We start from the raw sequence: 55,558 nt of genomic DNA, 5'->3' as shown, positions 1-55,558 counted from the left end.
TTCATCTAATTCTTTAACTGTCTCAAATTTCATGTAGCCTCCTGATTTTGAGGCTCTAATATACACTCAAAAGTTTAATTTCGAAAGATGTCTAATAGCATAGTTCCCATTTTCGGATGTTGGGATCTTCCTGTAATCCATGACAAACCGGCACGATGTAAGAGTCTGTACAAACTGCCGTTAGATAAACTTATTCCATAATTTTTATTCACTATCTCCCATATATCACGACCTCTAACCCGGCCTCCAGGGCGATTCTTTTGCATTTCATCTATAGTTTTGCATATCATTTTTTCTGCTTCTTCACAAATAAGACGCTTAGCTCCAGCGCCTCTTTGCTGCCGCAATCCTTCTAGTCCCCGTTTACGAAAATTTTTAACCCACACAATTACAGTGCGGGGCTGTACTCTAACCATACGGGCAGCTTCGGAAAAACTCCTTCCATCTTTTATGTGAGCAAAAGCTAAAAATCGCTTTCTTTCACTTGCAGAACCTTCTGAACGTGCCAATTTGTCAAAATCATGTTTATCAATTCCTTCTATAGGCTTTGCTTTCCGACCTCTCATATCATCCTTCTCAAAAGTGGAGAATCATATCACAAGTCTCATTTTTTTCAATTTATGATTTTAATTTTGAAAAATGGTATTATGTCTGGTTTATCCGTCTTTGGTTTAAAATTCCCATCACTACTGCAATATGATCAACAACGAAAAATCCTTGATGACAACCTCAAAGCTCTCTACCATGTAAAGCATTTCCCATCCGATACCTGTTTGAGAGAGCGTTTAGATGAGCTCGAGCCAAAACATATACGACCAATATTCAAGAAAATTTTCACTGAAGTTCAACGAGGGAAATGTCTAGAAGAGTTTGAATTTTTAGATGGTTATTATCTTTTAGCTCTGGATGCCACAGGAGAATTTTCTTCAAACGCTATTTGCTGTGCTCAATGCTGTAAAAAAGAACATCAAAATGGCCCTGTGACATATTACCATCAAATGTTGGGTGCTTGCATCGTTCATCCAGACAAGTCGATTGTTATCCCTTTATGCCCAGAAGTCATTCAGAATGAAGATGGATCAATTAAAAACGACTGTGAACGCAATGCTACTAAAAGATTTATAGAGAACTTTAGAAGAGAACAATATATGCAAATAGACCCTAAGGGTAAAGAGCTTAGATTTTCGTGGGTGACAAACATTTGTATTACCTCAGAAAACGTTTTTGTACTAATGAGAGGAGGACGCGCTAGATGGAAAATTGAAAATGAAACCTTCAACACGCTAAAAAACTTAGAATACAATTTTGAACACAATTACGGCCACGGCAAGAAGTATCTATCGACCAATTTATGCCTGCTGATGATGATAGCATTTCTTATAGATCAAGTTCAGGCAATAGCTTGCAGATTATTTCAGACAATCCGCAAAAGATTAGGTGATTTTCGAGTGTTATGTGAAACGATCAGGGTACTGATTCAGTACATGACATTTGAATCATGGGAAGATCTTTATCGGCGTATAGCTGTCAGATACCAGTTGAATATCTCATAATTGCAAGTCGTGTTCCCGTAGGTTTGATTGTATTTTGTGTTCTTTAGCAAATTCCTCGATCTTCAAAAACAGGCTTCAAAAGAGCTTATGGGTTTACCTTGTAAAAAAATTAATTCTTCTAAAATTGACATGTTATTTTGTTTCTGGCGGGAATTACTGTTAAAAATAGCGGGCTAATGGTCCGTTTTTATAGGGGCAATTCCACACCTGGACAAATGCTTAATCGTATTGCGGATTTGCTTATCGAGCACTTTTCTATCGGTAATAACGATAACACTATCAAAGAGATGGACGTTCTTCAATTGTTAGAAATGCCCTATTTAATTGCGAAACATGCTACAAATACTCCTTGTTCCTTATTTCAGACTAATATATCGTTAAAATTTTAAAAAAAATAAAGATGCAAATGAATTTTTTTCTTATATATGCAATGAAACTAGCCGGCATTATCGCTGAGTCAATTGTATTCTCATACGCCCTATCTTTTCCTATTTATGATTTTTTAAATAAAATGAAATCCACCGAAGAAAACCAAAAACGAAAGGCTGTACAATGGTTGATTTTTTCCGTTCTCTTTCTGTTAACAGGGTATGTTTATTCTGTACAGCTGTTTCTTTTTCGCTAAGTACACTACCGATCCAAGCAGCTCCTCGATAACAATTGGCGATATTGTCTACGCGGTAAAATTGCAAAATCTTGCTGAAAAGATGAAGAAATATGCTAATCGTTCAGACAACTCCAAACTCATTAAAACTATGTTTGAGTTTAAGCAAGAAGCTGAGGCGTGTCTTAACGCAAAAATTAACATGGATGAGATGTTAAATATTGTTGAGCAGAAAATTAAGAAGAGTGGTATTAAAATCCAAAAAGATGATTTCAAAAAATTTAAAAAACTTATCAAACTTAAGGAAAAGCGAATTAATCACAAACATGCATACATGGCAGACTGTCTTGCCTATGATATCGAATACAATGCGGAGCTTGAATATTTAGACTTTCTTCAAAAGTCTAAAAATGATTTAAAAAATCCAGAAGAGGAAATTCTCATATCTGCGCGTCTTGAAGTTGGCTGGTCATTGATTCTAGCTGGAGTACTTGCTGAAGTTGTAGGTACTCAGTTGGGTGTGCCTATTATTAAACAAATGGGTGATTTTTGTATTGGTTCTGGTATAGGTTATCTTATGGACGAACATTTGGTTAATGGAGCAGGAGAGAAAAAATAATGGGGTCCCTTCTTGTTTTTTTAAATATCTTGCTTCTTTTTAAAAAATCATTCCGTGTAACGTCTTAGAACCCATTTAAAATCTTTTTAAAGGAAGAACTACAAAGGCCAGATTTAAGCTGGTATTAAGCTTTCTCTCGCAGTTTTTCCATAACCTTCTGCATTTTTCCAGCCAGCTGTGGTTATATGAATTACATGAGGTAATCCTTGAGTGTCTACGGGGCTATGTACGTTTTATGCCTATGATCTTTTTTCCGACATCATATCCTCTATTTTCAGCTATATCCGTATACTTAATGTTTTGTGCATCAATTATTATAAAACTGGTTTTCTCTTTCCGACCACTGTTTTGACGACCTCTCCAACCATTTTTTTTAAAACTTACTCGAGGATATTTTCAGAGTTATGATAATCTTTTTGATTCCATGGACTAAAATAATAATAGCAAAGTTCCCATTTAGACGACTCTTTGGGTAACATACACCACTGACAACCACTTTTCAAAAAATAACCTTCTTAAAATGATGGAATTTATTTACTCACCTTACGCATTAAAGATTGAAAAGAGTGTTTTGAAAGTATAAATTTCTTTCTGAAAAATGGAAGAAAAATGCCTCAAGACATTCTAGATATCTATACTGACTATCTGATTTGTCAAAACCAACATGCAACAGCTATTGGACTTTCAAACCTTTTGGAAGGAGAGATTAGTCATGACCAGATTACAAGATTTTTAAATCGCAATGACTACGGGTCAAAAGATTTATGGCAATATGTCAAAGCAGATGTGCGTAGGCATGAGCAAACAAAAGGAGGAGTATTGATCATCGATGATGCAATTGAGGAGAAGCCTTATACAGATGAGAACGAAATCGTCAGCTGGCACTTTTCTCATGCAAAAGGACGCTGCGTTAAAGGGATAAACATTTTATCATGCCTGGTTGGTTATGTTGAAATAGCTCTTCCAATAGGCTATGAAGTTATTAGCAAAGACTTGCATTTTTGCGATGTAAAAACAAGAAAAGAAAAAAGACATTGTTACAAACGATTTAGACAGCGATGCTGACCGAATTTATGAAGTCTACCAAAAAAGGAGGCGAATAGAGGAGTATCATAAATCGATAAAGCAAAACGCAAGCCTTGAGAAGTCACCAATAAAGGTGGTTCGCGCTCAAAAGAATCACATTTTTGCATCAATTGTGTCTTTTTGCAAGCTTGAATTTTTGAAAATTAGGACCTCATTGAATCACTTTGCTTTGAAATACAAGCTTATTTTGATAGCAAATCAAATGGCTTTTCGAGAACTAAAAATTTTACGTGAGAAAGCTATGAGTGGTCGCGGTAGGAATATCCCCCGCACAGATCCGTACGTGCAGAATTACCGCATACGGCTCTTCCCTCAGATAGTGACACCAAATCGTTCGCTCGGATATTTATGACAGATTCGCGGTAAATGTATCCATCGGTCCATCAGCTTAGTCATTTTCTCCCATGTAATAGCAGCTTTCTGGCTTCTTCTTTTAAGAGATTGTTTCCATTTCTGCGCTATTAAATGTCCAAAATCGTTCATAGCCTCATAGCTTCCAGGTACTCCATAGTATCTAAAGTGTCCTGTTGCTACAGCCTTTAGCCATTTACCGGTGCATTGGATAGGTTCATGCATACGTTTCTTGAGTTCATCTTTGACTTCCTCCAGTTTCTTATGCATTTTCTTCTTAATCGTTTGCCTCCAGATTGTAAACTTTCCATTCTTTCTTGTCTTTCCACATATATGTGTGAAGCCTAGGAAATTGAACGTCTCTGGTTTTCCTTCATTTCGTTTCTTCTTGTTTTCTGACGCAAAGCGCCCGAATTCAATTAGTCATTTATGAGAGCAAGACAAGTGCTTTTAATGGAAATTTAGAAATGCTTTTTGAATTTTTAACCATATCACAAAACCTTTTCATAAGTGACATGCTTGCTTACGGTCTTGATCGGGCAAATGAAATCTTAAAACACAATAAGAACCTGAATAAAATAATGATTATTCAGCTTATTCATTAGGCAATCGTTACAAAATAGAAGATTTTTTTATACCTTGCTTATTTGCCGCAGAAAGATTAGAAACCATATCCGAGCAACAACAACCTTCACAAGTCGAAATGACTGTTGATTGGAATGAAATTCCTAAAGAAAATTATCCAAAATTCCTCTCACTGGCAGTCAATCATCGTTTAGATAAAATTACACAAAAGCTTTGCCTAGCTATTAATCACCATTTTTTTCCAAAGACCTCAGAAAAGGGCAAGGAAAAGGTTGGTTTACCAGGAAAAATAACGCCCTAAGTTTTGATAGCAGTATCCAGCCCTAAGGATGTAAATTTAAAGGCTGTTCCATCAAACAGCCCCTTGTCACTCAATTTTAAAGAGGGAATGACCAAAAGGGCCATAAAGGAGAGTGTCATAAAAGGTGCATGCAAGGGACTTCCAAGTTGTTTCACTTTTTCATCTAATTGTGCATAACTTTTAGCTACCTGATAGCCATCTTGATGACTCATAATTCCGGCAATAGGGAGCGGTAAAACATCGACCGAATCCTGATTTACCACTGAAATTCCACCTCGATTCTCAATCACCGCATTCACAGCGTGGCAAAGTTCTCGATCTGATACCCCAACTGCAATAATATTGTGAGAATCATGCGCAATACAAGAAGCTAAGGCCCCCTCTTTTAATCCAAAACCATGAATAAACGCGCCTGCAATAGGAGCCTCTTTATATCGGTTAACCACAACTAATTTTAAAACATCTTGCTGAGGATCCGAAACAAAATGATTTCCGACAACTTTTGCCTTAGCTTGTAGTTTTTTTGTAATTAACTCTCCATCGAGGGCCCCAATCACCTGAATGATGTCAGCTGTGGCCTGGATAGTAAAATCCTCCTCTTTTTTCATGGAAACATTAAAGTGGTTTACAACATCACTTTCAATCGAATGGATCAAAGATTCCCCTCTTTGAGAGACCAACAGTCCTTTGATATAGGTGCGTAAAACCGTCAAGTCGCGTAAATTATCCACCACAATAAAATCAGCAGAATCTCCCACGCGCAAGAGTCCCACATCCAACTTATAATGCTCAACTGGATGATATGACGCACACCGTAAAACATCCATCACCTCATAGCCGTACTCGACAATGGATCGTTTAACTAATTGATTAATATGCCCTTTAACTAGTTCATGTGGATGCTTATCATCACTGCAAAACATGACTTGCTGTGGATGAGACTCAATGAGAGGATGCAGGGCTGCATAATTTTTGGCAGCAGAACCCTCACGAATGAGAATCTTCATCCCATATTTTATCTTATCCAGGGCCTCTTCAAGAGTGTAGCATTCATGATCTGTCGAAATCCCTGCAGAAATATATCTCTCCGCTTCAGTTCCTTTTAATCCTGGCGCATGCCCATCAATAGGGAGACCGAGCTCTTGGGCGATCTGAATTTTATCCATTACAACTGAATCTCGTGCCAATACTCCCGGATAATTCATCATCTCACTTAAATATTTCAATTTGTCCTGCTCAAATAATGCACGCAATTCCTTAGCGGAAATCGTCGCTCCAGATGTTTCAAAGGATGTCGCAGGCACACAAGATGGGGCTCCAAAATAAAAATGAAAAGGGACTTGATTTCCATTCTGAATCATGTAACGCACGCCCTCAATTCCCAACACATTGCCTATTTCATGGGGATCGGAAACGGTCGCAACTGTACCGTGTGGTACGGCTAGGCGTGCAAATTCTGAAGGCACAAGCATCGAACTTTCCACATGCACATGCGCATCAATAAATCCTGGTAAAATGAATTGTTGAGAAGTGATTTTATCTTGCGATTTCACAGCTACGATTTTTCCATCGCGCACGGTGACACTACCGGGAAAAATTTTTTTAGACAGAATATCTACAATATTTCCTGTCAAAGTAAACTCTTTCATCATTATCCTTCCTTTGTCTATTGTTACCAATTTTAACAAATTTCATTTGATAAAAGATCTCTATTTGACTATCATGTTCTCTATGAAAACAGATATTTTAAATTTTTACTACTAATTCTTAGATAAGCATTTTTGCCCATTATGAACAATCAAGCAGATCCTTTGCTCATTACGAGCTTGCAAAATCCCAAAATCAAACAAGCCGTTAAGCTCAGAGAAAGACATGCTCGGAAACAAACCGATCTTTTTCTCATTGAAGGTTATCGAGAACTTCTACGCGCAGTGGATGCGGGTCGAAAAATGGAGACGCTTTTCTTTTGTCCTGAACTTTATTTGGGCACTAATGAAGCAAGCTTGATACAAAAAATCGCCAAAACAGGTGCCTCTCTCTACCAATGCACAGAATCTGTTTTTAAGAAACTTTCCTACAGAGACCGACCAGATGGCTTGATTGCCATCGCACCTCAATTCCATCTATCTCTAGAAGATTTAGGTAAACAACTTAAAAACCAAAACAATCCTTTTCTCATTGTCGCGGAAGCCATCGAAAAACCTGGCAATCTGGGCACCATTTTACGCTGCTCCGACGCAGTAGGCCTAGATGCATTGATTGTATGCGATGCCTGCACCGATATTCATAATCCAAATGTGGTTCGCGCAAGTGTGGGAACTTTGTTCACAGTTCCTGTTATTGAATCGCAAGGTGCAGAAACGTTGCAATGGCTTAAGCAAAAAGGAATTTCTATCTTGGCAGCAACGCCCCACGCTAAACAAGAATTAGCCGATATCGATTTAACAGGACCTCTGGCAATCGCAGTTGGCACAGAGCAACTCGGCCTTTCTCCTCAATGGATGGAACAAGCAGACATCCAAGTGCGCATTCCAATGTACGGAATTGCCGACTCTCTCAATGTTGCAATGGCCACAACGATTCTGCTTTATGAAGCTCTGAGACAGCGAAAGGGAAAGAAGTGAGCGATATCGATATTTTGTATGCCGACAACCATCTCCTCGTTGTCAATAAACCTGCTGGTCTACTCACGCAGCCAACAGATCTCAATCCTGAAAGCTTAGAAGCCTTATGCAAACAATGGGTTAAACAGGATAAAAATAAAGAAGGCAATATTTTTTTACATGCAGTTCACCGTTTAGACAAACCCGCAAGTGGTATATTGTTATTTGCGCGCACAAGCAAAGCTTTATCCAGACTTTCTAAACAAATGCGCGAAAAACACTGTAAAAAGACCTACCTTGCCTGTATTGATCGCCCAATTTCTCAATCTGAAGGCATTTTAGAGCATTACTTGACCCATGATCATCATCATGCCAAAGTTTATAATCATCCTGTTGATGATGCTAAACGATCTCGATTAGACTACCAAATCATCCACCAGCAAGGTCCTCTTTCGCTTTTAAAGATTGACTTGATCACAGGACGTTATCACCAAATTCGTGCACAGCTTAGCCACATTGGATGTCCGATCATCGGTGATTTAAGGTATGGGAATACTAAAAATTTAGAAGTTGGTCTTATCGCTCTGCATCACCACCAGCTTGTCATTGCACACCCAACCCTCAATACATCTTTGACGTTTAAGGCACCTTTGCCAAACTATTGGCCGTTGCCGCTTTCTGATGATAAGCTACTTTGAGTAAAGTCTGAAATAGGTGGCATTGTCTTTAAAACAACTTCTAGCGTATTGAATTCATCAATAATCCGATCCAAGGCTTGTACTAGCATAGGCTTATCTTGATGATTTGCAATTTTCTCATTTTTCTCAAAAAGCTCTTTAAGATCTTTAAAAGGCTGCACAAGCAGTTTTAAGTTGATAGATTTGTTTTGCCTAAATGTTTCTTTGGCAATTTTCTCAAGATTATTAATAATCGCTAAAAAAGGTTCTTGCAATTCTTGATAAGACAGATCGACCTGACTGACAATCGCCTTCGTTACTTCCACCAAAATCAATGTTGCTTTCGTGCCCACTTCAGATAGCTCTGCAGCTTGAGATTTTAAGGCAAATTTCCCGATATAATGGACAGGATAACTGACAACGGACAGATCATATTTGGCAGCATCCAGTGTCAATTTTCCTAAGGCAGATATTACCTGCTCTGAAGTCATTTCTAACTTTGACTGCACAGCTTTTTCATGAATCAATTCTAATCTTTGAAAAAAATAAAATAGGGTATATCCCACTTTATCTTTTACACCCATGGCAAGTGATTGAGAGTCCTGCTCATGATGACTAATGCTTTTGGAAGATTCTAAAAAGAAACGCATGGTTTTTTGCATTTCATTAATTGACTCATGGCAAACAGACGTACTAAGTCTTTCGAGTGCTTTAAATGCGACTTCAGAAAGGGCCTCAATCCAATGGCAAAGATCAAGTTCTTTTTCATCTTGAACGCTTTTTTTAGCTTGATTGGCAAACATCTGAATGACGCCAAAAGGGGTCAAATACGCATAAACTTTTTTGACTTTATAAAAACAAGCATCAATTGTGATCCCAAATAAAAGTACCCAGAGGGGAATCATATATTCAGAAGGAATTTGGTGGGCCCAAATTAAATCTAATACACACGCAATAGAGGCTATCAGAAAAAAAACAACCCAGACAGTTGCCAGAAAATTGTTTGTATCTTTTTGATAAAGTTCCAAAATACGCCAAGTAAAATTTTCCTCCGCTTTTCCCAAGGGAGTCCACGCCATCGTCATTAATAGAAAAAGAACTAGAAGAAAAATAATGGCCACAAATCCAACAATACTCGCAAATAGCCATTCAGATTCCCGCCCCTCTATGTGAAGAGGACGTATTACAAGAAATAAACTCAGCAAAGCAGAAAAAATCGTACCCATTGCAAAAACCTTTATGCTCATTTTTATGCATCCTAACAAATTTCTTAAATAACAGAAAGAAATCTATCTCAGCAGAGCAATTCCATATAGGAAATTAATTAAAATTGATTTTAAACAAATAACTATGATGTAATTTTTTTATGTATAATTACATACTATCCGATTACAATCTTTCTAAATTAGATGCATTACAAACTATATTTGTATCTAAGTATGGATTAAGGCATCTAAAAGAAGCCAAGAAACATCCTTCCCAAAAATGGGGACATCGAATCATTGCCGCTATTGAATTGACCCCTTTCGTAGGACTCATTGCCACCATTATTGAAGGGAGTCTCGCTAAATATAAACGAGCTTCATCTCCTTCTACTCCTCAAAATCCTTGGATCTTTAAGGGAAGCCAATATGGCTGTTCTGGCAAAGTGGCCACTCAAAAAGCAGTGAAAGTTTTCCATCAACTTAAACAAGAGCGGGCATCCGGAATTGACTTTAATGAAAATTATATTCCATCCCAAATTGAAGGGGGTACATGTTCTGCAATGTCTCTGGCATTCGCCGAAGAATATTTTAAAGTGCGAAAGAAAACCCAGGGGCTTCCAAATCACCAAGTCTTAACGCATATGAAAAAAATCGGCAAAAAATTCGCAAAAAGCAACACGGAAATGCGCATTCGGCAAGCTGCTTTCAATACGATTCAAGTCACACGACCCACTTATTCTATTGACTATTCAAAAAATAAAATCCAGTCCTTAGCTAACTTGCACCACTTCATGATCAATTATGCCTCGGAAGCATTTACAATGCATAGCGCGCGTAAGACACAAGAAATTGAAAATGAAGTGGCTAAATTACCTGAAGGTACTTACTTCATTCGAATGATTAAACCGTGCGACAATGAAAAGCTTGAACATTGCGGACATTCCATGGTCTACATTAAAGAAAATGGATTGGAATTATTTTACGATCCCAATGCAGGCTTGCTGAATTTATCCGGTGTTCACCGTGCACACGCTTTCTCTGCTGCATTTAAAATATACCAGACTCATTCCCAACTGTCTGATACCCGTTTTTATCGACTGCAAGCATCTGCGAGTCTTTTGTAAAATCCGCATGTCCTGAACCTGAATAAGATGATTTCTTCTAAACACCTTCCTTGCGAAAAATCTCTGATTTTTATTAAGTTCATGGTTTAATCTAAAATAGATTCTTCCCATTGACATGAGGTTTATGAATGACGCAAATAAACATTACCAAAGGCCTTGATATTCCTATTAAAGGCAAACCTTCTGGAGAAATTAAACCTCTTATCGCTTCTGGAGAAGCCGGTGTAGCGCATCAACCCGTTTTGATTTCGCTTAATTTAAAGCCTTTCGAAGAGACCAAATTTAGGCTGCTCGCTAAAGTGGATGAAAAAGTTAAAATTGGACAGCCTCTTGCTGAAGATAAAGAAGCAACAGGCCGTATGTTTGTCTCTCCAGCTGCAGGTGTAATTAAAGAAATTCGCAGAGGACTTAAGAGACGCCTTCTCGATATTGTGATTGAAGTCGCAAAAGAGGAAGAATACCAAACCTATTCTCCTTTAGATTTAGATAAAGCGTCCAAAGAAGACATTATTGAACGTTTAAAAGTAGGCGGATTATTCGCTTATATTCGCTCAAGACCGTTTAACACTCTGGCAAATCCCGAAAAAGTCCCTAGGGCTATTTTTGTAAAAGCAGTCGAATCTGCACCTTTTGTGCCTCCCGCAGAACTTCAAATCCAGGGTCATGAAAAAGATTTTCAAACAGGTCTCAATGCTTTAGCTAAGTTAACATCAGGAAAAGTCCATCTCGTTTACAAAGAAGACACCCCATCTCAAACATTTTTACAAGCACAACATGTTGAAAAACACACAGTAAAGGGGCCACATCCCATTGGGAATGTGTCTTTGCATATCCAACACATCGATCCGATCCGCTCGCCAGAAGATATTTTATGGACTCTTACTGCAGCCGATGTCGCTGCCATTGGCTATTTCCTAACAAATGGAAAAATCTTGACGGAACGTGTGATTAGCATCGCCGGCCCCGGTGTTATTGATAACCAAATTGGGTATTATAAGGTTCGCTCAGGCTATCCTATTAACCGCTTAGTCGCTGGCAAAATCCGCAAAGGCTTTAACCGCTTTATTTCTGGTGATCCTCTGATGGGAGAGCGAGCAGAAGCTGACGACTTTTTGGGTTTTTACCACCATGCGCTTTCAATTGTCCCCGAAAACACAACACGGGAATTTTTGCACTTCTTCCGTTTGGGAACGGATAAGTATTCCTTTAGCCGTGCTTATGCTTCTGGCCACTTCGATAATTCTCACCGCGAGTATGATTTTACGACAAATCGACACGGGGAACATCGCGCATTTATCGACAGTTCGCTTTACAATAAAGTCATGCCTCTAGAAGTTCCTTGTATGGAGCTAGTCAAATCTGTCTTGGCAGAAGATTACGATCTTGCTGAAATTCTTGGATTGTTAGAAGTGGATAGTGAAGATTTTGCTTTGCCAACCTTCGTCTGTCCTTCCAAAATGGAAATGACTGAAATCATCAAAAATGGCTTACGTCAATACGCGAAAGAATTATCAAGCTAAAGCCGTTGTCTGACAAGTTCAAACTTTTCTCGAATTTGGTCAGACCGTTCTAAATCATGATGCGAAATGAAGCTGCTAAGCAAAATCTTGGCAGCCTTTGATCGTTCAATCGAATTTTCAATGGATTCAACAAAAGCAATGGCTTCATCGATCTGATGATCTAGCAACAATGCTTTAACAATGTAGCTATATGCATCTTCGCGAAAATCTTGATCTTTGATGGAGGCCGCTAAAATTTTGGCTTGTTTATAGCGATGAATCGAAGAAAGTGCATTGACAATGCTACTTAGGGAAGCTTCTCGTCCTTCCTTATTAGAAATTAAAGCAGTAACTTCTTCTGCCATGTGCAGCTGATCTTTCTTGGCAAGTGTATACGCAATTTTCTGTAGGATTTTGTCCCGTTCGATAACATCTTTGACATTTTTCGCAAGACCAATCGCCTGCTCAACTTGATTCGCGTACAACATTTTTTCAAATTGTGAACGGCTCGGGTTGAGTAACTGATCGATCAGCTGAACGAGTGGTTTAGTTCGGACTTTATCTACTTGAATAGATCTGACTGTATCCAAAGCCTTTTCTATCCGATTGGTCTGCATTAATCGTTTAATAATACTGACCAAAGATTTTGATTTTTCTGTAGGATTTTTAATTTGCTCAACAACTTTGACTGATTTTTCGATCGGTTCTTCATGCTCGATTAGTAAATCCACTGCAACATGCGAAGGATTTAACAAATTAGATAGATATTTGCGCAGTAGCTGCTCGACAGCTAAATACGTTTCTCTTCTCCAAAAAAGCGTTTCGACTAACGAATCCAATTTATCGGATGAAAAAATCTGTTCTCCCAACTGTTCAGGATTCAGCCTTGAAAGGAATGCAACCATTTTTTTAAAATGTTGATCGTCAGCTAAGGGGAGCAAAACTTCTGGCCATTCTTGCGCTTCTTGATCTGATAAAAGCAGGTCAATGAGCATCAGCTTTTGTAGAATTTTTTCCTGAAAAAGTAAATTTGTCATGGTCTTAGCAGCTTCCACACCAATGGAACCAAATTTCCCTGCCAAAAGATCCTCAGCCACGATGAACAATCGCTTAACTGTTTGAGGACTCTTTTCTTCAAAAAAAGCTAAACGATGGGCTGGAACATGATAAAACAGCGCATTGATTGCTCCACTTACCCTTTCTTCATCTTTAATTTGTCGAAAAGCATAGTTTAGCTTGTCATTTCTTGCTTTCGTTTGAGGGGAGATGGGATGATTTTTAAAAAAGAAAACGAGCAAATCGTTCTGAGACATCAGCCGTTTGAATTTTTTGTCTTCCATGGCTCCCCCTTAAGAGGAAAATTGATAGGAAAAAAAACATTTCAAAATTATTTATTTTTTCAAATTTCTTTTAGTTATCCTTATTGTAACACATTCGTTTTTTAATTAAATTTTTAATTACACAATTCAAATCTTAATTAATAAATTAATAAAAACCGCATTTCTGCATCAAATTCTTGCAATTTCCTGCTTCTATAGGTAATGTAATACTCTCAAATCGCAACTTTTCTAAGTCTAAATTGAAACATATGAAACACATTCTTTACTTCTTCTATTTCATGTTTGTGTTTTCTTCTGCTTTTTCCACAACTTGGACAGCTCCAACAGCTTCAGGAAATCTTTTCGACGACCTCCTGATTGTTGACTACTGGAATCGTCGCATTAACGACCGCATGCCAATCTTTTTCAATCACTTGCTGCAAGGAGGCTATCTAAACATGCCTTCAGCTCGCATGGGCCAAGAGGGTGAAATTGGAGCAGGCTTCTCTTATGTTCCTCCTTATCATACTTACAATCTGCGCTTTCAAGTTTTAGATCGGCTAGAAATCTCCGGTAATTATCGCGTGTTTAGAGGCATCCGAGATCCCATTTTGAGTCCTTATGGATTTGGTGATCTTTCTGATAAAGGAGCAAACGTCAAATTTGCGATTTTGAAGCCCGAGGATAGCGACTATTCTCTGCCAGGACTAGCCTTTGGTTTAGAAGATTTTATGGGCACCAGCGCCTTTAAAGCGCGTTATTTCGTTTTTACACAGGTCTTTCTGCCTCAAAATCTTGAGATTAGCTTAGGCTGGGGTTGGCATCGCATCCGCGGTCTTTTTGGAGGTGTCCATTGGATCCCTTTCCGACAGCATTGTAGTCCACTTTTGAAAAATTTCGCGCTCGTCGCAGAATACGACGCCATCCCCTATCATGATCATCGCATTGAGAAACACCCGCACGGTAGAGATAAAAAATCTTCATTTAACTTTGGAATCAAGTATCGCTTATGGGATATTTTTGATTTCTCAGTTGGCCAAGTACGAGGGAGCAAGCTCGCTTTTTCGGCTTCAGCCAACTACAATTTTGGAACAACCAAAGGATTTTTCCCAAAAATTAATAACCCCATTCCTTATCAGGCTCCACAAAATATTGAGCCGCTTGGGGATAGACGCCCTGAGATGGCGATGATTCAAGATTTGATCTACCCTTTTGACGAGCAAGGCTTTGACCTTATCAAAATGAGTATTTCACCCGACTGCTATGGGCAAACGACGCTTCGCATTCATGTAGAAAACCGCGTTTATCGCACGCAATGTGAAGTTCGAACACGCTTAAACCACCTGCTCTCTCATCTTTCTCCTACCAATATCGACCATATTATTGTGGTTATTGAAGCTGAAGGACTTCCCTTACAAGAATACCACTTCGCAGTCCGTTTTCTACACGATTTTGCAGCTAAAGAGATCGCGACTCCCGAATTAAATGTTTTGAGTCCCCTATGTGATGTCAGCTTCTCAAGTCCTGCATGTAGCCGCGTAATCTTTGAAAAACCGCGCGATCTATTTAATATTGAGCTATTTCCAAAAATGCATACATTCTTTGGGAGTTCTTCCGGAAAATTTAAGTATTTATATGGATTAAATATCGCTTTTGACGGCTATCTACTTGGAGATGTTTACTATACGGTTTTATTAGGATATGCCTTTGCCTCAAATTTGGGGGATATCAAGGATATGGACCGCCTGAATCCTTCCCAGCTCATTAATGTGCGCACAGATGTGATTCGTTATTACCAACAAAAGGGAATTACTCTGGATCAAGCTTATCTTCAAAAAAATTGGAACATGGGAAGAGGATGGTTTTCGCGTGTCTCCACAGGATTATTTGAAGAAGCCTATGGAGGAATTGCATCGGAAGTCTTATTTTATCCAGTTTGCTCTCCTTTTGCGATTGGGATAGAGGGTGCCGTATTAAAAAAACGATCTTACCATGGCGTTGGCTTTACCAACAAAATTCGAAAGCTGAAGGGATTTGTGCCAACTTACAAAAGGTTTTTAGGAAAGCAGTATTTTGCAAACCTGCATTATGACTGCAAACCTTTAAATATGGATTTTCATGTGAAATGGGGGAAATTTTTAGCCAATGACTGGGGAACCCGTTTCGAAGTAACCCGCTATTTTGATAGTGGTTTACAGGTTTCTTTTTGGTATACGCGCACCAGCGCTAAAGATTACATCAATGGATCTCGTTACCAAGATCGTGGAGTAGCAGTATCAATGCCTTTGGATATCTTATATACGCATAGTGACCGGAAACGTTGGGGCTATGGCTTATCTGCGTGGTTGAGGGATATTGGGGTATTCGCATTTACAGGCGATTCCCTCTTCAGAACTATTCGGGAAAGTCGACAAGATTAACAGCAGAGAAAGAGAATGACTTTCTCTGCTCCAAAATTTTAGATTAAAAATTCCATCCTGACTTCAGCAACTCTGCCATCCGCTCCGCCCCATATGTCAAAATAAAATCTGCTCCTGCTCTTTTGATAGAAATTAAGCTTTCCGCCAAAATACGATCTCCATCAATCCAGCCTCTTTCAGCTGCTGCCATAATCATGGCATATTCCCCGCTGACATGATAGGCCGCAATTGGCAAGTGGGAGACTTCTTTTATTCGATAAATCAGATCTAGGTAGGCCAAAGCGGGTTTGACAAGCAAGAAATCAGCCCCTTCTTCTTCATCACATAAACTTTCTCGAATTCCTTCTCTGGAATTGGCTGGATTTAGCTGATATGTTTTTTTATCCCCAAATTTGGGCGCTGACTGAAGGGCATCGCGAAAAGGACCATAAAAAGCCGAAGCATATTTAGCGGCATAGGCTAAAATACTCACTTCGATATGCCCATGCGCATCTAATACTTTTCTAATGTGTGCCACTCTACCATCCATCATATCGCTAGGTGCAATAATGTCTGCACCCGCATCGGCGGCCAAAATGGACATTCGAGCTAAAACTTCTAGGGTCGCGTCATTGAGAATGGCTCCTTTATCATCTACTAATCCATCATGACCATGATCTGTGTAGGGATCCAAGGCAACATCGACCATAACACATAGTTCAGGTAGAACATTTTTGATTTCATAAACGGCCTGTTGTAGTAGATTGCCTTCACGAATAGCTTCTGAACCAAATGTATCTTTCGCATCTGCTGAAATCACAGGAAAAAGATCCACGGCTCGAATACCTAACTCATATAGTTTGATAATTTTCTGAATTAACAAATCGATAGATAGGCGAGAAATACCCGGCATACTTGCAATGGGCTCTTCCCGATTTCTTCCTTCCAATATGAATAAAGGCGCTACAAGCTGTTGGGCTTGCAGATAATTTTCTTGGACAAGTGCACGTATAGCGGGAGTTCGACGATTCCTTCTTAAACGTTTATCCACCAGAATCGGAATTTTTTTTTCAAGATTCAATGAGGGTTGTATTAGCATAGCAAATCCTTTAGTCACAACTCTTATCCATTTTTTTTATTCAGTTGCTAGACAAAACGACAATCTTGTGCTAGATGTAAATTTATATTTTTAAATTTAAATTTTGTCACCCAATGCTTTTCAAGAATATCTTTTTGTTTTCGATCCTTTTTCTTGCGATGCTCGAAATTCTCCATGCTGAATCCTTTATTAAGGAAAAAGGAGAATTCGTTGCGTCTCTAGATTACCTAGCTTACAAAACAGACCATTTTTGGAACAGAAAAGGAAAACGACTCCCCACTTATAATGATTTTAGAGCTCAAACAGAAGCGGCTAATCTTAAATATGGTTTAACAAGTCGCGATACACTGATCGGATGGGCTGCTTATTCCTGCATCGATGAGAGCATGAATGGGAAAACCATTGGTTTTCAAGATGTTGAAATTGGTTGGAGGCATGCCTTCAGCTGCTGGAAAGCATTTGAAATTTCGAGCCAAGTTCTTCTCTTAATTCCGGTTGGAAAAGCCAAGGACTCCTTAAGATACGGACGTTTTGGCTCTGAATTTGATTTGCATGCCATCCAATATTTTCAGTTTAATCAACATCCTGGTTGGGTCGAATCTTTGGTTGGATATCGTCTTTATAGTGGATTTCCTTCTGATCAAATTCGTGCGAATATCCGAATTGGCTATGATTTACTGTCTTGGCTCCAAGCTTCAGGAGGATTACATTTAGACTACGGTGTATTTAATGGAACAAAGCCTTTTTCGGGGCCGTCCATTTTACTCGAACCCAATTATCGCTTGCTAAAAGTTGAGTGTGAAAGTTTGGTGCAAATAACCTCCATGTTCTATCTCAGAGGTGGATATTTTCATCACATTTGGGGAGAAAACGTCGGAACCGGCAGTGGTTGGTATGGAGGGCTCCTCCTTGATTTTTAAAATGCTAACTCTCATCATCACTCTATGCTGTCTAACATTTCAAACTTACAGTGAGATTCCCCAATACCTCGAAAAGCCCATTTGGAAAAAAGTCGCTCCTCACTTGCTGCCTAACGATCACCCCATTCGAGAAAGTCTAGATCAACTATTTTCTTCCGATCGAGTCATTCTAAATCTTAAAACTCTGGAACAGGCGGGCTTTAAAAAATGTAAACCGCGCAAATTCACTCGCCTTCTCGTTACAACCCATCCAGACTTTCCTGGATACATTTTTAAGCTTTATGTCGATGCTCAAAAATACTACAAACAACTTCCTGAATACGAATATTGGTTAATGCGTATCCATGGAGCTCAATTAATTGAACAGGAAATTCTCCGACTTGGACTTCAAACCCATTTTAAAGTGCCAAAAAAATGGATTTATAATTTGCCTGAAGATCCTGCCCCGCCTGAAGAATTTTTAAGAAAAAATTTTATTCTTGTTGAAGAAGATATGAGCCTCTTTTCTGATAAGGAAAATGCAGAATATTGGAAAAGTGATTCTGTTACACAAACATATCTCGAAGGTCTTTTTATCATCCTAAAGAATATTGGGCTTCATGATTGCGTTAAAATAGACAATATCCCCTTTTCCAAAGATGGGAAAATAGCTTTTGTTGATACACAAACCTTTCATGAATGGCCTGTGCGCTATAAAGATCTCACCCCCTCCCTTTCCCCGAATAATCAATCCTATTGGAAAAAACTCATTCGAGATAACAGTTAAACAATCTCGTTTTCAGATCGTTAAAAAAAATATGATTGACGACCAACATGCTTCTTTCTATGATCTTTGTCATAAATCCATTTAAACACAAAGAGGTCATCATGAAATACAGAGTGAATGTGGGAGACGGCCTTCCGCAGTTTAAGATTAAAGATCAAGAAGGCTTTGAAGTTACCGAAGAAGATTTAATTGGCAGCCCTCTTGTTTTGTACTTTTACCCAAAAGATGACACGCCTGGTTGTACGAAAGAAGCTTGCGAATTCCGCGATAGAATGGATGACCTAGATAAACTTAATACGCTTGTCGTAGGTGTCAGCCCTGATACAGCAGAATCTCACCAGAAATTTATCAGCAAGCACAAACTCAATTTCACATTACTGTGTGATGATAATTTGGATCTAGCTCAGAAATTTGACACCCTAAGAGAAAAAGTAGAAAATGGGCAAACAATCAAAACTCCAGAACGGACAACTTTTGTGATCGATATGGATGGAATTATCCGCTGGATTGAACGTCCTGTTAATATTGAAGGCCATTTTGACAGGGTCTATCAAGCTGTACAAAAAGTTGTGGAGGATTTCGAAGAAGGAGATATAGATTTTCCGATTGAAATCATAAAAAAGATCGAGAAAGAATCTTTGGAAAAGAAGCACGATTCCTGATATTTTAGACTTCCTATTCTCCAGCAACAAATGACGATTGTATGATTAGTGTAACCATCCTCACAAAAAATAGCGAAAAGTATCTACGAGAGGTTTTAGAACCTCTCTCTCCATTTGATGAAGTGGTCATCTTTGACAATGGTTCAAGCGACCAAACATTAGAAATTGCTAAACAATTTTCGAATGTTTCTATTCATCAAGGAATTTTTAGCGGATTCGGCCCCACACACAACCACGCTTCTCATTTAGCTAAAAATGATTGGATCCTATCGATCGATAGCGATGAAATTGTCACACCAGAGATGATTGCCGAAATTAAACAAACTCCTCTTTCCGATACCTGTGTCTATTCTTTTCCCCGCCATAACTATTTTAACGGAAAGTTTATTCGCTGGTGTGGCTGGTATCCTGACCGTCAATACCGCTTATATCATCGCAAAAAAACCAGTTTTACCAATGCTCAAGTTCACGAGGCTATTCAAACAGATCAGCTAACAAAAATTGCCTTGCAATCTCCTCTTATCCATTATTCTTATGGCTCCCTCTCCGATTTTTTAAGCAAAATGCAATCCTATTCTGAATTATTTGCCAAACAAAATCAGGGGAAAAAATCTTCTTCCATCACTAAAGCTATTCTCCACGGCTCTTTTGCCTTTTTTAAAAGCTATATTCTAAAAAGAGGTTTTATGGGTGGCTATGAAGGTTTTGTCATTTCTACATACAATGCCAATACAGCTTTTTATAAGTACCTGAAACTCTATGAAGCCAATAAAAGCGATAAATGCTAATCTTTAGCCTTTAACTTGCTTAATTACAACTATGAAACACATATTTTTATTTTTATTTCTAACGCTTTGCTGCCGAATTTTTTCGTTTCAGACTTCTTTATCTACTCCTGAACATATTGAAAACGACCCTGTTCATCTTTACCTTCATCATGCCATCAATGTTATCAACGGTACGCTTTACGAAGCGGAAACAGATTTGGCTACCAGCGGAGCCTCTTCATTAACTTTAAAACGTATTTACTTCCCTCAAGAACGCGCAACGAGTCCTTGGGAACACGGTTGGCAATTTAACTATCCCCATTATCAAAGCTCTTCAAACGATAAAAAAGTAAATAATCAGCTTGAATATGATGCTCAAGGTCGTTTAATCAAAATTCATTCAAATCATGATGAACAGATTACCTTTTCTTACACTCAGGATCATCCACTACAATGCCATGTCAAAAGTCATGACGGACAAAACCTAAAATACTCTTATGCTTCTCATACAAATTCTAAAAATCAAATTTTTCATCTTTTAGAAGAAGCAAAACTCCCCTCCGGATTGGTTTGGAGATATCAATATCAAGAGCACCCTCTTGAAAAAAAGATGCTTTTGATACACAAAGAAGGGTCTGAAGGCTATTTTGTTCAAACAGAATATTATGATCAGGAAGAAATAGATTCTATTCCTTCTAAAGAGGGTCCATTAAGAAATTTTAGTTGCGGTAAGATCAAATGCCAATGGCAACCACATGGCATAGATAAAACACCTGTTAAAACCGTGTCCTTGGTTTATTCGCCAGGTAAAACAGAAGTTTTTGATGCTCTAAACAATCAGACCACGTATCACTACAATGGCTATGGCCAGATTACCGCTGTCGAATATTATTTGAAAGATGATGTCCAAGATCCCATTTTATATCGCACGGAGAAGTATTATTGGGATAGCAACTTAAAAATCCAAGCACCTATTGGAAAGACGATTGAAGATAGTCAAGGAAACGTTTGGCTCTGTCAACGCTACCTTTACAATGAAGAAGGAAGCTTAATTCAAGAAACGTTGTATGGAAATTTGTCAGGTCATTGTCCTAGTCCCATTATCCTAGACGAACACGGCATCCCGAAGAACCCCGCTATTGAACATTACTCTTCTTACTATACATACAAAGATAACAATCTCGTTCAAATTAAAGGAGATAACGGTTCTTCTTTATCCTTTGTTTATGATAATCACTTGCTAAAAGGTAAATTCTACCATGATCAAGAACGAATTCGCATAAGAGAGTTTTATGACTACAACGCTGATGATATCTTGATTAAAACTATCACCGATGATGGTTCTTCATATGATCCCGATGATTTAAAACACGTCTCTGAAAGACAGATCACTTACATCCATTTATTCCAATCAGGTCCTTTTGTAGGGCTTACTGATAGCATTGAAGAGAAATATCTCGATCTAAGTGATCAAACAGAACATCTGATCAAAAGGATTCAGCATTTTTATTCCACAAATCATAAACTGATCCGTAGAGATATTTTCAACAGCCATCAAAATTTCAGTTTTTCCGAAGTTCAAGACTATGATCATCTGGGTAATTTAACGTATGTGGCAACGCCCTCTTGGACTCAAGAATATAAATTCGATCTTTATGGCAACATCCTTTTGAATAAAAAAACACTACCATCAGGGGATTCGGAAGAAGTTGTGAATCATTATGATTTTCGAAACCGTCTCATTCGACAAGAACTTTTTTCTTCTGCGCGATTATCAAAAATGGCGGTATTTTCATATGATCTGCAAGGGAATAAAATTTCCGAAGATGATGGGTATGGCAATGCCACCTCCTTTGAATATGATGGATTGAATCGTTTGGTAAAAACCATCTCTCCTGCTGTTGAAAATGAACAAGGAGAAAAGATACACCCTGTTTTAACATATTCTTACGATATTTTTGATCACATTACCTCCATGGTTAGTCCCAAAGGAGAAATGACATCTACGACCTACAATATTCGAGGAAAGCCGTTAAAAATTACCTATCCAGATCTCTCTGAGGAGTCATTTGAATATTCTTTAGATGGGTCTTTAAAAAGATGGAACATGAAAAATGGGTGCTCAATTGTTTACGAAAGAGATTTTTTAGGAAGGGTCACCAAAGCTAGCTTACTTGATGCTCAAAGTGTTCTCATACAAGGCACTCAAGCCATTTATTCTACAAGCAACTTAAAGACGGTAATCGCGCCTTCAGGAGTCGTCATTGATCACTTGTATGACCCTTCTGGCAAACAAATTGGACAAATTCAACATACAGCCGATACATCTGTTCATACGATTTGTCATTACGATGCAACCGAACAACTTGTCTCTACCGAGGAATGGATCGCCCCCAACAAAGAATATTATACGAAGACTATTTATCATCAAAAAGGTTCAGTAGTAGAAAGCCAGCAAGGCAAAATTTTGTATGAAACCAAAACTGACACGTCGACTAAAAAACCTTTAAACGAAAAACGATGGGTGAATTCCCTGGGTCAAAATGTTTTGCTGCTTGAAGAGACAGATAAAAATGGAAACCTCATCAGCTTGCTTTACGATGCACTAGGAAGAATGGTGGCATTGACCAAAACATCCTCTTCTGGAGAATTATTGTTTAAGCAGGAATATCGTTATGACCTTGTCGGAAACAAAATTTGGCAAAAATCGCAAAATGATAAAAATTCAATTATCCATGAATGGGAGTACGGCCCTGGTAACCACTTGCTCAAGCATATAGAAGGAAGTGGTCTTGCTTGTCAGCGTACGACCTATTACATCTACGACAAGGACAAACTCGTCAAAACAATCAAGCCTAATGGCGTTGAACTTATGGCCATCTATAATGGCAGGGGTTTGATCGAGCATTTATTCTCTTCAGACGGAACCATTGATTATTCCTATGCCTACGATTCAGCAAACCGGATTACCCAATTGATTGATCATCGCTTAAAGCAGACGACTAAAAGAACCTACTCTTCTACGGGTCTTCTTACTGATGAAGAACTAGGTAACGGTCTTCAGATGATCCATGAATATGATGCCAAAGGAAGAAAGACTAAAGTCATTCTTCCTGATGATTCAGCTGTTATTTATACCTACAACCCTCTTTTTCTTAAGAAAGTTCAACGTGTCTCACCATCAGGAAAAATTTGCTATCAGCATACTTATTCTTTCGATATCCATGGACAATTGGAAACTTCGGAATTGATTCAAGGATTGGGAACAATCCATTATCAGTATAATAAGGACGGACGCTGTGAAGAGATCAATTCTCCTTTTTTTAAGGAAAAATTATTTTATGATACTGCAGATAATCTTAAAGCAACCATCATCACTCACAACAATGAGACTTTAAATGCGCAGTATTCGTATGATTGCTTGGACCAGCTCATCCAGGAGGAATCTTCTTACTTCGAGCATTCTTATCTTTTTGATTCCCTATTCCAATGTCAGGAAAAAGATCATATCGCATATCAATATGACGATTTATTTCAACTTTTAGATACTTCTGAGCAATCTTTTGAGTATGATCCCAATGGAAACTGTACAGCTCAAATTCAAAGTCAACAACATATTTCCTATACTTACGATGCTTTAGACCGTTTAATTCAACTCAAAACAGATCATCAATATCTCATCGAATATCAATATGACTGTTTCAATCGACGTCTTTCTAAGCTTATTAAAGTTTTTAATGTTTCGGAAAATGAATGGCAAACACACCATCAAATCCACTTTTTATACGACGAAGACCGTGAAATTGGAGAAATCGATCCAGAAGGCAATATCCAAAAACTACGCATTTTAGGTCAGGGAATGGGAGCTGAAATTGGAGCTGCTATTGCCTTGGAAATTCACGGCCATGTGTACGCTCCTATTTGTGATCATCGAGGCTCTATCACTTGTTTAGTCGATACTGAAACAGCTGAGATTGTGGAAAGCTACCAATATTCTGCTTTTGGAGAGGAACAGATTTACAATGCAAAAAATGAACAAGTGCCATTGAGCCCATCAGCAAATCCTTGGAGATTTTCTAGTAAATATCGAGAAGACGAAACGCAATTGATTTTCTTTGGAAAAAGATTTTATGATCCTAAAAACGGACGCTGGCTTACTCCAGATCCCTTACGCGCAGACTCTCCAAATTTTTACACCTATGTCAATAATAACCCTCTTAATCATGTCGATTTATATGGGCTATTTTCACTCAAAACAGCCTTTCAGAAATATGCAAATTTCACCCAATGGCTCGCATTACCTTTTGGATCATCTTCGTTAAAACGTTGTTTAAAAAAATGCTCTGAGCACCTCATCGCACGCCCTTTCTTTAATTTGACAGGCTTTTATATTTATCCTTCTGAAACTGGCACCTATGGGCATGGAGAATTTAGTGATCAAGTACGAGTCACCATGATCAATGGAATATTAAATACGTACGAAGATTTTAGTTCGACCCTGCGGATTGTATCTGAAACGCATGGAGGAGAAAATATTCATTATGTCTTTCGCCCCACCCAAGGTCTTTTTCCTGATTTATTACAAGCCTTCATGTCAAAAATTGGGTACCTTTCTCCCCATGTTCGACAGCTCGCACGTACCTGGAAAGACATGATTCAAGAGATGGGTGGAACCGAAAATGGGGGCCTCATTATCCATTATGCACACAGTTTAGGCGGTACAGATACTTTTACGGCTGCTCAATTACTAACACCTGAAGAGAAGCGGATGTTGAGAATTTTTACGATAGGATCTCCCACGCTTTTTTCTAATCAAGGTTTTGAAAATGTCCTCAACTACGTTAGCAAGCGAGATGGAGTGTCTTTATTTGACCCTGTAGGCTATATTAAAGGAATTTTTTCCCAAACTTCGAATGTCAGCTATGTGGGAACCCTAAAAGGAATCCCTCTCATTGACCATTTGATCGGGTGGGTAACTTATACAGATCTTCTCAAGATATTGGGAATTAAATTTCTGCAAAGCTACCCAAGCCCTGATTATTAAAGATCATTAAAACTCAGTAAAAACTGAAGAAAAAAAACCGCTTCATTCATAGCCTTTTGTCCACGTTTAGTATAGCTTGTGCACAGAATCACCAATCGAGAAAACGAAGGTCTTTGCATGGATGTGATTAATGATTTGCAAAGAACCATTAATTGGCTAGATAGAGATCGTAGTCCAAAATAGTCTCTAGAGCTTGTTTATGAAGTCACAACTCAAAAACTCGTCGAAGCCAGTCGCTAGTTTTAGAATTTGCCGCTCTAAGCAATTGGAGCGGCAAATTTAGAAAGATTCGCTTTGGATAGGGACGCTTAAGCCTAGCTCGTGCAAGGTAGGTCCAGCCCTTTCGATGATCGCTCCACCTAAACAAACATGTTCGTCATAAAAAACAATCGACTGCCTCGGAGTAATCGCACGCTGAGGAATCGGAAAACGAACCTCGACTCTACCTTCGCTCATTTTTTCAATCACGCAATCTTGATCAGTCTGTCGATAGCGAATCTTCGCTCGGCAAGTAAAAGGCGTTTTAGGGAGTTCCGGAGAATGCCAGTGTAAATCGGTCGCCGTCAAAGTGCTGGCATAAAGGGCGGGATGGTGGGTTCCTTGATCAATCACCACAACATTTCGCTCCACATCTTTCCCAACGACAAACCAAGCATCCCCTTGGCCTCCAATGCCTAAACCTTTGCGTTGTCCAATGGTATAGTAAGCAACTCCATCGTGTTGTCCTACAACATCTCCTTTAACATTTTCAAAGTTCCCTTTTTGAAAAGACAGATATTGCCCTAAAAACTGTTTAAAGTCTCTTTTACCAATAAAACAGATACCCGTACTATCTTTTTTTTCTGAAGTGGAAAGTCCATGTTTTCGCGCAATCTCCCGTACCTCACTTTTCTGTAAATTTCCAATTGGAAATAAAGCACGATGCAATGCACGTTGAGAAATCGCATACAAAAAATAGCTTTGATCTTTGCCAGGATCTAGCCCCTTGAGCAACTGGGTATGGCTCTCGGCGAGATAATTGCGACAATAATGCCCTGTTGCGAGGAAATCAGCCCCTAATTGAAGAGCTTTATCCAGCATGACTTTAAACTTGATTTCCCGATTACATAGGATATCCGGATTAGGAGTATGCCCTTGCTTGAGTTCTTCGATAAAATGGGAAAAAACGTTATCCCAATACTCTTTAACAAAATTCACAGAGTAGTAAGGAATGGAAATTTGGTCACATACTCTGACAACATCTTCAAAATCACGTGTAGCTGGGCAAACGCCATTTTCATCTGTTTCATCCCAATTCTTCATAAACATGCCAATGACATTGTAGCCTTGTTCTTTCAGAAGAAGAGCAGAAACCGAGGAGTCTACCCCTCCTGACATTCCAACGACAACAGTTTTTTGAGATGACATAGGAATCACGCCGAAATCGAGGTTTTAAGATGTTTAATTAAATCTGTTGCTTCTCCTTCAGAACGGGCTACCAAAACGGCGCAGCAGGTATTGCCAAATACGTTCACGACAGAGCGGCTCATGTCCAGCAATCGTTCAACGGCTAGAATCATTCCAATGGCATCCGCAGGTAATCCAAGGGTCTGTAAAATCATCAACACAGAGATCAAACTAGCTGAAGGAATTCCTGCCACTCCTAGGGAGGTCAGCAAGGTCATCAAAACAACTAATAGCTGAGTAACAAAGCTTAAATGAATCCCATAAACTTGCGCAGAAAAAAGGACCGCACAGCATACATACAAGGCTGATCCGGAAAGATTGACAGAACTTGCTAAAGGAATTGTAAAACTACAGATTCGGTTAGAAACACCCGCACGTTTTTCCACACAGTCAATCGTAATTGGCAATGTTGCGGCAGTAGAGCTCGTTGAAAAAGCCGTTAATAAAGCGGGAGCAATGGCGCGAAAATGCAGGAAAGGATTTACGCCCCCAATAAAACGTAACATAAGCGGAAGGATAATCAATCCGTGAATCAATAACCCGAGGATCACAACTAAAAAAAACATCCCAACAGGTTTTACAGAATCTAAACCTGTGCTAGCCACAACTTTTGCCACCAATCCAAAAACGCCGATGGGCAAAGCCTTCATGACCATTTGCGTCATTTTCATCATAATCTGGAAAATTCCTCTCCAAAATCCTTGCACAATCGACGCTGCTTCAGGCTCAATTTTTGCACTGAAGAATCCAAACAACAAACTGAAAAAAATCAATCCAAGCATTTGACCTTGAGAAGCCACAGCTAAGATATTCGAAGGCACAATTTTAAATAGAATTTGCTCAATTGTGCTAAAAACGTTCCCTTGGGTTTGCTGCTCCAATGCGACTAAGCGTGCTTTCTCGGCAACAGAAACCAAGGCGGCAGGACTTTCTTGCAAACTTCCCGGGCTGAAAGCCATCATTAATAACCAACCAGTTACAATCGCTAACAAACTTGTTGTCATGAAGTAACCAAACGTTTTAACTCCCAATTTCCCAAAAGATCCTTCTGAACCCAATCGAGCTGTTCCGATGATAATGGAAGAGGCAACAAGAGGAACGACAACTAAAGTCAGGGCATTCAAAAAAAGTTGACCAATCAAAGTAAACAACTGAAGATATGTCACGCCAAAAATCGCTCGGTCTGGGCCTGTCATAAGTCCAGCAATCACAGCTAAAAAGATAGATCCAAATACTTGAAAAAGGATGTTGTTTTTCATAAGTTTAAGTAAATGAAGGTGTAAAGATTTATAACTGTAAAAATTATAAACGAAAAAATCTTTAAGTGGAAGAGTCAGATGCAGCTGAATGCAGACTTTTATTCATCTTCATCTAAAGAGTGTATTTCCTGAAACTCTTCGATCAAATAATTACAGGAGCGTCGGCTAAAATGAGGGAAAAAAATAGCACTTGTATTCCCTACCCACTGACAACTTTCATTATCTAAACGATTTGATAAAAGCTGCACCTTTTGAGGGAGTGGTCGCTTTAAAGAAACAAATAACCCGATCTGATCTCTTTCTTTACCACAGGTCAATTTTTCCACACTTTCAAGCGGAATCATTAAAGCTGGATGACCTCGTTGATTAAAGTAGAGAGCATCTTGTTCAAGTATCAGCTCATTAGGAGTCGTTTCTAAAAGAGTCAGTCTTCGATAAGGAAGTAATCCTAAAGCTATCAACAAAGTTCCCACAAGAAATATCCACAATCCCCATTTGCCTAACTGAAGGGGCGGAAGAAACATACCTGCAAATAAAATCAAGGCTCCGCAACCGGCAATCAAGGTGCCTCTCAGTAATTTTTTTCGTTTAAATGCAGGGTCAATACTCGTGCGAATTTTAATCATAGAAATTCCATTAAAATAGATAGATTGCACGTAAGCTTGAGCATTGCATGAATTTCCATCAATAGATAGAATCATGATTTCTTAAAGAAATAAAAATCAATAGGAGCAAACAGCGCTATGAATTTTAAATCTTCCTTTACACAATTTGAAAAAATTTTCTGCAGTCTTCTTTTAACGACTTTTTCCCTGTATGTTCATCCTGCTTTTTCCGCCACAACGACGGAAATTCAGCAGCAGCATGAAAGCCCCAAAATTATGGCTCTCGATTTTGTGGATGTGGCCAAAAAAGCAACACCAGCGGTAGTATCGATCCGCGTCAAAATCGCACCTTCATCTCCCTTTCAGAAATCAGAGCGAGATGAAACAGACTTATTTAATGAAAACTTTTGGCAACAATTCTTCGGATTACCTAAATCGAACGAGAAAAAATCTTCTCAAGATCAAGTAGGTCAAGCCTCTGGATTTATTGTCTCTGATAATGGGTATATTTTAACAAATAACCACGTGATTACAGACGCCAAGGAAATTACGGCCATGTTGGTTGATGGGCGTGAATTTCCCGCAAAAGTTGTTGGTAAAGACAAAAATACCGATATTGCCGTTCTAAAGATTGAAGCTGAAAGTCTACCCTATCTTAAACTGGCCGATTCAGATGAATTGCAGCCAGGTCAATGGGCCATTGCTATTGGAAATCCGCTGGGATTGCAAGCATCATTAACAGTCGGGGTGATCAGCGCCACAGGACGGGATAACCTAGACATTGCAACAATTGAAGACTTCATTCAAACAGATGCAGCTATTAACCGAGGTAACTCTGGTGGGCCTCTTTTAGATATGAAAGGGGAGGTTGTCGGAATCAACACAGCCATCGTCAGCAATCAAGGGGGCTATATGGGCATCGGCTTTGCCATCCCAAGCAACATCGCCCAAAATATTATGGATCAATTAATTTCGAGCGGTTCAGCCACAAGAGGCTTTATTGGCGTCACCTTGCAAAAGATTGATCAAAATCTCGCCCAAGCTTTTGGTTTGACCAAAATGGAAGGTGCCTTAATCTCAGATATTTCTAAAGGATCCCCTGCAGAAAAAGCGGGGTTGCGTCAGGGCGATATTGTCTTAAAATATGACAACCATCCCGTCGCACATATTTCAGCTTTACGTAAAGCTGTTTCCTTTATGAAACCAGGGACAAAGCTGAACTTAACAATTTTACGAGAAGGCAAAACGTTAGAAATTCCAATTGATGTTGGAACATTTCCTGAGCATCCTTCTCAACTCATTGCCGCCGACAACAAAATTGGCCTAGAGGTTGAAAACATCACACCAGAGACGGCCCAAAAGTTGGGCATTTCAGGACTCAAGGGTGGTCTTTTGATTACACAAGTACGTCCCGGCAGCCCTGCCTATATTGCAGGTATTCGCCCTGGTGCCATTCTTGTGGCTGTAAATCAAAATACGGTGACAACTGTGGCAGAATTCCAACAAATTCTGAAAGACAGCGATCCCTCAAAACCTGTTTTACTCTTAATTAAGCAAGGTGGATTTACCCGCTTCGTTTCTATTAAAGTCGATTAATTACAAAAGGGAGAGAAAATACTTCTCTCCCTTTAAGCTTTTCTTCGTGATGCTTCAACCTGCTGTTGAGGTTCAGCGCTGACATGCTTCAACAGAAAGGAAAGATCATGCTTGCCCTGCGCCCCATTCGCATTCTGTCTTGGTTATTCATTTTTGGGATATTTTTTGTCCCTCTTCGAGCTCAAGAAACTCCATTAATGATTGGAATGGAGCTCGCTTATCCCCCTTTTGAGATGATTGATCAAGAAGGAAGGCCTGCAGGCATCAGCGTCGAAATAGGGTATGCATTGGGACGTTATCTAAATCGTCCTGTAAAAATTGAAAACATCCCTTTTGTTGGGCTCATTCCAGCCTTAAAAACAGACAAAATTGACTTGATCATTTCCTCTATGTCCATCACCAAACAGCGCAGTGCTTCGATCGATTTTTCAAATCCTTATCTCTCTGTAGGACTTTGCCTATTGGTCAGCAAAAATTCACCCTTATCTTCTATTGCAGAGGGAAATCAATCTAAGTTCAAATTTGTGGTCAAATCGGGCACAAGTGGCGAGGTCTACGCACGTAAGCATTTATCGCAAGCTCAAGTGGTTGTTTTAGATAAGGAAACGTCCTGTGTAATGGAAGTGGTGCAAGGAAAAGCGGATGCTTTTATCTACGATCAACTTTCGGTTTTTCAAAATTGGAAAAAAAATCCCAATACCACGCGTGCGCTTCTTCATCCGTTTACTCAGGAAGATTGGGGCATTGGAATTAAAAAGGGAAACACAGCTCTCCTAGAGCAGGTCAATCAATTCCTTAAGGAATTTAAGAAAGAAGGAGGCATCAAAAAATTGGGCCGTCTCTTTCTAGGACCGCAAATGGCCGCATTTGAAGAAATGGGCATTCCCTTTTTTATGTAAGCATTTAAGGAAACCGACATGCAGACTTCCATTTGGCATAAAATATCTTTATTTTTTCAACTTTCGCTAGCTATTGTTCTTTTGGCTCTTCTGTGCTACACGATTTTTTATTCTCAAGCCTATGACTGGTCATCGGTATGGGAATACCGAGAATTATTTCTTAAAGGATGGTTGAACACGGTCTATTTATCCGGAATTTGCTTGATTTTGAGTCTGATTATTGGCTGCATTGCAGCTTTTTCCAAGCTTTCTGCTATTCCATTTTTTCGTTACTTAGCGACTGGCTACATTGAATTTATTCGGGGCACTCCTTTATTAGTGCAAATTCTGGTTTTTTATTATGTGGTGGCTCATGCCGTGGGTCTAGAAAATCGCTTAATTGTTGGGGTTCTTTCCTTGTCATTGTTCAGTGGCGCTTATATTGCTGAAATGATCCGCGCGGGCATCGAAAGCATCAGCAGTACACAACTTGAATCCGCCAGAGCAATTTGCTTAACACCTTTTCAAACCTATCGTTTTATTATTTTTCCACAAGCTGTGAGCCAAACGCTTCCTCCTTTAGCAGGACAATTTGCTTCCATCATTAAAGATTCTTCCCTTCTATCAATCATTGGTATTAACGAATTAACCAACACAGCACAGCAAATCAATAGCGCCACTTATAGCACTTTGGAAAGCTTCTTTCCCCTCGCTCTTGGCTATCTGGTTTTGACTTTGCCAATATCTTTGTTGAGTAAAAAGTTAGAAGAAAGGTTCCGCTATGAAACTTGAAATTACGCAATTAGAGAAGGCCTATAACAAGCAAAAGGTTCTGAAAAACATCAACTTGTCTATTCCGGAAGCTCAATCGCTCGCTCTACTAGGTCCTTCTGGCAGTGGGAAATCAACCCTTTTGCGTATATTAGCCGGTCTTGAGTCTCCTACTTGTGGCCTCGTTAACTTTGATGGCGTTCCTTTAATCTTCGAAGAAAAACAGCTGCGTCAGCACCGCTTAAAATTAGGCATTTTGTTTCAATCTTGGAATTTGTTTCCCCATTTAACCGCTTTAGAAAACATTTCTCTCCCTCTTTATCGCGTACATGGCTATTCCAAAGAAGATGCCGACTCACAGGCTATGACGCTTCTCAATCGCTTCGAATTGGCAAAGCACGCGCATAAAAAGCCAGCCGAGCTTTCGGGTGGCCAATGTCAAAGAGTCGCGATTATTCGCGCAATTGCCATTCAACCCAGTATGCTGCTCTTTGATGAGCCAACCTCTGCATTAGATCCCCTCATGACTTCTGAGGTCTTAGATTTAATTGTTGAACTAAAAAAAGAGGGAAAGCAATTTATCATTGTCACACATCACATTAGCTTTGCCCGTAAAATTTGTGATTGGATTCTTTTTCTTTCGGAAGGAAAGGTTTTGGATTCAAAACCTACCTCCCAATTTTTTGACCATCCAGCTTCTCCAGAAATTCAATACTACTTGGAACAAGTCCTTAAATATTAAATTTTTGAGTTTTTTGCTTAATAACCCAACGCGTATAAAACACGGTAATCAGGGCTCCCAACCAGGTAATGGTAAAACAACTCCACCAAATGCTTAACAAGCCTAAATGCAAGACCTGTGTCATCGAGTAATAAACCAGGCATGGCAAGATAATTTGCCTTATACATCCCACTAAAAAAGGGAAAAAGGGCTTTTTCATACCTTGCAAAGCAGAAATATAAATCCCTAGCAACATATAGGCGGCAGAAATCAAAGCCGCAATCCGCAGGTATGTTGACCCTATTTGAATGACTTTTGGGTCATTAGAAAAAATCTTGAATAACGGCTCCGGAAAGATACTCATCAATACACATCCCACAAAAACAATGAGGGCACCATATTTAATGGAAACATGCACGGTTTCCCTAATGCGATCAATCATCCCAGCCCCATTGTTTTGCCCAACAATAGAAAGAGATGCCACCGTGAGTCCAATAGTAGGAAGAAGGGTAATCTGTTCTATCCGAATGCCAATTCCATAAGCAGCCACGGCTTCATGTCCAAAGTCTTTAATAAAATAGGTCATGATAAAAATCCCGATCCCAATTGTCATCATGTTGAGCGCGGCAGGAAAACTTTGTTCAGCAATAGCAAAAAAAACATCGCGCTTGGGGATAAAATCTCTCCAACAGCACACATGAAAATATCCACTTTGGATCACTTCGTAAAGCACATAAAAAAAGCCAAGCATCATCGTAAAAACAGTCGCAACTGCAATCCCTTTTAATCCCATTGCAGGGATGCCGTAGCCTCCAAATAAAAACCATGGGTCCAAGACCGCATTAATAAAACATCCTAAAATCAGATAGTTGCGTAAAACCTTAGTATTTCCGCGTGCCAATAAAATGGAGTTCGCGGCATAAAGAACAATAAAGAAAAATGATCCGATAAAAATAATATCCATATAAGCCACAGCCATTTCTAGATATTCTCCTTCAGCTCCCATCAGTTGGAAAAGGGAGGAATCAACATACAATCCGATGACAACAAGGAAACAGTAACACATGGCTGCAAAACTCAAAACTTGTGCAGAAATTCTTTCTGCCTGTGCTTCATTTTTGGCTCCTAAAGCATTTGAAATCAAAGCGGCAGATCCTGTTGAAATTCCTTGTACAAAAGCTAAAATAATGAAAAAAACAGGGAAACTTAACGATAAGGCTGCTAAAGCCTGCGTAGAAACCCATCCTGCAAAATAAGTATCTACGACATTAAACATCGTATTAAAAAAAAAGCCTAAAGCTGCGGGAATTGCAATTTTTCGCACCAATGAAGGCACTTCCCCTTTTGTCAAATCCATAAAAAATTCCCTATTCGTCTAACTTATTTGGAATCAGTAGAGTACCGATTACGACAATCGAGATCAACTTAAAATAAAAAATGCTATTTTCACTATTTTCTTCATAACCCATTTACCATTATAAACTAATTTTAGAAATATATAATTATAGTAAAAAATATTTAATAAATATATTAGTTAGATTTTAGATCCATAATAAAAATATTAGTTCATTTTTAGCATAGGAGATAAAAGATTGACTATTACAGAAGAAGCTCCTCCCAAAATTTATATTCAGAATAAAATTGCAAATCTAATAAAACGTTTAGGTCATCCACCTGCTGTTATTTTATTAGACTCACATTGTAAAACCTTTACGATTTCTGAAGTTGAAGGATTTATTGGATATCGACTCGAGCGTGATTGCGCCGTTGTAATTAGCGATCCCGTATGTGCAGAAAAAGATATCCCTGCTTTGACCCACGCTTTCCAAGACTACTGTACTAAACAAAAGCTAAATGTTATCTACATTCTTGTATCCGAGAAATTTGCACATTGGGCTATTCAAAATGTCAGCCAAACCTTGATTCAAGTTGCTGAAGAATTGATTGTCGACCCCCAAATTGACCCAACCAAAGGAAGAAAAGGGGAAAAACTACGCTGGAAAGTCAACCAAGCACGCAATCAAGGTATTGAAATTCTGGAGTATACAGATCAAAATCCCCATTTGGAAAATCAGCTAAAAGAGGCTGCTAATCTATGGCTGCAATCTAGAAAAGGTCCCCAAATCTACTTAGGAGAAGTGGATCTTTTCTCCAATCGAGAAGGAACCCGCTGGCTTTACGCAAAAAAAGATGGGACAGTTATCGGAGTTCTCATGCTCAAACAAATTGACCTCTTTCAAGGATGGGTCCTTAACTTTTCCATGGCATTGCCTAATGCGCCCACAGGAACAAGCGAATTCTTGATTGTCAGTACTATAGAAAAATTGCGCGAAGAAGAATGCCATTTTTTTTCTTTGGGTGCAGGTCCAGGGACGCAACTCGGAGAAATTGTCGGCTTAGGCCGTCTAACAGCCTTTATCGTACGTCATTTATTTAGAATGGTGGACTGGATTTTTCATCTGCAACGACGCAGGATCTTCTTTAAAAAATTTATGCCTAAAGCATTTCCATCCTATGTTTTGTTTAATTCTAAAATAAAAATAAATTCTCTCTTGGCCCTTATGCGAACGATGAATGTTTCCTACGGGAAAAATAAAAAATAATATTGTCAAAGTGGTTCGATTTGGATAGAGTGACAAATTAACACCCTATTGAAAGAGAACTATGCTGGCTGTAGCTTTTAAAATGCTGATTGGGAATAGAGCTTCTTTTATAGGAGCTATATTTGGCGTATTCCTGGCAACCCTATTGATTTCCCAACAATCCGCCATTTTTTTGGGACTTGTTTCAAGATCTTACCGTATGGTCACGGATATCTCTTTACCAAATATTTGGGTCATTGATCCGGCTACTCAGGGCGAAGGAGCAATTCGGACCATGCCAAAGGAATACCTTGATATTGTGCGCAGCACACCAGGCATTGAGTGGGCCGTTCCGATCGATTTGATGGATATTCCCATTGCAATGGAATCGGGTGTTTTCAAAATAGCCCAACTGTATGGCATTGATGATGCGACCTTAATTGGAGCCCCTGCTGAAATGCTTGAAGGAAATGTGCGGGATTTGCATCGGGAGGGAGCTGTCATTATCGATGTCAATTCTGCCAATGGAGCACTGGCACATACCCTGCCCGATGGAAGCGTAATCCCAGTAAGAATTGGCGATACCTTTGAGATCAATAATCGGCGAGCGGTCGTTGTGGGGATTGCAAAAATCACCCCAGGTTTTTTCCCTCAGCCGGTCATGTTTACCGCCACAAGCCAGTTTGAGCAATTTACTTCGGTAAAACGGATTTCTTTTATCGCCGCGAAGTCTTCCCCCGACGCAAATGTAGATGATGTACTGAATCGAATCAATTCATTCGCCATGTATGACGGATTGACCAGCGATCAGTTCAAAAGGAAAATTGCAGAGTACTTCCTTAAAACGGGCATTCTGATTAATTTCGGCTTGTCAGTTGCCTTAGGCCTGATCATTGGATTTTCTATCACAGGACAGATTTTTTACATTTTAACTCTTCAAAATATTAATTATTACGCACTTATGAAAGCTCTGGGTGGTAATAAAACCATGATTTTAAAAATGATCATCCTGCAAGCTGTCGTATCTGGAGTCATTGGATATCTCATTGGAACAGCAGCTACCCTCCTTTGGGGCTTTGCAATTAAAAATACAACGCTTGCCTTCCTTTTCCCTTGGCAACTTTTACTTTTCACAGCTTCCGTAGCCCTAATTATTTGTATCTTTACGGCCATTTTAAGTATTCGTCGGGTTCTTTATGTAGATCCCAAAACATTATTGGGTAGTTAACATGGATACAATCGCAATTAGCTGCCGAAATGTTAAGAAATGTTATGGCGAAAACGAGTGCCGTATCGAGGCCTTAAAAGGGATCGATTTGGATATTTACAGTGGTCAATTGACCTTGATGGTTGGTCCATCTGGATCAGGAAAAACCACATTATTATCGATCCTTACAACTATTTTGACTCCTGACGAAGGGGAGGTCTTCATTTTAGGCCATAATGTGAGTACAATGAACGATAACGAAAAAGCGATGTTGCGTAGAAACTATCTAGGAATCGTTTTTCAATCGCTTTTTCTGATCCCCACGCTCTCAATACTTGAAAATGTAGCCTTACCATTGCTCGTAGCCGGAAAATCAGAAGAAGAAGCGAATGAAAGGGCCTTAAATACATTAAAAGAATTAAATATGGCGCAACGGGCTGATTTTTCTCCCTCAAACCTCTCAAAGGGACAGCAGCAGAGAATTGCCATTGGACGAGCCATGGTCAACAATTCAAAAATTATTGTTTGTGATGAGCCTACCAGCTCTTTAGATAAAGCCTCTGGACTAGAAATTTTGTCTCTTTTAAGAGATTTAGCTCTCGCATCCAGAGCAATTTTTGTTGTCACACACGATCATCGCATTTTCCCTTTTGCTGATCGTATTATAACTATGAGTGATGGCCTTATAATTCCAGAGAACGATATATGAACAGAAATTATTTTTATCTCGTCTTAGCTGCGACTTTATGCAGCGTCCTTTTGATTCTTTTTTCCTTTTGGAAAAATGCAGAAGAACCCAAAAGTCCCGAATATTTTATTAAACCCCCTCTATCCCCTTTTAAATCATACATTTCAGGTGTAGGGGTTGTACAGCCGGTTTCAGGAAATATTCAAGTGGGAACTCCTGTAAACCGCATCATTGAAAAAGTATTCGTGACAGTTGGAGAAAAAGTCAAAAAAGGAGACATTCTCTTCAAACTTGAGAATAAAGATTTAATGGCTGATTTGTTAGTGAAACAAATGGCTTATAAAAGTGCTAAAGCGCGACTTCAAAAGCTGGAAGCACTTCCTCATCCTGAAGATTTAGCATCCGCTGAAGCAGCTCTCCAAAGTGCCCAAACGGAAATGAATGCGGCTAAAAGTCAATTTGATATGGTCCTCAGTTTACCTGATTCTCGTGCAATCAGCCAGGAAGAAAGCGACCGCCGTTATTTTAGATATCAGCAGGCTAAGGATCAATACAGAGAAGCGGAAGCAAAATTTGAAAAAGTTAAATCGGGAACATGGAAACCAGATCTCGAAATTGCGAATTATGAAACGATGTTTGCCAAAGCGAATGTCACCGCGATCCAAACCGACATCCAACGCACAATAATTCGTTCACCGATCGATGGAACGGTCTTGCAAATTAAAATTCACGAAGGGGAATTTTCCGTTCCGAGCAACGCTCGTACCCCCATTATGATCATTGGGGATACAACTGAAATGTATTTAAGGGTCAGCATTAACCAATTAGAAGTGGCCTATTTTAGTTCTACAGCTCCAGCAGTTGCATTCCTTCAAGGGGATGCTAGTCATGAATTTCCACTGGAATTTGTACGCATTGAACCCTTTCTTGTCGCAAAAGAAGACTTAACAAATGAAATTAACGAAAAAGTGGACACTCAGATCTTTCAAATCGTTTACAAGATTGTCAAATCAGATCCACACATTTTTGTGGGAGCTCGCATGGATGTATTTATCGAAAGGGAACTCTCTAAATGAAAATGATAAAAGCTCTTTTCTTCCTTAGCGTTTTTTTAGGTGGTTGCACGGTTGGTCCAAAATATGAGCCTCCCGGAATGGAAATGCCTACACAGTGGCATAGCGCTACTGAAGAAGGGATGAATGCTGAACCTTTGGACTGCTTTTTGTGGTGGAAATCTTTAAATGATCCTTTGCTTAATTCTTTAATTGAACAGGCTTCTCTGCAAAATCTCGATGTGCAGATCGCCATTTCCAGAATTCTCGAGGCCCGGGCTGCAAAAAAAGGAATTAGCGCACAGCTCTACCCACACATTGATGGCACCATTAATTATGGCCATGTGCAGTACAACAATAAAATTCTAAAAGATATCCTTGGAGCCTCTTGTATTGACCATCATCGCAAACGGAATGTCAATTTTTTTGAAATCGGTTTCGATGCCGAATGGGAAATCGATCTTTTCGGCAAAACAACACATGAATTAAATGCCGCACGCGCAGAAATTGGCTCCTCTATTGAAAGCCTGCGCGATTTAATGGTTTCTCTCACAGCAGAAATTGCAAAAAACTACATCGAAATTCGAGGTTCGCAACACCTCTTAGATATAGCTAAAAGCCATATTCAAACACAAAAAGAAACGACGTTATTGACAACGGGTCTCTTTGAAGCCGGATTTACGAGTATCATTGATCAATGGCAAACAGAAGAACAGCTCATGCTATTGGAATCTGAAATTCCAATGCTTGAACTTTCCATTGAAAAAGGCATTCACCGGCTTTCTATCTTGCTCGGATGCCCTCCTGCAGAACTCTTTTGCGTACTTAGAGAACACCATGACCTCCCCGAGCTTCCTCACTATAAACCTTTAGGAATCCCCTCTGCCTTGCTAAGAAACCGCCCAGATATTCGCAGAGCTGAACGAAATTTAGCGGCTTCCACTGAAAAAGTGGGAAGTGCGATGGCCGATCTTTTTCCTCGATTTTCATTAAGAGGATTTATCGGAGATGTTGCCACTCATTTAAGCCGCTCTAGCTTTGTGTGGTTTGCAGGCCCCCAATTACTAGCCCCTATTTTTAATAGCAAACTAATTCAGCAAGATATAGACCTTAACAAAATCAAAACTCAACAAGCCTTATATCAATACCAAAAAACGGTTTTAGAAGCTTTGGAAGAAACTGAGAATGCAATTGCTTCTTATCACCATGAACTTGAACATAATCGTAAGCTGTTTTCTGCTATGCAATTTAGTGGTGAATCCTATAACCAGCTCTTTCACCTTTATCAAACGGGCTTTAAGGGATATCTCGAGGTATTAGTCAGTCAACGCTCTCTTCTCTCAACTGAAAATGCCTTTTTGAAAAGTAAAATTCAGCTTCTCATGCATTACATTTCCCTTTATAAAGCATTAGGTGGAGGCTGGGAAACCACTTGCGATGATGCTTAGGCATGTTAATTGGGCGGGTTTACTCAATAAGGAGTCATGCCCAGCGCAGATTTAGCTGCCTTTTATTGTGCTACTCTATCCTATGGCAAAATCGGTCCCAATCGCCCATGGAAACTCATTATTTGTGATGTCAAAGCGGTCAGTTTAAAATAAATCGAAAGTCTTAGTCATTCCAGGGGATCTATTCCATGTGGAATCACCTTTAAAACTTCAATTGCCTTCATTCATTTTTGAAAGATTTTTCTAAAGTGTATGAAGGCATTCATTTTTATTCAAAAAGTCTAAATTTGACAAATAATCTAAATCCTTGCTAGAATCATTGCTTTGGAGGAAAAATGAAAGCAACTGATTGGAAAATTTATGATCCTTTGATTAAAGCTCTTGTCGAGCTTTTTCATCCCTACGTTGAAGTCGCAATCCACGACTTGGATCAAGGAAAAGTGGTAGCAATCTACCATAACTTTTCCCAAAGAAAAATTGGCGACCCCTCACCCTTACAAGAATTAAAAGTGAATACTCAGGAATTTCCTGATTATTTTTCCGCCTACTACAAAAAAAATTGGGACGGCCGCCTTTTGAAATGCACATCAATTACGATCCGCAATGCAAAAGGAAAAGCCGTGGGCTTGATTTGCTTTAATGTAGATGTCAGCCATGCTCAAGAAACCCATGAAAGACTTGCAGCATTCTTACAAATTAAAGCAGATGCCAAAAATCCTATTGACGCCTTTGGAAGCCAATGTGAAGATCAAGCTCTCTTCTTTATTCAACAGTACTTAGAAGAAAAGAAATTATCTCAAAATCATTTAAACAGAGAGCAAAAGTGCGAGCTTGTGCAACACCTCTACCACAAAGGTATTTTTAATTTTAAAAATGCCGCCCCCTTTCTCGCCCAATATTTATCGATTTCTCGGGCAAGCATCTACAATTATATTAAACAATTGGGAGAAGCGTAATGCGTACATATACCATTCATCACACTGATTCTTTTACAAATACGTTATTTGGTGGCAATCCAACCGTCACTGTCATTGGTGCAGATTCTCTGCATGAGAACGAAATGAAAAACATTGCCCGTGAAATGAACCTTTCTGAAACAGGCTTCATTCAAAAAAGTGAAAAAGCTGATTTTCGTTTAAGATTTTTTACGCCTCCAGGGAATGAAATCAAATTTTGCGGACATGCCACTGTAGGGGCATTAAATACGATCGCCCACGAAGGCCTTTATGGCTGCACGGAAGCTAAAAATTTTTTCACGATAGAAACGAATGCTGGCATTTTGGATGTCGAAATTGATTTATCCAAAAAACAGGCACCGCATTTTATTTTCGATGCTCCCAAAATCCGACTAGAGTCATCTCCCTATAACCTAGAAGAAACTCTTCGTGCACTAGATATCTCAAAAGAGCTGATAGATGCATCTAAAGCTCCTATGCTAGAAAAAACAAATCAATACCTTTATTTGACTGCGCGCAATTTAAAATGCTTAGAAAAAATTAATTTGAATCCGCGAAAAGCAATTGAATTTGCTAGCAAAGATCAAATTGTGGTCTTTTGTTTTTTAACGCATGAAACTTTTTCTACAAACAATCACATCCACGCGCGAGGCTTTGCTCCTCTTGTTGGGGTCCCTGAAGATCCTTTTACAGGTTCCATGCAAGGCGGATTAGCGGCCTACGCTCTTGACCAAAGAATCATTCAATCTGATCAAAAATGGATCCATGTCGAACAAGGACATTTTATGCATCGTCCTGGTTTTGCGAAATTGGAGATCATGCAAACAAAGCCCGTGCAGGTTAAGCTGCATGCAGAAGCGATGCATGTTTTTGCCTCTCAGCTCAAACTTCCTTAAGAATATGCAACTTTATCACCAAATAACCTTTGCTTGAATCCTTAGAGATCAGCGAAATCTTAAAGTGTCAAATTTACCTAAAAATTGAAACCCACCAAACGAGTGGGTCTTTCAAAAATAGAGGAATCGGCACTCCGTAATGATCGCTTTAAACGACACCTTCATTCCTGATCGAGAAGTTGCTATTGGAAAGAACTCAAGCTGTGCGGAGTTATTCAAGGCCTTCAGGAAATTGGATGAAGGAATATACCCATGCCACATCGGTGACATATTTTTTCTCTCGTATAGGTTCTTCGGATACCAGACGAAATCTTGCCAGGATTGTGAATCCGCCGATTCGACAAAGGGCTAGAATAAACGGGCCCCATGGGACATGTTTTGTGCTTCAAAGCTTTCAGTTTTTTAGAAGCTATTTACAACGAAACTAATGAAGCTTAAATCACTGTTACATAATCTAGTCTTTTCTCTGATCCCGTTCTTTACCTTTTTGGCCGAGTTTAAAGCTGGCCATTTTCTTAAAAAAGAGACCTACAGTAATGAAACCATTTGTCCCTTTTGAACAAATAATGGGTCGCTCCACAAAAGATAATCCTTTAGGTGTCAGAGAAAAATAAGCCCCTTCTAGCTGAGCATTCTGATCATTATGATGAGCTACTAATTTAAAAAATTTAAAGACTTCTTCTGATTTGAAATAGCCGCTATGGCTTTTGACAACAGAAGTGGCATTGATCAAGCAAACATTTTTAGCAATGGGCATTTGTTGAACAGCACTATCAAGACGTCCCGCGGGTTGCTCAGAATGAAAGAAGCGCAACCAAGGTAATATCTCATCTTTACAAGAATAAAGCACATAAATTTTTCCAACTTTAGATAATGCATATGGAAAGGCTTTACATTCTTCTCCTTCACATAAGATATTTTTTTCACCAACGACTCCGCCGGCGAAGAAGAGATTATTGACGTAGCGAATAGCGCCTTGATTTAACGCATGCATTGCAACAATAGTTCCCATACTGTGAGCTGCAATATCTAGATGTTTAGCCACCGATTGTATAGATGCGATGATGTGTGGCAGGCGCTTTTTGCCGGCGTATATCGCATTTTGTTCAGCTCGGGCATATTCATGCGGCTTTGCATAGGCTGGATACAAATAACCAATGACAATATCATAAATATGCCCAATGTTCTCAGCAACCCTCCCTAAAGTTTTTAATGCACCGTTGTAATCGACAGTGAATCCGTGGATAAGCACTAAAATTTTACGATCAGAAAATTTTTTAAAATCAAATTTATCGAACTCTTTCATCCATATCGTTCGACCTTTAGGCCGACGAACAGAACGACTTTTATCTTTGGAATAAACAAATTCGATCTTTGCTATATGCGTTTTTAATGAAAATTCACGGTTTTTACTCAAGGAATCACGATCACCAATCAAATATGTTTTTTTCGCTATACCAAAATTTTCATTCGGCTCTATGTATGTGTAGTTACGGCCAGGAGGTGGAGAATCAAAATCCGAGCGTTCACCGTTGTTTAATCTAGCTGATACAATATGTCTAGTAAGAGAAAAACTTGTATGGCTTTCTTCTAAGCCGGCTTCATGATAAAGGAGATTTATATCTGTGCTTGCTTTGTCATCACAATCATTGCCTTCATGTGAATCTGCATAGGTGGACCACATCAAAGAAAGATGGGTGCTATGAAAAAGCGGATTTTCTGAAGAACAACAATCCATTAAAGCCTCCTATTAATTAACTTAAGTGAAAAAATAAATTCAAATAAATTTTTATCTGAACAAAAAGGATTTCAACCTTCCAAATTGCTTCAACAAGGGAAAACAGACGAAAAAGAATTATAACAATTTATTGCCTTTGTAACGACTGTTTTCATAACCTGAAATTTTGTAGTAGATATCACATTTAGGAAATTTAGATCTGAATCATCACTTTTTTAAATTCACAAACATATTATATTTAGTTGTTTAAATAAGTGTACTTACGCAATAGTTTTCAGAAACTATTAAAAGGTTTTATTTTTGCCTATGCAACTTATTTAAATAGTCACTTTTCACTTATTGTTTTTTTTGTATAATTAAAAATAAATGCATTGGGAGAAAATGATGAATACATTGGCTTCACATATTAATGCGTATATTCAAAAAGCAGAAGTTTATGAAAAAGAGATCAGTGCAGATGAAAATCATCTAAATAATCTTCTGATTCAAATTTTTAAGGACATTGAATCCTTAAAATCAAGCCAAGCTAACAAGAAAGAACTATACAGCCTCCTCAACATTGCTATCTCAAAACTAAGCGCGGAAGATATGCAAAAACATAAACAGCAATTGTTTACGCAAATTGTGGCTGCCTTTAATTTAGACCCAGCAAAAATAAAAAAAATGGATGACTTAAAGGACATCGTCGAAACCGTTGATAAATACTCCCCGACTTCAACCTCTGCACTAGGCGTTCAACAACCTCACCCTATTGCAGCCCAACCTTTTCCTTCTTATCACTCCGAATCCACAAAATCTCAGCCTGGTGTTGCACAACCTCATCCTCAGCCTGCTTCAACAGAATGACAGCCACGCTGAAGAAAAAACCTGCAAAATCGTAACGGAATACCATTTAAATCCCCCTTTATTATTTATCTTTCTTCTTGTAAAGTATCCTTCTTCGCTCAATTAGTTGTTAATTGTCTTTGAGTTGATGCTTAAATTGGGCTTTAACTGTATTACAAGAGGGGAAATTCCATGTGTGGAATTGCAGGAATTCACCAAATTAAGCAAAACACCTATCCTCATCTTCATGCCCATCTTGATGTCATGAATCGCTTGCAAAAGCATCGAGGACCCGATGGTGAAGGCATTTGGAAACACCCCAACCGTTTTATTGGATTTGCGCATCGCCGGCTCAACATTATCGATATTGAAATGGGCTTGCAGCCGATGCAGGATTGTTATGGAAACACGATATGCTATAATGGTGAAATCTATAATTATCTTGAACTTAGGGCAGAGCTGAAAGATTATCCATTTAAAACCCATTCTGATACAGAAACTATTCTTGCTGCTTATCAAAAATGGGGAAAAGAGTGTGTCAACCATTTACGCGGAATGTTTGCCTTTGCCATTTGGGATGAGACCAATCAAAGACTATTTTGCGCACGCGACCGCTTTGGAATAAAACCCTTCTATTTTACTGAGATAAATCACACCTTATATTTTGCTTCGGAGGCAAAAGCTCTCCTCCCTTTTCTCCCTTCCATTGAGACCAATTTAGAAGCCTTGCAAGATTATTTGGTTTTTCAGTTTTCTCTAGGGACTAAAACGCTCTTTAAGAATATCCAAGAACTTCCTCCTGCTTATTCTTTGACGGTTGAAAAGGGAAAACATGTCTTTTCAAAGTATTGGGAAGTGTATTACGATCTAGATTTTGATCACACATCCCGATATTTTGAAGAAAAATTAAAAGATTTGATCGAAGACTCTGTCAAGCTTCATGGCAGAAGCGATGTTCCGGTTGGGGTATACATTAGCGGAGGCATCGACTCGGGGATTATTTCGGCAGTGACCGCACAATGCTCTCAAAATGGTCTGAAAGGGTTTAATGGGAAATTTGATCTGGGATCTGAGTATGACGAAAGCGAATACGCCCGTTTACTCGCCAAAGAAAACAACATTGAACTGCACGAAGTCAATATCACGAGTGAAGACTTTTTACAGACGATCCACCAGATTATTTATCATCTAGATTATCCCATTGCTGGACCGGGTTCTTTTCCTCAATACCATGTCGCTAAGTTAGCTTCTCAACATTGTAAGGTGGTATTAGGGGGGCAAGGAGGCGATGAAATCTTTGGTGGTTATGCCCGTTATCTAATTGCCTATTTTGAGCAATGTATCAAGGCCGCAATTAACGGAACGATGGATAATGGAAATTTTATCGTCACTTATGAATCGATTATCCCTAATCTCGCTTCGTTGAAAAATTATAAACCTCTCCTACAAGAATTTTGGAGAGAGGGTCTTTTTGAGGATATTGATAGCCGCTATTTTAGACTTATCAACCGAGCACCTTCATTGCAAGACGAAATTCGATGGGAGTGTTTTGGCCCATATTCTCCATTTAAAGAATTTCAAAATGTTTTTCATGGAAAAAATGTCACAAAAGAATCTTATTTTGATTCCATGACGCATTTTGATTTTAAAACGCTTCTACGAGCTTTGCTCCACGTGGAAGATCGGATGAGTATGGCACATGGCATTGAGTCCCGTGTCCCTTTTCTTGACCATCCTTTGATTGAATTTGCTGCCACAATGCCTTCGAACATCAAATTTAAAGATGGCACACTGAAGAAAGTCTTAATTAATACGATGCAACATGTTCTTCCTCAAGGAATTCTTAATCGCAAAGATAAAATGGGCTTCCCTGTTCCTCTTAATCATTGGTTAAAAAATGATTTAAAAGATTTTGCACACGACATTTTCTCTAGCCAATCTTTGCAAAGTCGCCCTTATTTTAATTCCACAAGTATCTTAAAAAATCTGGGTTCCGAATCTAAATTTGGAAGGAAAATTTGGGGATTACTTTCTCTCGAGCTTTGGCATAGGCTTTATCACGATAGAGCGCCCGAATTTAGAAAAATGGTTCGAGATGCGGAAGAAAGAATACCATTTACTACACTGTCAGTATAAACTTAATTTAATGCTTTTTAAGAAAGGAAAAGCCACACATGAAAGTTCTCATCACAGGTGGTGCTGGATTTATTGGATCCCACCTAGCAGATCACTTGCTGCAAAACGGTCATCAGGTTGCTGTTATCGATAATTACCAAACGGGTCGTCGAGATAATTTACAGCCACACCCCCACTTACAAGTTTTTGAAGGCACAATTGCGGATAAACACTTCGTTGATTCGATCTTTGAAATGTTTTCTCCCGATAAAGTGGTTCATGCAGCTGCAGCTTACAAAGATCCAGATAATTGGGAAGAGGATGCTCAAACAAACGTCTTAGGAACCATTTATGTGACTCAAGCGGCCAAAAAAGCGGGTGTCGATCGTTTGATTTATTTTCAAACAGCCCTATGCTATGGTTTAAAACCTTCCGAGCAACCGATTACGCTCGATCATCCGATTTCATCATGCGGAAGCAGCTACGCGATTAGCAAAACGGCAGGAGAGCATTATATCGAGCTCTCAGGGCTTAACTTTATTTCGTTTCGTTTAGCGAATGCTTACGGCCCACGCAATCTAAGTGGACCTTTGCCTACTTTTTTTCACCGCTTAACCACCCAAAAAGCTTGTTTTGTGATGAATACACGACGAGATTTTATTTACATCGATGATCTTGTTCAAGTGGTTGTAAAAGCTCTGAATGGAGAAGGAAAAAAAGGTTATTATCATATCTCCAGTGGATCCGATTACTCGATTAAAGAACTGTTTGACGAAACGGTTAAAGCACTTGACATCACACTCGACCAAGAAGTGGAAGTCAGAGAACGAAATCCAGATGATGTCTTCACAATCTTGATCGATCCAACTAAAACAAACCAGGATTTCAGCTGGAAAGTCTCAACACCGCTGAGTCAAGGCGTCAAAGCTGCGATTGAATGGTATAAGGTCCATGGGATCACACAAACCTTTACCCATCTACGTTTAGAAGAGAAGAGTCATACATGAAAACCATTGATCAGGCATTTAATCATCAAAAAGTTCTCATTGTAGGGGGAGCCGGATTCGTGGGCAGTAATCTCGTCCATGAAATTCTCTCAACGTCTCCACACGCAAGTGTCCATATTGTTGATAATTTGCTATCTGCAGAAAAATTGAATATCCCTACAGATCCACGTGTCAGTTTTACGGAAGGATCGATTGCAGATGATCATGTTTTAGACCAGTTGCAAGATGAATATGCCTTTATTTTTCATCTTGCAACCTATCATGGCAATCAAAGTTCGATTCATGATCCTCTAGCGGATCACCAAAACAACACGCTTACGACTTTAAAGCTCTTTGAAAAAATCAAAAGCTTTACGTCCTTAAAAAAAGTGGTTTATTCTGCGGCAGGATGTGCGATTGCAGAGAAAACGTTCGATGAAGCCCATGCTTCAAAAGAAATTGATACCGTGAGTCTGGATATGGATAGTCCTTATTCCATTTCCAAAATCATTGGAGAATTCTATTCCAAGTATTATGTCAAACAACATGGAAGCCCGATCGTCAGAGCACGTTTTCAAAATGTTTATGGTCCACGTGAAATTTTAGGAGCGGGTCAATGGCGTGGAACTCCTGCGACAGTTTGGCGCAATGTGATTCCCACGTTTATTTATCGCTCTTTAAAACAAGAGGCTCTTCCTCTAGAAAATGGAGGAAATGCATCTCGTGATTTCATCTATGTCAAAGACATTGCACGTGGACTCATGCATTGTGCTCTTTATGGAACAGCTGGAGACGTGTACAATTTGGCAAGCGGCAATGAGATCACCATTTCCACCTTGGCTGAAACAATTAATAAACTCACTGGCAATCCAACACCTACCCAAAATTTACCTAAAAGATCTTGGGATAATTCGGGGAAAAGATTTGGATGTCCCGAGAAATCATTCCTCCAATTGGGTTTTAAAGCGAAAACAACTTTTGAAGAAGGCATTGCCTTGACCTTGCAATGGACAAAAGAGCATTTAGCTTTAATCGAAACAACAATGGCCAAACACACCAATAAAATGAGCTAAATTCTTATGTTGGAATTGTTCTTTATTGGAATATGTTTATTTATTAATGCCCTACTAGCAGGATCGGAAGCGGCTTTTATCGCCGTGAGTAAATCCTCTTTAAAGGCTTTGATTAGGCAAGGTAACGAGAAAGCAAAATTACTGCTAGAGATGCGCGAAAACCCGGAACGCACACTTTCAGTGATGCAAATAGGGATTTCTTTTGTGGGTGCTTTTGCCGCGGCGATCGGTGGTGCAGGAGCTGGGGAGAAGATCGCTCCTTGGCTCGTTCATCATTTTGGATTAAAGGAAACTTCCGCAGAGCTTCTTTCTATTTTATTAGTTGTCCTTCCCCTTACTTTTGCCAGCGTTGTGCTTGGCGAGCTTGTCCCTAAAACATTGGCTCTCCGGCGCTCCCTCTCTTTCTCCTTTGTTGCAGCCCCTTGGATAAATTTTGCAAGCCGCATCCTCTATCCCACCGTGATTCTTTTGGAGTGGACCACCAAACAAATCATTGCTCTTTTCCCTAAAAAACATACAGCTCCGGAAGATCAGGAAATTTCTTCTTTAGATTTGGAAAATCTAATATCTCCTCTTAATAAGCAATATATGGTTAATCTTGTTAAAATTGAAAAAACCAGTGTGGCTGAAATTATGGTTAAATGGGATAGCGTTGTTTCGGTTAATATCGCAGATCCCATCGAGAATGTGGCTATAACGGTAATTTCTTCTGGACATACACGTCTTCCTATACTAAAAGATGAAGAAGTGATCGGGATCTTAAATTCGAAAGAATTTTTCGCATTCCAAAAATCAGGGAACTCTAATTGGCCATCCTTAGCAAGACCGATTGTGGCGATGCAGGAAAGTGCGCCTATTTTAACAGCACTACGTATTTTGCAAGAAAAACACACCCATATGGGCATCATTTATCTTGGAACCGCAAAAAAGGGAATTGTCACAATGGAAGCCATTTTTGAAGAAATTATTGGTGATATCTACGATGAAGATGATGATGGGGCGATTCAGAAAATCCTCAGTTCAAGGCGACATTTTAAATAGAAACGATTTTAATTTATTTCTTTCGCAATTTAGATTATACTTTTGTTTTATCTTTATTATGCCTCCTAGGAAGTTAGGTTAAATATGTACTTAGTCATTCTCCTTTATGCTCTATTCGCTAGTGTCTTCACTATTTCCAAGACTGGCTTGCAATATGCTCAACCTTTTTTCTTTGTGGGCACACGCATGCTATGTGCTGGGATTTTAATGTTAGCCTATCAGTTTTTCCGGGCACGTGACCAATTTACCATTTCTAAAAAAGATCTTTTTCTATTTGTCGGGTTAGGCTTTTTTAGTATCTATCTAACAAATATTTTGGAATTTTGGGGGCTTAAATACTTAACCACTTTTAAAACCTGTTTTATTTATAGCCTTTCCCCTTTCGTATCCGCTCTTTTATCCTATCTTCTATTTTCAGAAGTAATGACTGGGAAAAAGTGGTTAGGACTTCTTATTGGATTTTCAGGATTTATTCCGATTCTTTTAACGACCACCCAAGAAGAAGAATTAACCGGTCACTTTTTTATTCTGTCTTGGGCAGAAATTGCGGTGATCATCGCGGCTATATCGAGTGTTTATGGCTGGATTCTACTCAAACAACTCGTTGCTGACCGCGGCTATTCCCCCATGATGGCGAATGGTGTAAGCATGCTGATTGGAGGTTCATTCGCCCTTATTCATTCATGGGGCGTCGAAAGCTGGAGTCCTGCTCCTTATAACGAATTCTTCCCCTTCGTTGAATGTGCGATTTTGCTAATCATTGTTTCAAATCTGATTTGTTACAATTTATATGGGTTTTTACTGCGCAAATATTCTCCCACTTTTATGTCCTTTGCTGGTTTTACCACACCTTTCTTTACGGCCTTATTTGGCTGGTTTTACTTGGGAGAGACCGTTTCATTACCTTTCTTTATCTCGGCCGGCATTGTTTTAATCGGACTTTTTGTGTTCTATTTGGAAGAACTCAAAAAACCCATTGTTGTACAAACTCCGGAACCTTCAGCTGAACTTATTAATGGCTAAATGCAATTTTTTTCACGCTGTTGTTTGCTAAATTTCAGTTTTTCATTTTATTTATTATAAAATGTATTTAGTTTTACAAAACCACACTTCCTTATCATTAGTTAACGAATAAAAACTAAATACAGAAAAACAGCTTAAATAAATTGAATATTTTTACTTAAACGTTTAATTAAAATAATACATTTGGTCTCCCAAAAGTTCTTAAAGTAAGTAGAAATCTCTTGTATAAATTTCGAAACAACACTATAACCCTGATATATATCGGTATTGAGCGATCAGGGATTACGCCATGGCATCTCCAAAAGTTGAAAGTGATGGTTTCTTTCAGCTAGATCACATTTTTTTTAATGAACAAATTAACAAAGTGATCAGTTTTGTAGAACCGCAAATTGAAAAAATAATTAAAGGGCATATTTTATTTCATGCACTTTTTTTATTTACGATATTTATTGAAATATCACTTTTAATTTCTTTTTTTGCATTTTTAATTAACTCTTCATTTTTAGCTTTTAGTTTAGCTTTTATTTTTCTCACCGTTTTTACTTATTTTATTTTGACTCTCTACTTTCAAACAAAAAAACGAGAGCAACTAACTGATGTTAAGGAACGTTACTTAAAAGCATGTAAAAATTTATTTAGCTATAAAGAAGGCGTTCCTGAGCATCATGTATCCCTCGCCAACGCTTGCTGCAAATTTGCAGCACACCTAGATGGAAAAGAATATACTTTTTATCGCCCTCCCGCCTTTTTGAATTCTCTTACATCTTCTTTTGAAAAGCTAAGCTGCCAATTGCATTGGGAAGACATTCATCGAACGAAAGAGTTACTTCTGAATACATCCGTAGAAGAATATTTACGTTTAGTTCGTTTTGAACCCACCAATTTAGAAGTTCACGCAGCTCTTGCAAATGCCTATGTGATGCTATCAGGTCTTTATGCCCAATCCCCTGAAACGGAGGGTACAGCTGAAGATCGATGGATTCCTCCTCAAAGAAATAGTGAAGCTTTTGCTCTTCAATTCCGTAAAACTGCTGAAAGAGCCATTGAAGAATTTAAAATTTTGAACGACTATGCTCCTAATGATCCTTGGATTCACGCCCAGCTGGCTTATAGCTACCATGATTTAAGGATGCCTGAGGAAGAAATCCGAGAATATGAAGCCATTTTAAAGCTCTGCCCACACGATCTCGATACCCTATTTAAATTAGGGGCGCTTTACTTTCAGCAAGGCGCCAATGCTCAAGGTTTGCGTATCTACGAAGAATTAAAAAAAGCCAATTACAAAAAAGCTGATTATTTAATTGAACATTATGGTTCCTACCATAAAAGCCTTGGCTCATTCTAAAAAAACAACAAAAAATATTTGATTTTTTTATCTTTCATTCCCATTGTCAAGTTTAAAGACAGGTCACCAATAAGGGCTCTTCCTTTTTCCGGTGGTGTTCTAGATTTTATCGCTATCTAGCTACTTTTTAACTTTTATCAAAGGGTTAAACAATTATGTTTTGTACAAACTGTGGAGCTCCCTTATCGGACAATAGCCAATTTTGCCCTTCTTGCGGTAAAAAGGCTAATCCACAAGAGCCTGGTCAGATACCATCACCACCTTCGCCTCCGTTACAAAAAAAATTTCGCTGGAAAAAATGGCTCTCTATTTTTGCCATCCTCGCTCTTCTTTTTTTCATATTCGTTTACATTGCATCTAAGGAATTAACAGAGACAGTAGAAAAACAACTGGAAGCCTTAAGAGCTAATAAAATTACGGAAGCCTATTATAGCTATACATCTAAAGAGTTCCAAAATACCACAAGTCTAGACAAATTCAGGGAATTCATTCAGCATCAACCAGCTTTTCATAAAAATAAAACGATTAACTTCTATGAGTCTACTTTTCAAGATAATATTTTAACACTCAAAGGCATATTGATTTCTAAAGACAATCAAAAGTTAAATATAGAATACAAGCTTATTGACGAAGACGGTTTTTGGAAAATCTTAAGCATCGAGCTCATTGACCCTCACATTTCTAATTCGAGCTCTGAACAACAAAATCAACTCCAAATGCTCGTAAAAAACCAATTAGCCTATTTAAAAGCTGAGGATTCACATAGCGCTTATACCAAAACAATATCCAAACAATTCCAAAAAGAAACGCCTTTTGATGAATTTGAAAAATTTGTTTCAACCTACCCTTTTGTATTTAATTATGAACATATCGATTTTAAAGATTTTGTTAGTTCAGAAGAGCGTCCACAGATAGTTGTTATCCTCCACACCCCTTCAGGAAAATACCCGATTGAATATGAGCTTGAAAAAGAACATGGACAGTGGAAGGTCTGGAGTATGCGTTTTTATCTGACTTCAGATAAAAATTCTCCTTTGAATAATCCCGCTAAAAGCTTGCAAATTGTTGTGGATAAACAATTGTCGGCGATTTCAAAAGGCAAGTTAAAAGAAGCTTACCAACTCACTTCCAAAGAATTTCAAATCAACACTCCTTTACCTTTATTTGAAAAATATATCAAAGAATTCCCCCTCTTAAGCCAATATGAATCGATCAAATATGGTCAATCAGTCATTGAACGTGAAATTGGTGTCATAGAAGTTGAATTACACCAACTCAATAAGAGTATGACAATTGACTATGCTTTAAAAAAAGAACTTGGAAATTGGAAAATTTGGGGAATGCAAATCAATCAAACGGTTCAGAAAGGCGAATTGGTTACGTATTAAGATATTTTCTCTTGTTGTGCATCCTCACATCCAGTACAATAGCGCTAAAACTCGGTTAAAGCCGCATGGATGAAGCACAATTACACGCTACGGAAATCGTCAAAAAACTTGTCAAAGCAGGATATATTGCCTATTTTGCCGGAGGCTGGGTCCGCGATTATCTCATGGGCCACCCGTCCTCTGATATCGATATTGCAACCAATGCCCCGCCAGAGAAAATTTTAGATCTATTCCCTCACACTTTACTCGTTGGTCTTGCCTTTGGGGTCGTCATCGTTCTCATCGAAGGACATCAATATGAAATTTCCACATTTCGTCAAGATTTTGATTATCTCGATGGACGTAAACCCTCAAAAATTCAATTATCAACACCTCAAGAAGATGCTAAAAGACGTGACTTCACCATCAACGGGATGTTCTATGATCCAATCGAGGATACCATTTTTGATTTTGTACGCGGAGCCGTAGACTTAGATCTTGGTATCATTCGCACAATAGGCAACCCTCAAGAACGTTTTTTAGAAGACCGCTTGAGAATGGTACGCGCGATCCGCTTCGCCTCCCGTTTTGGTTTTATCATTGATACTGATACGCAAGAAGCCATCATTGAAAATGCATCAACTCTTTTTCCATCGGTCGCGATGGAAAGAATCTGGCAAGAATTCTGCAAAATGAGTAATTACCCTTCTTTCGACCACGCTTTAATCGAACTCCATCGGTTGCAACTCTTAGCTGAAATTTTTCCAACCCTTGCAAATACACATTTAAATGCTATCAAACACCGCGTCAAAAGCTTTCATTTGTATCCTCACGAAACCCCAACAATCCTCTATCTCGCACAGCTGTTTCCTGATCTTTCTTTGACAACCCTTTTAGATATTTTTAAAGAACTGAAAACAAGCAAACGGGATTGCCATTATGTCGAAGTTTATCGAAAAGGTCAAAATTTGATGAATAGTGCCAATGCGGGTGACAACTGGGTCGAATGGACCCATTATTATGCTCTGCCAGAAGCACAAATTTGTCTTGATATCATGATAGCCAATGCCGCAACAGAGGAAGAGCGAACAGATTTAGCAAACTTCCATAAAAACCTGAGAAAAAAACTAGCCAAACATATTGAACGAATCCAACACAAAAATTCCCTCATTTCTTCCGCTTTTTTGATGGATCAAGGGATTCTTCCTAGTAAACAAATGGGCCTTCTTTTAAAAGAAGCTGAGAAGATCGTAATTTTAAATAATCTCGAAAATGCACAAGATGCCTTGTCGAGTCTTAAACAATCCCCCTTATGGCCATTATGATGACTAATATCCGATCACTTTCTAGTTTACAAAATCCTCTTGTTAAGCATTTAGTAAAAATTCGTCAAAATAGCGATTACAGACAAGAGCATCAAAGTGTCGTTTTAGAAGGGAGCACGGTCATTGCCGAAGTGGCTAAAACACATCCCATCAAAAGGCTTTTGACAGTAGACTTATGCTTAATCCCTTCTGAAATTTCTGCTGAGGAAATCCTTCAGGTTGATCAAGCCATTTTGGATAAAATATCGGGCATGCAACATTCTCCAGGAGTCTTGGCTGAAGTCAAAATGCCTTCCCCCTCACCTTTGAAAAACATCCGCTCTCTACTCGTTCTCAATCAGATCAATGATCCTGGAAATTTGGGCACACTCATTAGAAGCGCTTTAGCTTTTGGGTGGGAAGGCATATTTATTGTGAATCAAAGTTGCGATATTTTTAATGAAAAAGCCATCCGCTCAGCTCGCGGAGCAACGTTTCGCCTTCCCTATCGAAAAGGGGATTTACAAGAGCTTGAAGAGATTCTCACTCACAATAAATTAACAACTTGGGTAGCCGACGTTTCAGGTACTCCGATGCAAGACATCACAGCCCCTGAAAAAGTCGCTTTAGTACTTAGTAACGAAGCTCGAGGGGTCTCTTCTTCCACCCATCCTTTATTTTCTCAACATGTGACAATTCCGATGTCTGGAAAAATGGAATCTTTGAATGTGGCTGTAGCAGGAGCAATTTTACTCCATTATTTAAAAAAATAACCCACCTATGTTTTTAGCATATGACTCGCGTCAGTTGGAATTAATCCGGACTCATTTAAAAGATATCGAGGATTGGAAAACAATTGAGTTACATGACAAATACATTTCCTTAGATGCCTCCCATACAAGCAAAAGTGTATCTTTGCTCAAAGTGAAGTTAATCTGTAAACATGTTTTTGGCTATATTCAAGCGCAATTAAATCTACTGAAGCCTGGTCTTGAAATTTCTTTAAAGCAGGATATTGAATGGATTCAAAACGACCATCTTTTAAGCATTATTGAAACTAAACTTTTAAAGAAATTCCGTAAAAAAACACACCCTCAATTTTTTTTTGAAAAACAACTTCTTCAATGCTTTTTCCTAAGAGATCAGATTCAAATTCACTGCATTCTATCTCTCGCCAATAGTCGCCCCCTTCTCGAGGATGAAATCAACGATTTACATCTATGCTTGAAGCACCTTGCACTCGATAATCGGTACATCCCTCTTGTCAATGAATGGCTTTATAAAATCTTGCTGAAGAATCATTCTCTTGGAATGAAACTCTGTATTCGCTTGTTTGAAGCTTATCCACATCTATTATTTAAAGAAAATGGAGGAGGGATTGCATTTTTCAACTATTCCATTCAAACACACGATGTCTCATTCTTTTGCTTTCTGATGGCCCATCATGCAACTT

45 protein-coding genes and 2 pseudogenes (1 of these 47 cut by a window edge) are annotated in these 55,558 nt (G+C 38.9%); 35 read left to right on the top strand and 12 right to left on the bottom strand.

Annotated elements, in window-relative coordinates; genetic code table 11:
* Positions 1-74: 74 nt before the first annotated feature.
* A complete protein-coding gene (locus tag AOM43_RS12850) occupies positions 75-566 on the bottom strand; it encodes a helix-turn-helix domain-containing protein (protein ID WP_226987539.1) in 492 nt (163 codons plus the stop codon).
* An 81-nt stretch (positions 567-647) separates the two neighbouring features.
* Here AOM43_RS12850 and AOM43_RS12845 point away from each other — a divergent pair, with 81 nt between their 5' ends.
* Positions 648-1,553, top strand: a complete 906-nt coding sequence (locus AOM43_RS12845) for a hypothetical protein (protein WP_193374870.1) — start codon at positions 648-650, stop codon at positions 1,551-1,553.
* 590 nt (positions 1,554-2,143) lie between these two features.
* Positions 2,144-2,776 carry a hypothetical protein gene (locus AOM43_RS12830; protein WP_079891773.1) on the top strand — a complete coding sequence of 211 codons (633 nt, stop codon included), beginning with the start codon at positions 2,144-2,146 and terminating at the stop codon, positions 2,774-2,776.
* A 75-nt stretch (positions 2,777-2,851) separates the two neighbouring features.
* Here the strand turns inward: AOM43_RS12830 and AOM43_RS13355 are convergent.
* Positions 2,852-3,285, bottom strand: a pseudogene (locus AOM43_RS13355) (transposase); the annotation flags it as partial.
* Between the two features lie 100 nt (positions 3,286-3,385).
* Here AOM43_RS13355 and AOM43_RS13205 point away from each other — a divergent pair.
* Positions 3,386-4,085, top strand: a pseudogene (locus AOM43_RS13205) (transposase); the annotation flags it as partial.
* A gap of 89 nt (positions 4,086-4,174) precedes the next feature.
* Here AOM43_RS13205 and AOM43_RS12820 read toward each other — a convergent pair.
* Both AOM43_RS12820 and ade read right to left on the bottom strand, forming a co-directional pair.
* Positions 4,175-4,483, bottom strand: a complete 309-nt coding sequence (locus tag AOM43_RS12820) for a hypothetical protein (protein WP_013925711.1) — start codon at positions 4,481-4,483, stop codon at positions 4,175-4,177.
* Between the two features lie 612 nt (positions 4,484-5,095).
* Positions 5,096-6,751, bottom strand: coding sequence for an adenine deaminase (gene ade / locus AOM43_RS12810; RefSeq protein ID WP_013925712.1), 1,656 nt, complete (start codon positions 6,749-6,751; stop codon positions 5,096-5,098).
* A gap of 138 nt (positions 6,752-6,889) precedes the next feature.
* Between ade and AOM43_RS12805 the strand changes: the two genes are divergently transcribed.
* Both AOM43_RS12805 and AOM43_RS12800 read left to right on the top strand, forming a co-directional pair.
* Positions 6,890-7,723 carry a TrmH family RNA methyltransferase gene (locus AOM43_RS12805; RefSeq protein ID WP_006340446.1) on the top strand — a complete coding sequence of 278 codons (834 nt, stop codon included), beginning with the start codon at positions 6,890-6,892 and terminating at the stop codon, positions 7,721-7,723.
* A complete protein-coding gene (locus AOM43_RS12800; RefSeq protein WP_013925713.1) occupies positions 7,720-8,400 on the top strand; it encodes an RluA family pseudouridine synthase in 681 nt (226 codons plus the stop codon). Before AOM43_RS12805 ends, AOM43_RS12800 begins: the two co-directional genes overlap by 4 nt.
* On the opposite strand, the gene AOM43_RS12795 is transcribed toward AOM43_RS12800, so the two are convergent.
* A complete protein-coding gene (locus AOM43_RS12795) occupies positions 8,361-9,605 on the bottom strand; it encodes a hypothetical protein (RefSeq protein ID WP_226987538.1) in 1,245 nt (414 codons plus the stop codon). The two genes, AOM43_RS12800 and AOM43_RS12795, sit on opposite strands and share 40 nt — an antisense overlap.
* Positions 9,606-9,745: 140 nt before the next feature.
* Between AOM43_RS12795 and AOM43_RS12790 the strand changes: the two genes are divergently transcribed.
* Positions 9,746-10,708 carry a hypothetical protein gene (locus tag AOM43_RS12790; protein ID WP_059360587.1) on the top strand — a complete coding sequence of 321 codons (963 nt, stop codon included), beginning with the start codon at positions 9,746-9,748 and terminating at the stop codon, positions 10,706-10,708.
* Positions 10,709-10,836: 128 nt separating this feature from the next.
* A complete protein-coding gene (locus AOM43_RS12785) occupies positions 10,837-12,228 on the top strand; it encodes a Na(+)-translocating NADH-quinone reductase subunit A (RefSeq protein WP_059360585.1) in 1,392 nt (463 codons plus the stop codon).
* On the opposite strand, the gene AOM43_RS12780 is transcribed toward AOM43_RS12785, so the two are convergent.
* Positions 12,225-13,547 carry a hypothetical protein gene (locus tag AOM43_RS12780; protein WP_059360583.1) on the bottom strand — a complete coding sequence of 441 codons (1,323 nt, stop codon included), beginning with the start codon at positions 13,545-13,547 and terminating at the stop codon, positions 12,225-12,227. The two genes, AOM43_RS12785 and AOM43_RS12780, sit on opposite strands and share 4 nt — an antisense overlap.
* Positions 13,548-13,795: 248 nt before the next feature.
* On the opposite strand from AOM43_RS12780, the gene AOM43_RS12775 reads away from it, so the two are divergent.
* On the top strand, positions 13,796-15,946 hold the full coding sequence (locus tag AOM43_RS12775; RefSeq protein ID WP_013925717.1) for a YjbH domain-containing protein: 2,151 nt from the start codon (positions 13,796-13,798) through the stop codon (positions 15,944-15,946).
* Positions 15,947-15,989: 43 nt separating this feature from the next.
* Here AOM43_RS12775 and hemB read toward each other — a convergent pair whose 3' ends face one another.
* The gene (gene hemB / locus AOM43_RS12770; RefSeq protein ID WP_059360581.1) at positions 15,990-17,024 is read right to left on the bottom strand and encodes a porphobilinogen synthase; all 1,035 of its coding nucleotides are present in this window, start codon (positions 17,022-17,024) and stop codon (positions 15,990-15,992) included.
* 134 nt (positions 17,025-17,158) lie between these two features.
* Between hemB and AOM43_RS12765 the strand changes: the two genes are divergently transcribed.
* From AOM43_RS12765 to AOM43_RS12745, 5 genes are all read left to right on the top strand, one after another.
* Positions 17,159-17,944, top strand: a complete 786-nt coding sequence (locus AOM43_RS12765; RefSeq protein ID WP_013925719.1) for a hypothetical protein — start codon at positions 17,159-17,161, stop codon at positions 17,942-17,944.
* Positions 17,934-18,710 (top strand): hypothetical protein, encoded by a 777-nt coding sequence (locus AOM43_RS12760; protein WP_100067483.1) that lies wholly within the window; start codon positions 17,934-17,936, stop codon positions 18,708-18,710. Before AOM43_RS12765 ends, AOM43_RS12760 begins: the two co-directional genes overlap by 11 nt.
* Positions 18,711-18,811: 101 nt before the next feature.
* Positions 18,812-19,372 (top strand): peroxiredoxin, encoded by a 561-nt coding sequence (locus AOM43_RS12755; RefSeq protein WP_226987537.1) that lies wholly within the window; start codon positions 18,812-18,814, stop codon positions 19,370-19,372.
* A gap of 41 nt (positions 19,373-19,413) precedes the next feature.
* Complete coding sequence (locus AOM43_RS12750) at positions 19,414-20,160, top strand: glycosyltransferase family 2 protein (RefSeq protein ID WP_013925722.1); 747 nt, start codon at positions 19,414-19,416, stop codon at positions 20,158-20,160.
* 31 nt (positions 20,161-20,191) lie between these two features.
* Positions 20,192-25,183: an RHS repeat-associated core domain-containing protein gene (locus AOM43_RS12745; protein ID WP_059360579.1), complete on the top strand. Its 4,992-nt coding sequence runs from the start codon at positions 20,192-20,194 to the stop codon at positions 25,181-25,183.
* A gap of 279 nt (positions 25,184-25,462) precedes the next feature.
* On the opposite strand, the gene mnmA is transcribed toward AOM43_RS12745, so the two are convergent.
* The 3 genes from mnmA to AOM43_RS12730 all read right to left on the bottom strand — a co-directional run bounded on the left by mnmA (position 25,463) and on the right by AOM43_RS12730 (position 28,514).
* Positions 25,463-26,590 (bottom strand): tRNA 2-thiouridine(34) synthase MnmA, encoded by a 1,128-nt coding sequence (gene mnmA, locus AOM43_RS12740; RefSeq protein ID WP_006340461.1) that lies wholly within the window; start codon positions 26,588-26,590, stop codon positions 25,463-25,465.
* Between the two features lie 5 nt (positions 26,591-26,595).
* Complete coding sequence (locus AOM43_RS12735) at positions 26,596-27,888, bottom strand: dicarboxylate/amino acid:cation symporter (protein ID WP_013925724.1); 1,293 nt, start codon at positions 27,886-27,888, stop codon at positions 26,596-26,598.
* 98 nt (positions 27,889-27,986) lie between these two features.
* Positions 27,987-28,514: a hypothetical protein gene (locus AOM43_RS12730; RefSeq protein ID WP_226987536.1), complete on the bottom strand. Its 528-nt coding sequence runs from the start codon at positions 28,512-28,514 to the stop codon at positions 27,987-27,989.
* A gap of 117 nt (positions 28,515-28,631) precedes the next feature.
* Between AOM43_RS12730 and AOM43_RS12725 the strand changes: the two genes are divergently transcribed.
* The 4 genes from AOM43_RS12725 to AOM43_RS12710 all read left to right on the top strand — a co-directional run bounded on the left by AOM43_RS12725 (position 28,632) and on the right by AOM43_RS12710 (position 32,480).
* Positions 28,632-30,089, top strand: a complete 1,458-nt coding sequence (locus AOM43_RS12725; RefSeq protein ID WP_006340464.1) for a DegQ family serine endoprotease — start codon at positions 28,632-28,634, stop codon at positions 30,087-30,089.
* An 83-nt stretch (positions 30,090-30,172) separates the two neighbouring features.
* Positions 30,173-30,988, top strand: a complete 816-nt coding sequence (locus AOM43_RS12720) for a transporter substrate-binding domain-containing protein (RefSeq protein ID WP_006340466.1) — start codon at positions 30,173-30,175, stop codon at positions 30,986-30,988.
* Between the two features lie 18 nt (positions 30,989-31,006).
* Positions 31,007-31,759, top strand: a complete 753-nt coding sequence (locus AOM43_RS12715; protein ID WP_013925726.1) for an amino acid ABC transporter permease — start codon at positions 31,007-31,009, stop codon at positions 31,757-31,759.
* Positions 31,749-32,480, top strand: a complete 732-nt coding sequence (locus AOM43_RS12710) for an amino acid ABC transporter ATP-binding protein (protein WP_059360575.1) — start codon at positions 31,749-31,751, stop codon at positions 32,478-32,480. Before AOM43_RS12715 ends, AOM43_RS12710 begins: the two co-directional genes overlap by 11 nt.
* Here the strand turns inward: AOM43_RS12710 and AOM43_RS12705 are convergent.
* On the bottom strand, positions 32,470-33,816 hold the full coding sequence (locus AOM43_RS12705; RefSeq protein WP_013925728.1) for an MATE family efflux transporter: 1,347 nt from the start codon (positions 33,814-33,816) through the stop codon (positions 32,470-32,472). The two genes, AOM43_RS12710 and AOM43_RS12705, sit on opposite strands and share 11 nt — an antisense overlap.
* Positions 33,817-34,051: 235 nt before the next feature.
* Between AOM43_RS12705 and AOM43_RS12700 the strand changes: the two genes are divergently transcribed.
* From AOM43_RS12700 to AOM43_RS12670, 7 genes are all read left to right on the top strand, one after another.
* On the top strand, positions 34,052-35,062 hold the full coding sequence (locus tag AOM43_RS12700) for a DUF2156 domain-containing protein (RefSeq protein WP_006340470.1): 1,011 nt from the start codon (positions 34,052-34,054) through the stop codon (positions 35,060-35,062).
* 61 nt (positions 35,063-35,123) lie between these two features.
* Positions 35,124-36,269 carry an ABC transporter permease gene (locus AOM43_RS12695; RefSeq protein ID WP_013925729.1) on the top strand — a complete coding sequence of 382 codons (1,146 nt, stop codon included), beginning with the start codon at positions 35,124-35,126 and terminating at the stop codon, positions 36,267-36,269.
* Position 36,270: 1 nt separating this feature from the next.
* Positions 36,271-36,957, top strand: a complete 687-nt coding sequence (locus tag AOM43_RS12690; RefSeq protein WP_006340472.1) for an ABC transporter ATP-binding protein — start codon at positions 36,271-36,273, stop codon at positions 36,955-36,957.
* Entirely contained in the window at positions 36,954-38,012 is a 1,059-nt protein-coding gene (locus AOM43_RS12685) for an HlyD family secretion protein (RefSeq protein ID WP_013925730.1), read from the top strand. The genes AOM43_RS12690 and AOM43_RS12685 overlap by 4 nt, the downstream gene beginning before the upstream one ends.
* Complete coding sequence (locus tag AOM43_RS12680) at positions 38,009-39,436, top strand: efflux transporter outer membrane subunit (protein ID WP_059360573.1); 1,428 nt, start codon at positions 38,009-38,011, stop codon at positions 39,434-39,436. The genes AOM43_RS12685 and AOM43_RS12680 overlap by 4 nt, the downstream gene beginning before the upstream one ends.
* A 335-nt stretch (positions 39,437-39,771) precedes the next feature.
* Positions 39,772-40,392, top strand: coding sequence for a helix-turn-helix transcriptional regulator (locus AOM43_RS12675; protein ID WP_013925735.1), 621 nt, complete (start codon positions 39,772-39,774; stop codon positions 40,390-40,392).
* Positions 40,392-41,288, top strand: coding sequence for a PhzF family phenazine biosynthesis protein (locus AOM43_RS12670; RefSeq protein WP_059360571.1), 897 nt, complete (start codon positions 40,392-40,394; stop codon positions 41,286-41,288). The genes AOM43_RS12675 and AOM43_RS12670 overlap by 1 nt, the downstream gene beginning before the upstream one ends.
* A gap of 454 nt (positions 41,289-41,742) precedes the next feature.
* Here the strand turns inward: AOM43_RS12670 and AOM43_RS12665 are convergent, their stop codons facing one another.
* Positions 41,743-43,026, bottom strand: coding sequence for an alpha/beta hydrolase (locus tag AOM43_RS12665; RefSeq protein ID WP_059360569.1), 1,284 nt, complete (start codon positions 43,024-43,026; stop codon positions 41,743-41,745).
* Between the two features lie 381 nt (positions 43,027-43,407).
* On the opposite strand from AOM43_RS12665, the gene AOM43_RS12660 reads away from it, so the two are divergent.
* The 11 genes from AOM43_RS12660 to AOM43_RS12610 form a co-directional block, all read left to right on the top strand.
* Positions 43,408-43,872: a hypothetical protein gene (locus AOM43_RS12660; protein WP_226987534.1), complete on the top strand. Its 465-nt coding sequence runs from the start codon at positions 43,408-43,410 to the stop codon at positions 43,870-43,872.
* A gap of 171 nt (positions 43,873-44,043) precedes the next feature.
* Entirely contained in the window at positions 44,044-45,987 is a 1,944-nt protein-coding gene (asnB, locus tag AOM43_RS12655) for an asparagine synthase (glutamine-hydrolyzing) (RefSeq protein ID WP_013925741.1), read from the top strand.
* Between the two features lie 38 nt (positions 45,988-46,025).
* Positions 46,026-46,973 carry an NAD-dependent epimerase/dehydratase family protein gene (locus tag AOM43_RS12650; protein ID WP_013925742.1) on the top strand — a complete coding sequence of 316 codons (948 nt, stop codon included), beginning with the start codon at positions 46,026-46,028 and terminating at the stop codon, positions 46,971-46,973.
* On the top strand, positions 46,970-48,025 hold the full coding sequence (locus tag AOM43_RS12645; RefSeq protein WP_013925743.1) for an NAD-dependent epimerase/dehydratase family protein: 1,056 nt from the start codon (positions 46,970-46,972) through the stop codon (positions 48,023-48,025). The genes AOM43_RS12650 and AOM43_RS12645 overlap by 4 nt, the downstream gene beginning before the upstream one ends.
* Before the next feature lie 6 nt (positions 48,026-48,031).
* Complete coding sequence (locus AOM43_RS12640) at positions 48,032-49,066, top strand: hemolysin family protein (protein ID WP_059360564.1); 1,035 nt, start codon at positions 48,032-48,034, stop codon at positions 49,064-49,066.
* An 84-nt stretch (positions 49,067-49,150) separates the two neighbouring features.
* Positions 49,151-50,089 carry a DMT family transporter gene (locus AOM43_RS12635; protein ID WP_006340636.1) on the top strand — a complete coding sequence of 313 codons (939 nt, stop codon included), beginning with the start codon at positions 49,151-49,153 and terminating at the stop codon, positions 50,087-50,089.
* 289 nt (positions 50,090-50,378) lie between these two features.
* Positions 50,379-51,434 (top strand): tetratricopeptide repeat protein, encoded by a 1,056-nt coding sequence (locus tag AOM43_RS12630; RefSeq protein WP_006340637.1) that lies wholly within the window; start codon positions 50,379-50,381, stop codon positions 51,432-51,434.
* A gap of 155 nt (positions 51,435-51,589) precedes the next feature.
* Positions 51,590-52,822 (top strand): DUF4864 domain-containing protein, encoded by a 1,233-nt coding sequence (locus AOM43_RS12625; protein ID WP_059360562.1) that lies wholly within the window; start codon positions 51,590-51,592, stop codon positions 52,820-52,822.
* Between the two features lie 65 nt (positions 52,823-52,887).
* The gene (locus AOM43_RS12620; RefSeq protein WP_059360560.1) at positions 52,888-54,126 is read left to right on the top strand and encodes a CCA tRNA nucleotidyltransferase; all 1,239 of its coding nucleotides are present in this window, start codon (positions 52,888-52,890) and stop codon (positions 54,124-54,126) included.
* Complete coding sequence (locus AOM43_RS12615) at positions 54,126-54,878, top strand: TrmH family RNA methyltransferase (RefSeq protein ID WP_226987533.1); 753 nt, start codon at positions 54,126-54,128, stop codon at positions 54,876-54,878. The genes AOM43_RS12620 and AOM43_RS12615 overlap by 1 nt, the downstream gene beginning before the upstream one ends.
* A gap of 7 nt (positions 54,879-54,885) precedes the next feature.
* On the top strand, positions 54,886-55,558 hold the 5' portion of the coding sequence (locus tag AOM43_RS12610; RefSeq protein ID WP_059360556.1) for a hypothetical protein. 2,168 nt of this gene lie beyond the right edge of the window; only the first 673 of its 2,841 coding nucleotides appear in the window; its start codon is at positions 54,886-54,888; its stop codon lies off the right edge, out of view.

The organism is Parachlamydia acanthamoebae (assembly GCF_000875975.1).
In the GTDB taxonomy this organism is placed as follows: domain Bacteria; phylum Chlamydiota; class Chlamydiia; order Chlamydiales; family Parachlamydiaceae; genus Parachlamydia; species Parachlamydia acanthamoebae.
This window is presented reverse-complemented; position numbering and strand designations above follow the sequence as displayed.

What these genes read in the sequence shown, in the direction of transcription:
- AOM43_RS12850 (WP_226987539.1), bottom strand. Translation starts at nt 566, where the DNA reads ATGAGAGGTCGGAAAGCAAAGCCTATAGAAGGAATTGATAAACATGAT.
- AOM43_RS12845 (WP_193374870.1), top strand. Translation starts at nt 648, where the DNA reads ATGTCTGGTTTATCCGTCTTTGGTTTAAAATTCCCATCACTACTGCAA.
- AOM43_RS12830 (WP_079891773.1), top strand. Translation starts at nt 2,144, where the DNA reads ATGTTTATTCTGTACAGCTGTTTCTTTTTCGCTAAGTACACTACCGAT.
- AOM43_RS12820 (WP_013925711.1), bottom strand. Translation starts at nt 4,483, where the DNA reads ATGCATAAGAAACTGGAGGAAGTCAAAGATGAACTCAAGAAACGTATG.
- ade (WP_013925712.1), bottom strand. Translation starts at nt 6,751, where the DNA reads ATGATGAAAGAGTTTACTTTGACAGGAAATATTGTAGATATTCTGTCT.
- AOM43_RS12805 (WP_006340446.1), top strand. Translation starts at nt 6,890, where the DNA reads ATGAACAATCAAGCAGATCCTTTGCTCATTACGAGCTTGCAAAATCCC.
- AOM43_RS12795 (WP_226987538.1), bottom strand. Translation starts at nt 9,605, where the DNA reads ATGGGTACGATTTTTTCTGCTTTGCTGAGTTTATTTCTTGTAATACGT.
- AOM43_RS12790 (WP_059360587.1), top strand. Translation starts at nt 9,746, where the DNA reads ATGTATAATTACATACTATCCGATTACAATCTTTCTAAATTAGATGCA.
- AOM43_RS12785 (WP_059360585.1), top strand. Translation starts at nt 10,837, where the DNA reads ATGACGCAAATAAACATTACCAAAGGCCTTGATATTCCTATTAAAGGC.
- AOM43_RS12780 (WP_059360583.1), bottom strand. Translation starts at nt 13,547, where the DNA reads ATGGAAGACAAAAAATTCAAACGGCTGATGTCTCAGAACGATTTGCTC.
- AOM43_RS12775 (WP_013925717.1), top strand. Translation starts at nt 13,796, where the DNA reads ATGAAACACATTCTTTACTTCTTCTATTTCATGTTTGTGTTTTCTTCT.
- hemB (WP_059360581.1), bottom strand. Translation starts at nt 17,024, where the DNA reads ATGCTAATACAACCCTCATTGAATCTTGAAAAAAAAATTCCGATTCTG.
- AOM43_RS12755 (WP_226987537.1), top strand. Translation starts at nt 18,812, where the DNA reads ATGAAATACAGAGTGAATGTGGGAGACGGCCTTCCGCAGTTTAAGATT.
- AOM43_RS12750 (WP_013925722.1), top strand. Translation starts at nt 19,414, where the DNA reads ATGATTAGTGTAACCATCCTCACAAAAAATAGCGAAAAGTATCTACGA.
- AOM43_RS12745 (WP_059360579.1), top strand. Translation starts at nt 20,192, where the DNA reads ATGAAACACATATTTTTATTTTTATTTCTAACGCTTTGCTGCCGAATT.
- mnmA (WP_006340461.1), bottom strand. Translation starts at nt 26,590, where the DNA reads ATGTCATCTCAAAAAACTGTTGTCGTTGGAATGTCAGGAGGGGTAGAC.
- AOM43_RS12735 (WP_013925724.1), bottom strand. Translation starts at nt 27,888, where the DNA reads ATGAAAAACAACATCCTTTTTCAAGTATTTGGATCTATCTTTTTAGCT.
- AOM43_RS12730 (WP_226987536.1), bottom strand. Translation starts at nt 28,514, where the DNA reads ATGATTAAAATTCGCACGAGTATTGACCCTGCATTTAAACGAAAAAAA.
- AOM43_RS12725 (WP_006340464.1), top strand. Translation starts at nt 28,632, where the DNA reads ATGAATTTTAAATCTTCCTTTACACAATTTGAAAAAATTTTCTGCAGT.
- AOM43_RS12720 (WP_006340466.1), top strand. Translation starts at nt 30,173, where the DNA reads ATGCTTCAACAGAAAGGAAAGATCATGCTTGCCCTGCGCCCCATTCGC.
- AOM43_RS12715 (WP_013925726.1), top strand. Translation starts at nt 31,007, where the DNA reads ATGCAGACTTCCATTTGGCATAAAATATCTTTATTTTTTCAACTTTCG.
- AOM43_RS12710 (WP_059360575.1), top strand. Translation starts at nt 31,749, where the DNA reads ATGAAACTTGAAATTACGCAATTAGAGAAGGCCTATAACAAGCAAAAG.
- AOM43_RS12705 (WP_013925728.1), bottom strand. Translation starts at nt 33,816, where the DNA reads ATGGATTTGACAAAAGGGGAAGTGCCTTCATTGGTGCGAAAAATTGCA.
- AOM43_RS12695 (WP_013925729.1), top strand. Translation starts at nt 35,124, where the DNA reads ATGCTGGCTGTAGCTTTTAAAATGCTGATTGGGAATAGAGCTTCTTTT.
- AOM43_RS12690 (WP_006340472.1), top strand. Translation starts at nt 36,271, where the DNA reads ATGGATACAATCGCAATTAGCTGCCGAAATGTTAAGAAATGTTATGGC.
- AOM43_RS12685 (WP_013925730.1), top strand. Translation starts at nt 36,954, where the DNA reads ATGAACAGAAATTATTTTTATCTCGTCTTAGCTGCGACTTTATGCAGC.
- AOM43_RS12680 (WP_059360573.1), top strand. Translation starts at nt 38,009, where the DNA reads ATGAAAATGATAAAAGCTCTTTTCTTCCTTAGCGTTTTTTTAGGTGGT.
- AOM43_RS12675 (WP_013925735.1), top strand. Translation starts at nt 39,772, where the DNA reads ATGAAAGCAACTGATTGGAAAATTTATGATCCTTTGATTAAAGCTCTT.
- AOM43_RS12670 (WP_059360571.1), top strand. Translation starts at nt 40,392, where the DNA reads ATGCGTACATATACCATTCATCACACTGATTCTTTTACAAATACGTTA.
- AOM43_RS12665 (WP_059360569.1), bottom strand. Translation starts at nt 43,026, where the DNA reads ATGGATTGTTGTTCTTCAGAAAATCCGCTTTTTCATAGCACCCATCTT.
- AOM43_RS12660 (WP_226987534.1), top strand. Translation starts at nt 43,408, where the DNA reads ATGATGAATACATTGGCTTCACATATTAATGCGTATATTCAAAAAGCA.
- asnB (WP_013925741.1), top strand. Translation starts at nt 44,044, where the DNA reads ATGTGTGGAATTGCAGGAATTCACCAAATTAAGCAAAACACCTATCCT.
- AOM43_RS12650 (WP_013925742.1), top strand. Translation starts at nt 46,026, where the DNA reads ATGAAAGTTCTCATCACAGGTGGTGCTGGATTTATTGGATCCCACCTA.
- AOM43_RS12645 (WP_013925743.1), top strand. Translation starts at nt 46,970, where the DNA reads ATGAAAACCATTGATCAGGCATTTAATCATCAAAAAGTTCTCATTGTA.
- AOM43_RS12640 (WP_059360564.1), top strand. Translation starts at nt 48,032, where the DNA reads ATGTTGGAATTGTTCTTTATTGGAATATGTTTATTTATTAATGCCCTA.
- AOM43_RS12635 (WP_006340636.1), top strand. Translation starts at nt 49,151, where the DNA reads ATGTACTTAGTCATTCTCCTTTATGCTCTATTCGCTAGTGTCTTCACT.
- AOM43_RS12630 (WP_006340637.1), top strand. Translation starts at nt 50,379, where the DNA reads ATGGCATCTCCAAAAGTTGAAAGTGATGGTTTCTTTCAGCTAGATCAC.
- AOM43_RS12625 (WP_059360562.1), top strand. Translation starts at nt 51,590, where the DNA reads ATGTTTTGTACAAACTGTGGAGCTCCCTTATCGGACAATAGCCAATTT.
- AOM43_RS12620 (WP_059360560.1), top strand. Translation starts at nt 52,888, where the DNA reads ATGGATGAAGCACAATTACACGCTACGGAAATCGTCAAAAAACTTGTC.
- AOM43_RS12615 (WP_226987533.1), top strand. Translation starts at nt 54,126, where the DNA reads ATGACTAATATCCGATCACTTTCTAGTTTACAAAATCCTCTTGTTAAG.